Below are 57,671 nucleotides of genomic sequence, written 5' to 3'. Positions count from 1 at the left end.
ACAAAGATAAAGGCAGGGTATGACAACAGGTTGTCAGTAGATTTTTTTGGGTACAAAAAATATTTTATTTCTTTATCAAATATCCTGACCTAGTTTTCCGTTAGAGAAAAAGTATATTAATAAAAAAGACTATTATTTAGAATTATGAAGAAGCATATTTTGCCAGTTATTACTGCTCTTTTATTAGTATCATGTAATAAAATTGAAGAAAAGATTGATCAGACTGTTCAGAAAACGACAGAAACAGTACAGCAAAAAGCGCAGGAAGCTGTTGAAGAAACAGTCAGAAAAACAGTCAGTGAATCTATAAGTTCCCTGACAAATTCTGAGGATGTTAAATTCAGTGAGGTTTTTCCTTCTGCAGGTGCAACCATAGTTTCAGAAGAAAAAGGAAAGAAATTTAAATTTCCTAATGGTTCTGAGGGCTACCTGTTTAAGTATAAAGCCGATATTACACCATTGTTGGTTTTTTTGGAGAAACAGCCTTCTACCGATGAGAATAAGTCAGATAAAACAGCCCGTAAAATTGATGGGCAGAGTATTATTGATAAAATAAGTTTTATTTCAAAATTTCTTCCCGAAAACACTTTTGATACCGGTTTCCTGGAGGATATTAAAAATGATAAAAGTATTGAATACTATAAACTTAAAAGATTTCCAAACAGTAGTACAATTATCTACAACCCAAAAAATCAGACCGTAATACAATATGTAGAGGTAAATAAATAATTTGGATATGGCCGGGTTTCCGGCCATTTTATTTGGTATCAGTGATACTTTTACTTTTCACATTGTACAAAAAAAAGTATTTTAGTAGTATGAAAATTTATACCAAAACAGGAGATAAAGGTCAAACGGCACTTTATGGCGGAACAAGAGTTTCCAAAGCCAGCGCCAGGGTTGACAGCTATGGAAATATCGATGAGCTTAATTCTTTTATCGGAATAGCAAAAAGCCATATTGACGACAGCGAGGTTTTGAAACAATTGAAAAAAATTCAGTTTGATTTATTCACCGTAGGTTCCGAAGCTGCAACACCGGTGGATAAACTAATGCTGGCAAATGGAAAATCGCGTCTTCCATTAGTTATTTCAGAAGCTGAGATTGAAGAATTGGAAAAATGGATGGATGCTTTTGATGAAAAACTGGAGCCTCTTCAATACTTTATCCTTCCGGGAGGTGGAAAACCTGCTACTTTTTTACATGCTGCCAGAACGATCTGCAGAAGAGCCGAACGTTCACTGGTGTTTTTAAATGAATCTGAAGAAGTACGACCTGAACTCATTAAATATTTAAACAGACTTTCAGACTATCTTTTTGTCTTAGCAAGGTATACCTCAAAACTAAACAACGAACCGGAAGAGTACTGGAATCCGAATGAAAGATAAAGTATTGCTTTTCATCAATGGGGAAGCACCGAAATCTTTCCCGAAGCTTGAAAATTATGGTTTGATAGCCTGTACTGACGGCGCTTTTCATTATTTAAAAAGGATGGATTTTCCTTTGGATAAACTCGATTTTATTTCCGGCGATTTTGATTCGCATTCCGGTTCAGATGAGAGTATTTACCAGAAAAAATTTATTCATACACCAGACCAGAACCAAACAGATTTTTATAAAGCTTTGGATATAATTATTGAAAAGGGAGGAAGGAGTGTTGATGTTTTTGGAGGAAGCGGAGGTGAACAGGACCATTTTCTGGGGAACCTGACTGTTGCTTATGCCTTTAAACATAAAATGGACCTGAAATTTTATGATGAGTTTTCAGAATATTATTTTATACCCAAAAAAATTATAGTAAAGGGAATAAAAGACAAAATGGTTTCTTTATATCCTTTTCCCATAGCTGAAAATATTACAACAAAAGGATTGAACTGGCCATTGCAAAATGGAAACTTAAACATTACATCCAGAATCGGAACCCGTAATTTTGCGGTGGAAGATGAGGTATCCATTGAATATGAAAAAGGGGATCTGTTGATTTTTATCGGGAAGAATTATTTATAAATTGTATTTTCAGATACAAAAAGTACATCTCAACAGTGAGAAAGACTTCTTTTAGATGAATCTATCATGGTTAAATTAAAAATTATTGAATAAATTAATCAAAATATCAGTTATTACGGTTTTATTGTTCTGTATTTTCTCATGTAAGACCCAGCATTTTGAAACCCCAGAATATGGAAAAAATGAAACTGAGAAAGTGATCAGAATCAAGAAAGTAACCAATTTCCGTACTATAGGAAATATAGAAAATACAGAAGGAAGAGTTTTAAAAGCAGGGATTTTTTACAGAAGTGCCCATCTTCATAAATTGAAAAAAAAATCTTTTGACGAGATTGAAAAATTGGGAATACGGGAAATCATTGACCTTAGAAATCCGAAGGAAATAGTTCAAAAGCCGGATCAGATTCCTCACCATATAATATATAAGAAATATTCTGCTTTTGAGGATGAAGGAGATCAGCTGTCGCAAGCCAGGAAACTGGTACTCAAAGGTAAAGTGGATGCCTCTGATGCAGATAAAAGGATGACAGAATTCTACCGTGAATATGTAACAGAGGACCCGGAAACCCTAAAGACTATCATTACAGCGGTTTTGGAATCAAAAGATCCGGTTCTTTATCATTGTACTGCAGGTAAAGACAGAACCGGAATTATTACGGCATTGATTCTGACTATCCTGAAGTTTGACAGGGAAACAATTTATAATGAATATCTTCTATCCAATAATTACCGTGAAGAGCTGGTTCAGAAACGGCTCAGACTTGCAAATACTTTGCATTTTCTGTATCCGAAAATGGATTTGCAGGTATTGGAAAAGTTGAGCTGGGTAGAAAAAAAATACCTTGACGCAGCTTTTGAGGAGATTAATAAGAAATATGGTTCTGCGGATGTCTATATTGAAAGGGTTTTGGGAATTTCTGAACATAAAAGAAAAGAGTACATTCAAAAGTTTACCTACTGATTATCAGTTGGAAATTTTTACAGAATATAATATCCGGTCATTAATTAAAATTATAATAATTTTAACACCTAAAAATCAAACTTTTTTAGCAATTTTGCATTTCTTAATTCACTTGTTTAGAAATGAAAATAAAGTACTCGGAACTTATTGATCAGACATTATATTTTCCTACAGAGGAATTTAATGTTTCTGAGAACAATTTGTTGTTCCACGATATTCCATTGATGGATGTTGTAGAACAATTTGGCACTCCGCTAAAGATTAGCTATCTGCCGAGAATTTCTCAAAATATTCAGAAAGCCAAAAGCTGGTTTAAGGAAGCTTTTGAGAAAACCGAATATAAAAAGAATTATACCTACTGCTACTGTACAAAATCCAGCCATTTTAACTTCGTATTGGAAGAGGCCCTGAAGAATGATATTTCTATTGAAACATCTTCTGCATATGATATGGATATTGTGAAATCCCTTTATGAGAACGGTAAAGTAGATAAAAATATTGAAGTGATCTGTAATGGATTCAAAACGGATGATTATCTGACAAAAATTTCAGATATGATCAATAACGGTTTTGAGAATATTACTCCCATCCTTGATAATTACCGTGAGCTTGATAAGCTGACAGAAAGTATAGATTCCACATTTAATATAGGGATCAGAATTGCTTCAGAAGAAGAACCGAAGTTTGAATTTTATACCTCAAGACTGGGAATCGGGTATAAAGATATTATCCCATACTACAGTCAGAAAATTGCAGAGCATCCCAACGCAAGATTAAAGATGCTTCACTTTTTCATTAATACCGGGATCAAGGATACGGCCTACTACTGGAACGAATTATATAAATGTCTTCGTGTTTATGCTCGTTTGAAAAAAATTGCTCCTGAAGTGGATTCTCTTAATATCGGTGGTGGTTTCCCGATCAAAACTTCTTTAAACTTTGATTATGACTACCAGTATATGGTGGAGGAAATCGTTTCCCAGATCAAAAAATTCTGTGAAGAGGAAGGGGTGGAAGAACCCAATATCTATACTGAATTTGGTAGTTTCACCGTAGGAGAAAGTGGTGCTAATCTTTACAAGATTATTTCTCAGAAACGTCAGAATGACAGAGAAAAATGGAATATGATTGACTCTTCATTCATGACTACGCTTCCTGATACGTGGGCAATTTCAAGACACTTTATCATGCTTCCGCTTAACCGTTGGGAAGATACCTATGAGAGGGTTTTCCTGGGAGGGCTAACATGCGATTCAGATGATTATTATAACTCTGAGCAACATACCAATGCGATTTATCTGCCGGTATTCAGTGATACAAAACCTTTATATATCGGATTTTTCCATACCGGAGCTTATCAGGAAACCATTGGAGGATACGGAGGAGTACATCACTGTCTGATGCCTCAGCCAAGACATATCCTGATCCAGAAAGATGAAAACGGAGAATTCCAATATGAAATTTTCCGTGAAAAGCAAGAACCCGAAGATGTTCTGAAACTTCTTGGATATAAATAAATCTTAAAATAAAGCTCTCAAAATCTGAGAGCTTTGTTATTTAAAAATATTTTGAAATTTTATCCAGTTCAAGTTCTTCATAATCTGAAATTACAACATCTGCTAAGGTGTAATCCTGGCTTTTTGAATGAGGGCTTCTGTAGGCAGCACAGAAAATTTCAGCTCGGTGCGCAGCAAGAATTCCATTTGTAGAATCTTCAATCACCATACAGTTTTCTTTAGTTTCATCTGCCATTTCAGCAGCAAGCAGAAAGACCTCCGGATGTGGTTTTGATTCCTTTAAGTCTGCACCACTTATTTTTCCGCTGAAATATTTTTCCAACCCGAATTTTTCAAAGACCATATTGATGGTAGTCATTGTTGCTGAAGAGGCCAGAATAAGTTTTATTCCATTTTCATGATAATGCTCAATCAACTGTCTTACTCCCGGAATCAGGTCAAATTCCTCATCATTATAGAAATAATCCTTGAAATGAGATCTTTTAATACCGGCAATGGCTTCATGGGTATGGCTTAAATTGTACTTTTGGATCAGTGTTTCGCAAACCCGCTTGGTAGAGGCACCTGTAAAAGAAGTATACAGATCTTCGGAAACGGTAATTTCCAACTCGTCAAACGTTTTGAAATAAGCTTTTCTATGTAATGGCTCTGTATCTACAATCACTCCATCCATATCAAAAAGAACAGCTTTTAAAGACATATTGAAAGTTTTATACAAAAATAGGGATTTGAGGTGAAAGTTAAAAACCCATATCGAATACAGATATTGTAGTTTTAAGTGTGACTTTTCAGGGTTCAGTATCATCTTAGCTTAATCTCCAACGGCTGATGTGAACTTTAAAACTCTTACCGCAAACTCACAAAGTCTTCGTATCTTTGCTTTTGATATTTCAATCTTTAAACATTAAATTTTTAAATAAAGCATGAGAACATACGCAGGAATTCCCGAGGAAAACGCAACGCTAGAGAATTCGAAAGTAATGTTGGTAACTGTTCCTTATGATGGAACTTCAACATGGGGTAAGGGAGCTGATAAAGGTCCCGAACTATTCTTAGACGCTTCTGAAAATATGGAGCTTTACGATATTGAAACACAAACTGAACCTTACTTGCAGGGAGTATATCTTGCCGGGGAAGTTTCTGAAAATTCAACTCCGGAAGCGATGACAGAAGCAGTTTACCAGAAAACAAAAGAGCTTTTGGGCCATGAAGGGAAGTTATTTACTCTTTTTGGAGGGGAACATTCTGTATCAATAGGTTCTATCCGTGCTGTAGGTGAAAAATACGAAAACTTAACAGTTCTTCAGTTGGATGCTCATACAGATTTGCGTCCTGAGTTTCATGGATCCACTTCAAATCATGCCTGTGCTGTTTTTGAAGCGAACCAGAAACATAATCTTGTACAGGTGGGAATCCGTTCTATGGACGTGGAAGAAGCTCAGTATTTACCGGAAGGAAGGGTTTTCTTTGCTCATGAAATTGCAAATAATGAGAACTGGATTAATGATGTATTGGAAAAAGTTTCCGGAAATGTTTATATCACTATTGACTTAGATGCTTTTGATCCTGCTATTGCTCCATCTACAGGAACTCCTGAGCCAGGAGGATTACAGTGGTATCCGACATTGGAATTGTTAAGAAAAGTATTTGAAAAATGTAATGTAGTGGCATTTGATATTGTAGAATTAATGGATTCTCCAATGGCTAAGCCAACAGCTTTCCTGTCTGCTAAGCTATACTACAAAATGCTTGCTTACTACGATATTTATAATAACAACTAAATTTCGCAAGAATCGGATTTTTTCTGCCGTATATTCTTTGGAAATTTGTGAGGTAAAAAAGAATAAAATGTCCACACAAAATCAAATTGATTATAACAGAATTGCCAAAGCGATAGAATATATACAGAGCAATTTCAGGCTTCAGCCAAGTTTGGAGGAAGTGGCAGAAAATATTCACCTGAGTCCGGCTCATTTTCAAAAAATATTTACGGACTGGGCAGGAACAAGCCCGAAGAAATTTTTACAGTTCATTAGCCTTGAACATGCTAAAAATTTATTAAAAGAAGAAAAGGCAAGTTTATTTGATACCGCTTATGAAACGGGACTTTCCAGCACGAGCAGACTTCATGATCTGTTTGTGAAAATAGAGGGAATGACTCCTGCAGAATATAAAAACGGCGGAAAAAACCTTGTGATCAATTATAGCTTTTCAGAAAGTCCGTTTGGAAATATAGCAGTTGCTTCCACAGAAAAAGGGATCTGTTATATGGCTTTTGAAAGTAATAAAGAAACAGCATTGGGGGATCTGAAACATAAATTCCCCAATGCCTCTTTTTTTGAAAAACAGGACGCTCTTCAAAAGAATGCTTTGTCCATATTCGAAAAAGACTGGACCAGGTTAAATACAATCAAACTTCATCTGAAAGGAACTGATTTTCAGCTTAAAGTCTGGGAAAGCCTGCTGACAATTCCAATGGGAAAGCTGTCTACTTATGGCAGCCTTGCAGAAAAGATCGGAAGCCCGAAAGCGTCCAGAGCTGTAGGAACAGCTGTCGGAAGTAATCCTGTCGCTTTTCTTATCCCTTGCCACCGGGTTATTCAATCTACCGGCCATCTGGGAGGATACCGCTGGGGCAGTGAAAGGAAACAGCTGATAATGGGCTGGGAAAGTTCACAGATTTACTCCTGAAACAAATTTATTTACAGTCACACAGAGCCTAAGTCCGGAGAAGACTGGCTAAGGTTTGTATACAGGTTATGTTCCTTACCGTTTCATTTAGGACCCTGATCATATTTGTGTAATTTGCATTTGATGTTAAAATTATACACTTTTCATTGTACTTTTACAAAACAAAACATTATTAAACTATGATGAGTCTTTTCGAGGAAATATCAGAAAATCCATTGAACATACTTCCGCATGACGGGACTGTTCATTATTATGGAAAAGTTTTTTCTAAAGAAAAGTCCGAACAGTATTACCACTATCTTTTTAATCAGATTCCGTGGGAAAATGATGAAGCGGTGATCTTTGGAAAATTAATCCTAACCAAAAGAAAAGTAGCGTGGTTTGGTGAAAAAGCTTTTGAATATACTTATTCCAAACGAACAAAATATGCAAAGTTCTGGACACCGGAATTGTTGGAATTAAAGCAGAAATGTGAAGAGGTTACAGGCGAAACGTATAATTCATGCCTGCTTAATTTATACCATGACGGAAGTGAAGGAATGGCTTATCACAGTGATGGCGAAACCGATCTGAAAAAGCATGGAGCTATTGCTTCACTGACCTTCGGTGCAGAAAGGAAATTTTTATTTAAGCATAAAACAACAAAAGAAAAAATAGAAATATTATTGGAGAACGGAAGTTTACTGGTAATGAAGGGGACCACTCAGGATCACTGGCTCCACAGGCTGCCGCCAACTACAAAAATAAAAACTCCGAGAGTAAACCTGACATTCAGGACCATTGAGGAATAAAGAAAAAGGTGACTGAGTTCTCTCAGCCACCTTTTGTTGTTATTTTAAAACTTCAGCTTCAATAGAACTGTCATTGTATACTTTAATAAATGCTTTTGTATAATCTTCTTTGGCCGCAAAGTTAGGATTATCTAAAAACTTCTGAGGATTGATTGCAAAAAGCGGGAACCATGTACTGCTGATCTGAATCTGGATTTTATGTCCTTTTCTGAAAGTATGAACTACATCCTGAAGCCTGAAATTTACAGCGGTTTTCTGGTTGGGAACCAATGCTTCTCCTTTTTCTCTTGTATTTCTGAACCGGGCAGGCATTATTTCACTTCTCACCATTTGATGATAGTTTCCATAGATTACCCCCTCTTTCTTTTCAGCAGGTTTGAAATCTTCAGGATACACATCAATCAGCTTTACAGCAAAATCTGCATCAGTAGATGTAGAAGCAATATTAAGCTTAGCCATAATTTCTCCGGCAAAAGTAATATCTTCTGTCAGTACATCTGTGGTGAAAGTCAGCACATCCGGCCTTCCGACTGCAAATCTCTGGTCTTCGGACATATAATTTTTAGGAGTGAAACCATTGAAATCCTTCAGGTGATCAGAACTTAAAACGGGATTATCAGGGTCACTGTAATATTCTGAATAACCTTGCCCGGATATCTTTTTTAATGTTTTGTCTGCTAAGTAGAAATTAACTTTCTGCACATTTTCAGGAGGATAAGTAGCAAATTCTTTCCATTCTTTAGCCCCGGTATCATACATAAGTGCTTCAGGGAGCCCCGCATCCTCTTTTGCATTCCCTTTCAGATAATGATTAAAGAACTTTGTTTCAATGTTTTTCTGGTAATAGGTCGCAATACTATCTCCGAAATACGTTTCACTGTGGAAATGCTTACCTTGTTCCTGGGACCATCCTCCATGTGAAAAAGGTCCCATAACAATTGTATTTTTAGCTTTTGGGCTTGTTTTTTCAATTGTTTTATAAATATTCAAAGGCCCTGAAAGATCTTCCGCATCAAACCATCCTCCTACGGTCATTACCGCATGATTAATATTCTTCAGGTGAGGCAGAAGGTTTCTTTTTTGCCAGAACTCATCATAATTGGTATGATTCATAATTTCTGTCATGAAGAAATTATTTTTGTAATATTTTTCGTATGCATCTTTCAGGGTACCCAGTTCTCTGTAGAATTTCAGGCCATCCTCAGAGGTTTGTTTAATGAAAGAATCCATATACCAGGCTTGTTTTTCAGGTTTTGATTTCTGAACTCCAAAAACGGGAAATGTTCTGAAATAACCTAGCATAAATCTTCCGTTATGAAGAAAGTCATCATTCCAGAAATCAGAAATCGGAGCCTGGGGAGATGAGGCGATCAGTGCCGGATGTTGTGCCAATGTTCCGACAGCAGTGTAAAATCCTGGATATGAAGTTCCAAACTGACCCACTTTACCGTTATTATCTTTAATATTTTTTAAAAGCCATTCGATGGTGTCATAAGTATCTGTACTCTCATCAACATCTTTTTTTGTTTTACGTTCTACCTGAGGAGTCATATTGGTAAAATTACCTTCACTCATATATCTTCCGCGTACATCCTGATACACAAAAATATATTTGTCTTTCATCAGATAAGTGTTCGGTCCCAACTTGGTTTTATATTCATTTTCACCATAGGGAGCAATGCTATAGCAGGTTCTCTGCATCAGGAAGGGATATTTGTTTTTGCCGGAAATATCTTTCGGAATGTATACCGCAGTAAAAAGTTTTACCCCGTCACGCATTGGGATATAAAACTCTTTTTTAGTGAAGTTATCTTTGACAAAGTGGTCTTTTTGTTCCGTTTGTGCTTTGCTAAGAATGAAAAAAAGAATAAATAAAACTGAAATATGGACTTTCATAGAAAAAAATTTACAGCTAATTTAGAAATAAAAACGCAAATTATACCGTCAAACCTTTTGGTTATGGCATCATTTGATGATTTTTCAATTTTTTATTAGCCTGGAATTTCTAAATCATCAAGATTTTTAAAACTTCATGTCCTGTTTTTGCTTTTTCTTAGGTTTTTTACCGGAAAATTTATTTAGCTTCATACTTAATGAAAACATAATATACCGTTTCAAGATCAGATCTTCACGATCTTCAAAATAAGAATCTGCAATTGTTCTTCGTACACTCTGATTTTGGTTCAGTACATCATACACTTTGATCTTTGCCGTAAGCTGCTTTTTGAAGAATGAATATCCCAAACTGGTATTCCAGAAATAGAAATCCCTCTTAAATCCGGGAGCAATATTCGAATTGGTATTGTATTCAAAGTCATTTCCGAAGACTAATCTGCTTTGGAACAGATAATTGGTCAGCTCAAGTTTCAGGGACTGGTTGGTAGTATTGACCTGATCAACCGTATAGTTGGAATATTTAGAAAAATTATATCCTATTTTATAAGATGGTTTTATGGTAAGTTTATCTTTAATTTCAAAGCCAAAATTCAATGCGGGGCTGATATTGTATGAATTGCTCCTGAACAGCTGTCCATTGATAAAACCATTATTGTAAACATAATTCAGACTAAATCTCGGGCTGATGGTCATTTTTTTATCTCCCCATTTAAAGGATTTATTGAAATTAGTGCTGATGTTAAATGTTTTATTTCCACTTATATTACCATACGTAATAATCTGTCTTCCACTATTATCATATTTACTGTAATTAACCACATCATTGTTCCTGTAGGTGAACCCAAGGGTGATATAATAATGAAAATTTTTAACAAGATTATAGCTGTTAAATGAAAGGCTGCTGCTGTTCATCCATGAATTTTTCAGGTTGGGATTTCCAGTGTAGGAGATCAGGGGATTAGACTCATCATGATAAGGAATCAGCTGCTCTGCAGCCGGAATACTGAAGCTGGCAGAATTGGAGAATGTTATTCTTTTACGATCTGAAAACGCATACTGAAAATTCATCATGTATCTTGGGAGAATAAAGTTTTTCTGAAGATCATATTGTTGTCCTTTAAATACGGAAAGTACTTTCATATCTGAAATATCAAGATTGGCAATAGTCCAGATGTTGAACTTTTTTTTAAAGACGGAAAAAGAAAGCTCCGGCGAAAACTGGTTGATTCTCTGCTGCATACTGTTTGATAATTCTGTATTGTATTTAGAGTATTGTCCGGTAGCAGGATCAAAATCATTTACAGCTCTGGAATCTCTGGACAGTTTGGAACTGTATTTTATTTCCATACCTACTGTAGCCGAGTCTGAGAGAGGTTCAGTATAGCCTGCACTGAAATTGTATTGATCATTCTGATTTTGATTTTTTTGTATCTGATTCCGGTTATCTGTAGTAACAGCTCCGGTTTCCTGATAAAATGTATTCTGTGATTGGTTAAGCTGATCGCTTTTGGCTTCAGAAATTGTACTGTTGACTGTAGCAGATATTACACGCCCTTTTTTCTTTAAGTTTTTTGAAAAATAAATATTGGGACTGAAGGTATTGTTTGTACTATTGGTAGTACCTGAAGAACTGCTTTCATTAAGAAGTTTGTCATCTCTTAAAGTGGAAGACCGTGTCTGGCTGTAATTAAAGCTTTCTGATCCGGAAAATGATGGAGAAATATAAATATTCGTTAACGAATCAAGTTTAATTCTGACCGAGCTGTCAAAATTGTACTGCTTTGATTCATTGCTGCTGCTGTTTTCGGAAGTGGTTTTAAGGGTATAGTCAGGAAGAAGTGTGGTTTTGGAAATCTTGGAATGCGTTTCTCTATCAGAATCTGAATATTTTATACTAAGGTTATCAAGATCTGCATCTTTTGAAAGCTTGTCGTTGAAATTTACACCAATAGTGGTGGATTTTTGAATTCCGCCTCCCTGAGTGCCGGAGCCTTTACTGCTGCGCCCCATATTATCAAAAACCTCATCAGCAGAAATACTTTTTGAATTAATATTATTGGATGAAGCTAAAATACTGATTTTGGTATCTCCTTTAAAATAGCTTACAAGCCCGCTGCCTTCATACCGCTTATCAGAACCATACCCAACAGTAATTCTTGAAAGGAGTCCTTTGTTTTTCTTTTCATCAATATTAAAATTGATGGTTGTATTTTGAGATTTAGGAGGTTTTCCGCTAAGTTCCTCGTCCTTTGTTTTGGTAGTGGTAAACTGAATATTTTTAATAATATCTGCCGGAAGGTTCTGTAAAGCCATTTTCCCGTCTTTATCAAAAAAAGGCTTTCCATTTACCATGATTTGATCTACTTCTTTTCCGTTCACGGTAATTTTATCATCATTACTGATCTCTACACCGGGAATCTGTTTCAGAAGTTCTTCAATTTTACTGTCAGGACGTACCTTGATTGCTGAAGCATTGAATTCTACAGTATCTTTTTTTATTTTAACAGGAGATACTGTAATCTTCACTTCGTCAATATTAATTATTGCTTTTTTTTCAAGCACTATATCTCCTAAAGAAATTGATTGATCTATTTTTTCAAATCTTTTTGAGTAAAACAAATTTTCAGCATCAATTCTGAGAACAGAAGGTTCTTCCAGCGCATCAATCTTCAGGGAGAAATTACCTTCTTTATTGCTGGCAGTGTAGTTGACAATAGATGAATCTTTTGCCTTCAGCAGGTAAACGGTTACATTTTCAATTGGTTTTTTGCCTGAATCAGATACCTTTCCGTCAATATGCAGCTTTTGGGCATGTAAAATCAGGATATTGCATATGAAAACCAATAATAACAGCAGGGTCTTCTTCATTTAGTTTTAAAGTCGTAAAAATAAAAAAACATCCCAATATAGGGATGTTCCTCAATATATTTCTGAAATTAATTTTCTGTGAAATTATGCTCTCAGATATCTTGAATAAGCATATCCTTCCTGTCCGTCAGCAGTTTTTACTTTCCACCAGTCGTCAGAAGTCTGCTCTATCAATGTTACAGAAGATCCTTTGGCTGCCTTTCCTACTACAGCAGCTTCAGTTGAAGGCTCCTGTCTGATATTAAGGTTAGATTCTTCTGTAGCTACAGTTAAAGAAGCGCCTGAAGCAAGTCCGGCTACCTGTACATCAATATTGATATCTGAAGCAGAATAAGTAGAGTCAATAGCACCTAAAGCATTCCATACCGCATCTTTTGCAGCAGTGTTGGAAGCATTTCCGGAAACATATAAAATTCCATCCTGTTCCTGAACCTGAAGATTTGAAATTCCTGCAGACTGGGCTGCTGAAACAACACTTGAATATTTATCTTGTAATGTACTCATCTTAAATTATTTTACAATTAAGTTATTGTTATACTTTCCGATCTTCAAAGCATCTACAGATTCTTTGATCTTTCTTGCCTGTAGGCTTGAAACATTTCCTGTAAGTGTAAGTTCTCCGTTTACTACTTCTACTTTTACAGAAGGGAAATCTTTTACAGCATCCTGAACTTTTTTCTGAACTGCAGGATCCACAGCAGATGCTGTTTCAACCGGGGCAGGAGCAGGTGCTGCTATAGTTGACATATCCATTACATCTTTTACTCCGCTGATTGCTTTTAGTTTTGCAATCATGGCGTCCTTAGACTGCTGATCTGCAAAAGTTCCGCTTAAGTGTGCCACGCCTTCTTTTACTTCAACAGAAGCATTGGGATTAGAAGTTACTACAGTTGTAGCCTGAGTCTGAAGATCGGCATCAGAAACTTTCTTTTTACAAGAAACCGCTCCGAAAGATACAGCTACAGCTAATGCAGCCATTGCGATAGTTTTTTTCATATTGTATATTTATTAATGTTGTTACACAATCAAATGTAATAATAAAATTTGTACCAAAAGAATAAAAATTCAATAAATGTTTCTTAAATTTTTTGCAATATTTTCTTAGTCAGGAATTTAATTTTTTTGTTTCAGAAACGTAAAGTAATGTTAAACATGATTTGAAGAAAATCTTCTGCCAATTGAAAAACCATTATATTTGCGCAAATTGAACTATATATATGAAAGGACAAAATAAACTTTTTATAGCAATTATTATTGCACTTATTCTGGGAGTAGGTATTGGAGGTATAGTACACGTGAAGTATCCGGAAAGTGCGGAACCTTTTTCCAAAAATATAAAATTGCTGGGAACTGTTTTCATCAGGTTGGTACAGATGATCATCGCCCCGTTGGTATTTACTACCCTGGTAGTGGGAATTGCCAAAATGAGTGATATTAAAATGATCGGAAGAGTAGGAACAAAAGCCATGCTGTGGTTTATTTCCGCTTCTCTGATTTCCCTTTTTATCGGGTTAATCCTGGTTAACTGGCTGGAGCCCGGTCATGTAACAAAATTACCAATCCAGGATGCTGCTTCTGCTGATGAGCTTCTTAAAAGCAGTAAGAGTTTTTCTATGGAAGACTTTGTAAAACATATGATTCCTAAAAGTTTGTTTGAAGCCTTTGCAACCAATGAAGTCCTTCAGATAGTAGTGTTTGCCATTATGTTCGGAGTTGCTCTTGCAAATTTAGGAGAAGAATATTCCCAGCCCGTTGTTAAGCTTTTTGATATTATTGCTCATGCCATTCTGAAAATGGTGGGATATATCATGTGGTTTGCCCCACTTGGAGTATTAGGAGCTATTGCAGCGGTAGTGGCAACAAATGGTTTTGAAATATTTAAAGTGTATGCTATTTATCTTAGAGATTTTTTCTTTGCAATAGGGGTTCTCTGGCTGGTACTTTTATTGGTAGGGTATCTTATTCTTGGGAACCGTCTTTTTGACTTGTTGAAGAGAATTAAAGAACCGCTACTGATTGCTTTTTCCACAACAAGTTCGGAAGCTGTATTTCCGAAGCTGGTGGAAGAACTTGAAAAATTTGGTTGTAACAGCAGGGTAGTATCATTTATTCTGCCGCTGGGTTACTCTTTTAATCTGGATGGAAGTATGATGTATATGACCTTTGCTTCTATTTTTATTGCACAGATTTATGGGATTGAAATGACTCTTGGACAGCAAATTACCATGCTTTTGGTATTAATGCTTACCTCCAAAGGTATTGCAGGTGTACCGAGAGCTTCATTGGTAATTATTGTGGCAACCTGCTCAATGTTTGGAATCCCGCCGGAGGGTATTGCGCTGATCTTACCAATTGACCACTTCTGTGATATGGGAAGAAGCATGACAAATGTACTGGGAAATACATTGGCTACTTCTGCTGTTTCAAAGTGGGAAGGTCAGTTAACCGAACCTATAGATAAAATTTAAAATGAATTTAAGCAACTTAGAAAACTATAAAAGCCATATTCTTGAATATGGCTTTACTGTTATTAACGGGATTTTTTCAAAGGAAGAAATTGAACAGATAACCAGTATTCTTTTGCATACAGATACTTCAAAAGAAAACTTCAGAAAGTCTGAAGACCTCTTCGCGGTGAGGCAGTTTTTAAAAGAAGTTCCCGAAATCAAAAGTGTGGTTTTTAACGAAAACATTAAAAGAATAATCAAAGACATCTTTGGAGGGAAATATTTTGTTGTAAAAAGTATTTACTTTGATAAACCTGAAACTTCAAACTGGTATGTGGCTTATCATCAGGATCTGACCATTTCTGTTGATAACAAGACGGATTTACCAGGCTTCGGGCCGTGGACAACGAAACAGAATCAGTTTGCTGTGCAGCCTCCATTGAATATTCTGGAGAATATCTATACTATCAGAATTCATCTGGATGATACGGATGAAAATAACGGAGCATTGAAAGTCATACCCAAATCCCACAGAAAGGGTATTTACAGGCCGGAAACTATTGACTGGACGGTAGAAGCAGAGGAAATCTGTAACGTAGAGAAAGGAGGAATTATGATTATGAAACCGCTCACCCTTCATGGTTCAAACAGAACAACAAATGGGAAAAGAAGAAGGGTTATCCATATTGAATTTTCAGATATTGAGCTTCCCGAAACCTTACAATGGTCGGAAAAAATGAACCGGTAAAAAATAAAAAGCCCTGCAAATTTTCCGCAGGGTTTTTACTTATTATGTTTGTTTATTTGCTTGTTTGAACTATTTTACAGAGATTTCATCAATAAAAATATATGCATCACCACCGGCTCCCTGATGCCATTCAGGAAGTTTACCAAAGTAATATGCTTTTACTTTAAGATACCTTGCTTCGGTAGGCAGAATTTCAGTCGTAAAATCTTTAATCTGAACTTTTTCATCTTTAGGATCAATGCTATTGTCAATTGTTTTAAGGTGAATGTAGTCTTTGCCATTCATTGATGCATAATATTCTACCTTTTTCGGCATCAGGATCCATGCTTTACTGTCCTGGAGGTAAGTAGATGACAATTCTTTAATCTGCCGAGGAGACTGAAAGTCAATAACCGCCTCAAAATTCTGTCCCTGATATCCTTGCCATTCACCTTTTCTCCAGTTGATGTCTCCTCTGATTCCGTCAATAAGAGCAAGACTTCCGGTGGCACTGTACTGCGGAGTAACCTTTGACAGAATATTAATATCCCAATAATTAGGCCTTCTGTTAAAACTGGCTGTTGTCACAGAACTTTTTTCTCCGCTTCTCTCGGTATATGCCATAACCTGTGTGGTTTTAGTAATGGTAAAAGGGCCCTTATAAGGGATAAATGTCTTTCTCTTATTGGCGTCATTTTCATCCATTGTCATATAATAGATCTTATCATCCTGATGTAAGGGAATAATTTCAACTTTAGTGGAAAAATCGAAGATCCGGTCTGCTGCAATGACGGGAGAAGCTGTAAGCCGGGCATATTTAAAATCCTTAACGGGTTTTACATTTTCAAACCCCAGTTTTTTCAGTTCTGCCCTTTCTGTATTTTTAGTAATAGTCCTTGTGGTACCATCTTCAAGGTGAATTTTGATTTCATCAAAATATGGAGTTGTAGTTTCCCATTCCGGCAATCCCGGGGTTATAGAATAAATTCCCATTGAACTTAAAATATACCATGCACTCATCTGGCCGCAGTCTTCATTCCCAATGAGACCATCCGGAGTATTTTTATAAAAATTATCAAGGATATATTTGATTTTGGTATCTGTTTTTTCAGGTTTATCTACAAAATTGTACAGATAAGCAATATGGTGGCTTGGCTCATTTCCCTGGGCATATTGTCCCATTAATCCTGTAATGTCTGCCTGCTCCCTACCTGTTGTCTTATCCGGTGCAGCAAAGATGGCATCAATGAACTGCTCAAATTTTTCCTTTCCGCCATGAGCTGAAATCAGCCCCGGAATATCCTGTTGTACAGAATAAGAATAATGCCACGAATTCCCTTCAGTGTAATTGTTGTTCACTTCCCTCGGATCAAACGGCCCATACCAGTTGCCATTCTTTCTTGCCTGTATAAAGCCGTTTTGGGGATTATAAAGATTTTTCCAGCTTTGGGAACGTTTCATGAAATACTGATAATCTTCTTTCTTGCCTAAAATTTTAGCCATCTGAGCAATACACCAGTCATCATAAGCATATTCCACTGTTTTTGAAGCGCTTTCCGGTTCATCATCTACACTGATAAAATAATTTTGCTTATAAGCATTTAAACCAAAAATATCCAGCATTGCAGAATTTTTAGAGGCTTCAAAAGCTTTTTCATAATCAAACCCCTGAATTCCTTTGGCCATTGCATCAGCAATTACAGAAACGGCGTGATAGCCGATCATACATTCTGTCTCATGGGAAGCGAGTTCCCATACCGGAAGTTTTCCCCCCTGTTCATATTGCCTGATAAATGTATTGATAAAATCTGCAGTTCTCTTTCTGTCAATTAAGGTCATCAAAGGGTGTGCTCCTCTGAAAGTATCCCAAAGTGAAAATACAGTATAATAATCAAAGCCATTGGCTGTATGGAGTTTATTGTCCCGTCCCCTGTATCTTCCATCGACATCCATATTGATATTAGGTTGTGTAAAAACATGATACAAAGCGGTGTAAAAAACAGACAGCTTGTCTTTATCATCAGATCTGACTTCTATTTTTGCCAGTTCTTTATCCCACTCAGCCTGCGCCTGTTTTCTTATAGCTTCAAAATCCGAAGATCTTCCTTCTGCCAGCATGTTCTTTCCGGCTCCTTCGTATCCTGTAGGGGATAGGGATACTTTTATATTAATTTTTTCTCCTTTATTAACATGAGATGAAAAGGCCAGGGCAAGTTTTGTTCCGGTGTAAAGTCCGGCTTCCTGTTTTCCATTAACCTCTTTTTTAGATACTTTCATTGGTTTTGAAAACTCTATTCTGGCATAAACATACTGATTGGTTGCCCAGGCTTCGCTTCTTCGGAAAACTTCAATGGTTTTATCATCAATAATCTTTACCTCACCTTCCAGCAGTTTATCTCTGTGATTAAGATCCAGAATAATATTGGCATTACCTGTATTATTGAAGGTATATTCATGATAGCCGACCCTTTTCGTGGCAGTCAGGCGTACATGGATATTACTTTTATCCAGCTTAACCGAGTAAAATCCTGCAGCTGCTTTTTCATTTTTATGTGAAAATTTTGAAGAATACTCTTTACTGTCCAGGCTTGGATTTCCCATCGTGGGCATCAGCATAATATCCCCATAATCCGAAACTCCGGTTCCGTTCAGATGGGTATGGGAAAACCCGTAGATGACAGAATCCGAATAATGGTAACCACTGCAACCATCCCAGCTTCCGTCGATCCTGGTGTCAGGAGACAGCTGTACCATTCCGAAAGGGACTATAGCACCCGGAAAGGTGTGTCCGTGACCTCCTGTACCAATAAAAGGGTTAACATATTGAGAGTAGTTTTGGGCATATAGTATCTGAACAATACATAAAGACAATCCTATCAGACTTTTTTTCATATCATTATTTTATAACAGCGAATATATCGAAAAACCGTAAAACAGGATATAACAAAAGCATATCAGGGCTTGGCTTATCTGAAAATAATATTTATTCATGAAGAAGGCATTACTTTCAGTAATCTTGCTGTCTCCGGGCATTGTATTTTCTCAAGTATAACTAGGAAAATTAAAAATACAAGGTAAACGGGTTTGTTCTTGAAAATTTCTTTAAAACAAACAGAAGTCAGGAATTGCAGGAATGAGCCTTTATATCCGAAGCTTGTTGAGATTATTTAAAATGAATGGAAAAAACTTTTAATGATCTGATTTATCACCTGATGTTATAGATTTTATTGATTCTAAATTATGAAAAAAATGCGTAAATTTGTGAACAATTTATATTTAGTATGTTGACGAAAGAAAAGGTTCAGAATTTCCTTAAAGAAATAGAAGTAGACGATTTGGTGAATAATCTTCAGATTATGGGTGATGATGTTTATATTGACATGACTGCTCATTCGCCTGCAATGCATGAAAAGAAAAAGCTGGAAGCTGCCATGAAACAGGCTTTTGCCAGTGAGTTTGGAGAAAATGTTCACTTAAAACTTAAAATCGTTTCTCCGGAACCTAGTGAAATTCAGCAGAGTCAGATTAAAGGGAAACAAATTCCCGGAATTCAAAATATTATCGCTATTGCTTCCGGAAAAGGAGGGGTAGGAAAGTCTACAGTTTCTGCAAATATGGCAGTAACGTTAGCAAAAATGGGCTTTAAAGTAGGATTATTGGATGCGGATATTTATGGACCATCTGTTCCGACCATGTTTGATACAGAAGGTGAAAAGCCGATTTCTGTAGAAGTTAATGGTAAAAATATGATGAAGCCTATTGAAAATTACGGAGTAAAAATGCTTTCGATCGGTTATTTTTCAGGAGCAAACCAGGCTGTAGTCTGGAGAGGTCCAATGGCTTCAAAAGCTTTAAACCAGATGATCAGAGATGCAGCATGGGGAGAACTGGATTTTCTGTTAATTGATCTTCCTCCGGGAACCGGAGATATCCATCTTTCAATCATCCAGGAGGTTCCTGTGACCGGTGCTGTGATTGTAAGTACTCCTCAGCATGTAGCTTTGGCAGATGTAAGAAAGGGTATTGCAATGTTCCAGATGGAAAGTATTAACATTCCTGTTCTTGGATTAATCGAAAATATGGCGTATTTTACACCGGAAGAACTTCCTGAGAATAAATATTATATCTTTGGAAACCAGGGAGCACAATATCTGGCTGAAGATCTCGGAATTCCGGTACTGGGAGAGATTCCTTTAATTCAGAGTATAAGAGAAGCCGGAGATGTAGGAAGACCGGCGGCGCTTCAGGAGGGATCTAAAATTGCAGAAATCTATACTGAAACCGCCAGAAAAATGGTTGAAAGCTTAGTGGAAAGAAATAAAAACCTTCCTCCTACTGAAGCCGTAAAGATTTCAACAATGGCAGGATGCTCACCAAAAGCAAAATAATAATGACTTTCAGGCAGAATTGAAAGAACCGAATTGAACTGAAAAATATGGAAACAAATATAACGCACGAAGATACAGTAACAAGAGTAATGGAAGCTCTGGAAAGCATCAGACCGTTTTTAAATAAAGACGGAGGTGATATTGAGCTTATTGACGTGAAAGATAATCAGGTGTTTGTGAAACTTTTGGGTAACTGCTCCGGATGTTCGCTGAACTTTTCCACTCTTAAATTAGGGGTTGAAAATACAATCAAGCAACATGCTCCGGAAATCGAAAAAGTAGTAAACGTAGAGTAAGAATCTATCTGAGATATTTTAAAGACAGGCTTAATAACAGGCCTGTCTTTTTATTGGGCTACTTCAATGACACTTTGGTATCAAAATGGTCAAAAATTTTAATGATATCTGTAAATTTTTTCTTCAATATTTTTTTACTCCTTTTATGATTAGTCCAAATGAGTTCTGAAATTGATTTGACTCCAAAATCTCCGCCTAAACAATCATACAAAGCAGGTAAATTACGTCCGAAATATCCTGCAATACCATTGATGTCTTCTCCTAATGTACAAAAAAAGCCATCTAGATTGTGAAAATTATTTCCATCGATCTCAACTTTGATATTTTTTCTTTCTGAGCCAGGCTTACAAGTATGCAAGGCATATACAAGCCATCCCTGAAGTTCATCTTTCCCGAAAGTTTTCCAGATATTCTTTTCTGTAATTTTATTATTTAATTTCATGTCCCAGGCTTTTTGATAGCCTCGAGGCTGATTCCATACATTACCGCTTACAGTAACATTATTATTTTTGGATTTAACTACTTTTAAATTGCTGATAAAAGTTCCTGATACGATTGTTCTTTGCTGATCAAGGATATGAATGTATCCATTATTTTCATATTTGCGTGATGAATTTTCTATTGCAGATATAAAGCCGGGGATATTTTCAACGTTGATTAATCTGACTTTTTTATAGGTAATAGGGTGGGGTCCTTCTATATTTTTTACCTCATCTATCAAAGTAATAATTTCAGGGTATTTACCAGTATCCAGTGAAAATCCAAACATATATTATTGTTTACTCACTTTATTTCCCACACCTGTAAGTGAGGCATCTGGTTTTCCTGTTTTTGTACCCGAAGTTTTGTAATATATGGTATTGTTTCCGCCTTCTATGATTACTTTATCCACTTTATCTATATAAACCTTGTTCCCTGTTCCTGATACAGAAATTTTTTTGGCACTTCCTTTAATGGTCACGGTATTATCAGCTCCTTCAATTTCAGCGATTCCTCCGTTGAGTGTATAGTTGAGTTTATGGCCTACACCATCTACTTCTATTTTTTTATCATTGTCGGTTTTTTCTACCCCTTTTGTAGATTCTGTTTTTCTGGATTGGGAAAAAGCTTTTCCTGTTCCAAGTAAGAAGATTGTCAGGACAGCTGCTGTTCGAATACTTTTCATTATGATTTGGTTTTTTGTTGAAGGTAAATATAGGGATAAAAATAATGTTTCTTTTTAATTTAAAAGTTAAATGATCTTAAATATCGGATTGATGAAAGAATATTAACCAACAAAAAAGCTCCGGTTTTCCGAAGCTTTAATATAATTTATAAAAGATATAATCTTACTTTACAATAACCCTCTTAAAGTGTCCTTCTGAGGTTTTGACAAGGTAAATCCCTGTTGAAAGATTTGCCGTATTGATTGTTAAAGCATTTTTCTCTTTTCCAATCAGTTTTCCGGACATATCATACAGTTCATAATCCTGTTTTCTGTTGAAGTAAAGAATATTCCCTTTATGTACAGGATTAGGAAACACATTAAAGGTTGAGGTTGTAGTTTTTGTTTCACCGGTTCCTAAAGTAGGGGATATTGCTACTTCATACATAGACAAGGTTCCGCTTATTTCATTGGCAATGATGACATATCCTTTTCCTGTTGTTGTATTTTCAGGTGCAATATAAATGATTCCTTCCGGACCATTATCGCCACCATATGCAGAAGTTGTACGTGAGTGTTTATAATCAGTGAAAACAGGGTTTGCAGGATCAGTAATATTATACACCATAACCCCTCCTGTTCTTTCCAGTGTAATGAAAGCAAAAGTCTGTCCGTTAATTGTGCCCAAAGCAACTCCTTCAGGCTCGGGACCTTTTGCGCGGCTTCTGTTTTTAATACCGTTGGATTCATTATCAGTATTGAAGATCAATGGATGATTTGCAGCAATATATCTTTCAAACTGATCTCCGCTATCATATACTCTTTGCTTTGTTTCTGTATTGAAAATGGAGAAAGAACGTGCCCCCAAAGCTGCAATTTCTTCAAATTCCGTGTCTCCGTCTGTATTTCCGGTAGCGGATGACACCCGGAATCTCCCCAGGTTATGAGAGGCCTTCAATATGGTGGAGTTAGGAAAAACAGAAGTATCCAGGGAATATCCATTAGCCCCTACTGTTGTTCTTTCACTATATCCTGAAAGATCTTTTTCATCCCCTTCGTTAGCTGTTACAATATAATGAGTATTTCCTACCTTATAATTCTGGACTGCATCCGGAATATAATAAGCTTTCACGGGCCAGTTGGCAATTAAGATTTCCCCATTATTATCTGATGCGTCAAATCCGTTACCTGGAAGACTCATGTCTTTTTTACCCACCCCCCCTATATTTGTAATGGTTTTGGTAATAAGATCCACTTCTGCAATAGCGTTGTTTTCCTGCAATGTTACCCAGGCCTTCTGACTGTCTGTACTGATGGTAATATATTCAGGTTCTAGATCCTGTGACAATGTATTGTTTGTCCTGATTTTTCTTAACCCTGTAGCGGTAAGAGCAGTCAGCTGATTATCAAAACTATTGAAATTAAGAGTAGTAACATTTGCTTGTGTAAGATTGCTTATTCCTCCTGAGATGTCAATAACGCTGATTGTGCCTTCAGGATCTACAGTATAGGCATCATTGGGCTCACCTTCATTGGCTGTAATTACTTTTGTCCCGTCCGGAGTAAAGGTTACCATATCCGGTAAAGCTCCTACAGTTACCTGTTTCAGAAAATTTCCGTTAATATCAAAAAAGACTACGGAGCCATTTTGTTGCGGATTGGTATTGGGGGATGCCGCTGCAATAATTCCGTTTTTAACAGCAATACTTGTAATTCCCCCGTAAGGAGCCATATTCACTGTACTGATCACTGACGGAGTTATCGGATTACTGAAATCAATGATATCAAAAACATCGGTAATAGAACTTATCGTAAACAATCTTTGTGTGGAAGCATCATGTACAACAATTTCTGTAGAGCTGTTATTGTTTCCTGAAGGATCAAAACTGCCGATATAGTTGAGTTGGATCTGGTTGGAAGGAACCGGGGCAGCCTTATCATTGTCTACAATATAAATCGTTGCCGAATTGTCTGCTGAAATGGTAGCTCCGGTTGGATTTTCAAGGCTCACAACAAAATACTCTGCCTGCTGCTCTTCCTGTGTATCGTCTATAATGGGAATATTAACCGTATAGCTTGCTGTGGATGGAGTAATATTGATTGTCTGATTGGCTAAAGTAAAGTCATTATTGTCTGCCGTGCTGAACGGAGCTGGTTTAACTACAAGGTTAACTGTTGCTGCTGAAGGGTTGCTGACATTGATTTTGAATGCCAGATTTCCCGCATTTTCATTAACTTTAATAAAGTTCTTTTCCAAGGAAACTGTAGTTCCGGCTGTAGTAAATGTACTGGAAGTTACTGTTGTTATTCCATTGTCGCTTAAATCTTCGACTGTATTGGGTTTCAGGGCCAAATAGTAAGTCTGCCCAGGCATCATGCCGGAAGCCGGTATGATGGTAATCGTATTTCCGCTGAAAGCAGTAGTGAAGGGAACTTGTGTGCCTGCAGCATTTCCGAGACGGAAATCTACAAGATTTTGTGCATTAGAATCGTTAATAGCCGTATTGTTTGTCAGCCTTACATTTTCATTAAAAGAAATAGTAGGGTTAACAGTGGTTGAAGCATTATTTGTGTTGTTTGTGGGAAGATAGGTTACTGAAGGTGGGGTAGTGTCAGGTCCTCCGGATGCCATACCGTCTACAGTGAAATTATCAAAACGGTTGTTTCCTCCGGTTCCACCTCCTGTTTCAGAAAATTCTACCTTTATTTTAAAATCCGGATTATCGGATGCTCCGGGTACAGTAGAAAAATCAAAAGTGATCAGCTGTGGATTGCTGTCCTGCGGATGTATTGTCTGGTAAGTAATAAAGTTTACCCCGTCTGTTGAATAAGACCAGGTTTGTGTTCCTGCTCCCTGTCCGGATCTTCTGGTTGTGAATTTGACAATTATATTGTTGTAACCTGTTGTAGGGAGATTAAACTGCAGTCCTCCACCAATTGGATTGTTAAACCTTAAGTGCGTTCCCGATACATCTCCGTTTCGGGCATTCAGGTTTTCAACATTAAAGTTTTGTCCGGTACCCCCTGCGAAGTCTATCACACTGGTGCCTCCTGCAAGGACGGTGAGGGAACCGTTGTTCAGAGTAGCAGAAGGGGAAGTAATAGAAGAAACAGAAGCATTATCATTAAAGTTCCAGTAATGGACAAGTGTCTGGCTGAAAAGATCGCTCTGAAAAAAGAATGCGGCAATCACAGACCCTTTTAATAGGTAATTATTGATCATTTTTATACTCTTAGATAAATACAAAAATGAACTTTCTCTTTCGTAATTGTTTTAATGGAACTTTAAGAAATGTTTAAAAAACAGGTCCGCAGGGCTTAGTAAAATTAAAAGATATCAATGACTGTTATCAGATGTTTTATTTTGCAGACTTTCCGGAAAAATTTAAAATATTTCCGGCCTTATTTCCTTCCAGCGGATGTTTCTGCATGTAGAAAAATCCTGAAATTGCGGTCAGAAGCAAGAGTACAAAAATAACCAGAACAATTCTTTTTAACATGTCTCTCATATCGCTAAATTTTTAATATCTCTAATCTCTAAAGTTGATGTAGGGTATCCTTTTTGTACAGCATTGATCATGGCTCTTCCTACTTCGTGTAAAGTTAATGATTTTGACGGTAAAAAAACAGGGAAAAACCAAATAAAAGGTTTGAAAAACCATTTTACATTCAATTGGCCTTCAACTGGTTTCATAAATCCCGGCCGAAAATTATAGACAGCTTTAAAGTTCATTCTTTTTAAAGCGTTTTCTGTTCTTCCTTTTACCCTTGCCCACATGGTTTTTCCACTTTCCGAACTATCGGTTTGAGCTCCTGAAACATAATTGAAAACCATTTCAGGGTTCTGGTGCATTACTGCTTTGGCAAAATGAATGGTCGTTTCATAGGTAATTCTGGTATAGTCTTCTTCATTCATACCAATACTGCTGATTCCTGCACAAAAAAAGCAGGCATCATACCCTTTGAGGTTTTCATCATCAATATTGATTTTCAAAAAATCAGGAACAAAATATTCTTTTAACTTTGGATGCTTTTTTCCGGATGATTTTCTGCTTATGCTTAAGATTTCAGAGACATTGGGATTTCCAAGACATTCCATTAAAACTCCTTCACCTACCATTCCTGTAGCTCCTGTAATGATTATTTTGAGTGGGGCCATTGCTTTGTTATTAATATTTGTATGACGGGCAAAGAGGATATTTTACTTTAAAATATTATCAGATTAATTTTTTTTTAACGAAATGAAGACAACCTATTTATTAATTTATGAACAGTCTGGTTTAAGAATTGTTTTCTGTTTTGCCGGATTTAAACTCCGGTTACAGTAACATCCTTTTTTCCGGAATGGATTTGAAAGATTCATGAAAAAAGAAAGCCGGACAAAAATGACTGGCTTTATGAAGTGTAGTTTAAATTATTTTTTATGTTGCAGCTGGCTGTATATATTCTGTATCAGGCCGTCAGCTACAGAAATTTTTGGAACAAAAATGCGGTTGATATCAGCCCAGGTCATTACATTATTGAAAATATTGAGGGCATGAACCAAAACATCCGCCCGGTCTTCCCTAAGGCTGTATCTTGTCATTCTTTCGCTTACAGAAAGCTCATTGAATTCCTTGTATACTTTCTTAAGATGTGAGAGAGACATTGGTTTTCCGTCTTTGGTCTTACTCATAGAGAATACCTTGTTAATGTTTCCTCCTGAACCAATGGCTACAATAGGTTTTTTACTTACTATATTTTTTTTGATCTCATCTTTCATTTCCTTCCAGTTATCCATCGTTACCAGGTTGTTAAGCAAGCGGATGGTTCCGATATTGAAGGACCTTTCATACACCATTTTACCATTTTCGTAAAAGGTAAGCTCGGTAGAGCCGCCGCCTACATCAATATATAAATAGGCAAACTCTTTATCGAGTCCTTCTGCCACGTGGTTTTCATAAATTAAAGTAGCTTCTTCATCTCCGGAGATGATCTCTATATTGATTCCTGAAGTTTCCTTTACCTGCCTTATGATTTCATTACCATTGGCTGCATCACGCATGGCACTGGTTGCACAGGCCCTGTAATGGTCAACTTTATAGATTCTCATCAGGTCACTGAATATTTTCATTGAATCAATGACCATTTTTTCTCTTTCGGTGCCTATTTTACCAATAGTAAATACATCCATACCGAGTCTCAGGGGGATCCGTAAGAGATTAAGTTTAATGAATTCCGGCTTTCTGTTATTTATTTTTACTTCATTAATAAGAAGGCGTGCTGCATTACTTCCTATGTCTATCGCTGCTATCTTCATTTTTTGTTGGTTTTAGCTTTTAAATATATATAGGTTTCGATTTGTGAACGACATTCCTTTTTGTCATTCCTTACATATTCATTCCTCAGTTTTTTATCCAGGATCCTTGCTTTCACATTATCCCTGAGCTGGATATCCAGAATATCTTTCAATTCTTTTTTAAGGTTTTTATCTGTAATTTTTGCTGCAGCCTCAATTCTGTAATCAAGGTTTCTGGTCATCCAGTCTGCAGAAGAAATATACATGTCTTCAGCACCTTTGTTATAAAAATACATTACTCTGGCATGTTCCAGGTATTCATCAACAATGCTGATTGCTTTTATCTTTTCTTTGAATTCTTTTTGATTGACTGCACAGTAAATACCTCTTACAATAAGTTTTATGACAACTCCTGCCTTTGCAGCATCATATAATTTTTCAATCAGGGATCTGTCACTCAATGAATTAACTTTAACAATGATTTCTGCTTTTTTCCCTGATCTGGCCTCTTCTATCTCCTTGTCAATATGATGAACGATTTTTTCACGCATAAACTGAGGACAGACCAATAAGTTTTTACAGGTTTTTAAAACCGGAAGATAGTCTTCTTTCGGCTTTTTAAGAACATTGAAAACTTTGTTGATATCTGCCATAATCCCACGATCTGCAGTCATTAACAGATGGTCTCCGTAGATCCTTGCTGTCTTTTCGTTGAAATTTCCGGTGCTCACAAATCCATATTGAATGGTTTTGTTATGAGATCTTTTTTTGATGATACAAAGCTTTGCATGCACTTTTTTATTAGGAAGACCTACTAAAACAGTAATGCCTTCCGGTTCCAGCATATCTTTCCACTCCAGGTTGGATTCTTCATCAAATCTTGCCTGAAGTTCCAGCATAACGGTCACTTCTTTACCATTTCTGGCTGCGTAGATCAGTGCATTAATGATCTTTGAATTGCTGGCCAGACGATAGGCTGTGATCTGTATAGATTTTACATCAGGATCCATTGCAGCTTCACGCAGGAGATCAATTACCGGATTATATTTATGATAGGGGAAGGTGAGCAGTACATCTTCTTTCAGAATAACATCAGTAACCCTTTCTCCATGTTCAAAAGCCTGATGGGTAAAGGAGGTTCTTTCCACAGGTTTTTCGTAGGTCTCAAAGACATCCGGAAAATCCATAAAGTGTTTAAAATTATGAATTTTCCCACCGGGAATAATACTGTCTTTTTTGGTCAGATTCAGCTTTCTGATCAGAAGTTCCAGCAGGGCCTTATCCATATCTTTATCAAAGACAAAACGGGTAGGTTTTCCTTTTCTTCTGTTTTTAAGTCCTTTTTCTATTTTCTCTGCAAAATTGGTACGGATATCATTATCCAGATCCAGTTCAGCATCTTTTGTTACTTTAAAAGCATTTGCAGCAAATTCATCATAACCGAAATAAGAGAAAATATGAGGAAGGTTAAAAGTAATGACATCTTCAAGAAGCATGACATTTTTTTCTTCAGGGTCTTCAGTAGGCAGTAATACGAACCTTCCTACAAAACGGGAAGGAATCTCAATAATAGCATAGTTGCTGGAATACTGCCAGTCTTTTTTTCTCATTGCTACTCCCAGATAAAGACTTTTATCCCTCAGATAGGGCATCGGGGTGTTTTCATGAAGAAGTATAGGAATGACATTGGATTCTACAACTTCATCAAAATAAGTTCTGATAAATTCTTTTTGTCTGGTCGTCAGATTTTTAGAATTTTTAATAAAAACTTTATGATCAGCCATTTCAGTCTGGATTTTTTTCCAGGTTTTATCGAAATTCAACTGTTGTTTCATAACAACATCATTGATGCGCTGAAGAATTTTGGAGGGTGGCTGATAAAAGGATTCTGCAATTACTTTTTCCTTAAAATCCATGGCACGTTTTAATCCGGCTACACGTACTCTGAAAAATTCATCCAGATTGTTGGAGAAAATTCCCAGGAAACGTATTCTTAAATGCAGAGGAACGTTTTCGTCCATAGCTTCCTGTAATACTCTTTCATTGAAGGCCAGCCATGTAATATCTCGTGGATTAAAGTGTAATGACATTATAAATGGATATATTTTATCAAAAATAATAATTCGTACAGTTTCTGCCTCTATTTCTTAGGTTAAACTTTGATTAATTTTGAAAGAATCGTGAATTATTTTTAGTGCCGGGTCAATAAAGGACTTAATTTGATCATATCCGTCAGTTTAACGCAGGATTAAAATGTAAGAACACAATATATTTCAAATGACTTCTTGATTCAGTGGTTATTTTTTGGAGCAACAAAAATTTATAGGATACAGAACTGTATGTTTCCACTCATTAAGTATATGGAATGTCCTTAAATTATATCATTAAAATTATAGAATATTGATAGAATGTGTTTGGTAAAATACTGGTTTATTTTATTTTATTCTATGTTTTTGTGTTTTTAGAGGAAATTTCAATAGTGTTTATTGTGAATTAAATTTTTTATAATTCTTATTGTAGTTAATAAAATACTTTATAATTCAATTGTTGTAGTATTGTTTACTGGATTAGGGATGTTGGTATTGTCCTGTATATCTCCTGCTTCTATATTTGCTTACCAAAACAAAAACAAGATGATAAAATATTTATTTTGCTTCGCCGCTGCTTCATTTTCTCTGTCTTTATACGGACAGGAAAGAGGTTGCGCTACTTATGAGAAGCTCGAGCAGTTTTACAGGAAAAATCCTGAAGCTAAATTAATTGAAAAAGATCTTGATAATTTCTTAACAAGAAAACAGAAGGGTTCATTTGCAAAAGAAAACGTTGTTACCATTCCTGTAGTAGTACATGTTTTGTATAAAAATTCTGAACAAAATATTTCTGATGCTCAGATTCAGTCTCAGCTATCCGTATTGAACGCAGATTTCAGAAAGCTGAATGCGGACTTCAGTACAGTTGTTCCTGCTGCATTTCAGGGCGCTGCTTCTGATATGCAAATTGCCTTTTGTCTTGCAACAAAAGATCCTTCCGGAAATCCAACGAACGGAATAATCAGGAAATCCGTAGCTTCTTCTTTTGTTTTTGATGACAATTATTATGTTGGAAGTAACGGAGGTGATAATGCCTGGGATCCATCAAAATATCTGAATATCTGGGTGGGGGCATTTACGAATAATAATTTACTGGGATGGGCTTATCCTCCGGTTGCAGCCGGATATCCTGATGACGGTCTTTGTATTACGTATACCGCTTTCGGTACTATGGGAACAGCACAGGCTCCTTATAATAAAGGAAGAACCGCAACACATGAAATCGGACATTATTTCGGGCTCAATCATATCTGGGGAGCCAGTAATAACCCTACTGTATGTGGTACAGCCTTAAATGATGATGGGTGTGCAGATACTCCGGCCACAAACCAGCCATATTTTGGATCACCTGTATTTCCCGACAACAGCTTTATGTGTAATCCAACAGCAACTGGAGCCATGTTTATGAATTACATGGATTATGTGAGGGACGGTTCGATGGCTATGTTTACCAATGATCAAAAGACAATTGCTCAAAATACACTGTCCGGGCCAAGGGCCAGTTTATTAAATTCAAATGCCTGTACTTTCCTGGCTGTTAATGAAGTTGAAAAATCAAATTCCATTAATCTTTTTCCCAATCCTACAACCCAGTATATTTCTATTGCGTCACCATTAACAAAGATTGATGAGGTAGAAATTTTTAATTCTGAAGGCAGACTGGTGAAAAAAGCTGTTATCCGGAATGAAACCGATAAAATAGATGTGAAGGACTTTGCGAGTGGGGTTTATTATGTCAGAACTTATAATGGCAGGAACTTCATTAAATCGATGAAGTTTATCAAAAAATAATGAAAATATTTCCATATTAAAGGATAGAAAGCCCCGTGTTATCGGGGTTTTTATTTTAAATGTGTCATTTTGTCATAAATCTTTGAATGGTACAGATATTGAGAAATTGAGAGTGTAAATTAAACTTAAATTAGAAAAAAATATAAAATATTATGAGTAAAATAATTGGAATTGACTTAGGAACAACCAACTCTTGTGTTGCTGTAATGGAGGGAAAAGACCCTGTTGTTATCCCGAATGCAGAAGGTAAAAGAACAACACCTTCTATTGTAGCCTTTACAGAAGATGGAGAGAGAAAAGTGGGTGATCCTGCAAAAAGACAGGCTGTAACGAATCCAAAGAAAACTGTATACTCTATCAAAAGATTTATCGGAACTCATTTTAAAGAAGACGCTAAAGAAATCTCAAGGGTACCTTATGAGGTGGTAAGTGGTCCAAACGATACTGTAAAAGTAAAAATTGACGATAGAGAATATACTCCACAGGAAATCTCCGCAATGACCCTTCAGAAGATGAAGAAGACTGCTGAAGATTATCTTGGACAGGAAGTAACAAGAGCTGTAATTACAGTTCCTGCATACTTCAATGATGCACAGAGACAAGCTACTAAAGAAGCTGGTGAAATTGCCGGACTTAAAGTAGAAAGAATTATCAACGAACCTACAGCTGCAGCTTTAGCGTATGGTCTTGATAAAAACCATAAAGATCAGAAAATTGCAGTATATGACCTTGGAGGTGGTACTTTCGATATCTCTATCCTTGATTTGGGAGATGGTGTATTCGAAGTATTATCTACTAACGGTGATACCCACCTGGGAGGTGATGACTTTGATGATGTGATCATCAACTGGATGGCTGATGAGTTCAAAGCTGAGGAAGGTGTAGATTTAAAAGCGGATGCTATTGCCCTTCAAAGATTGAAGGAAGCTGCTGAAAAGGCAAAAATCGAGTTATCTTCTTCTCCTCAGACTGAAATTAACTTGCCTTACATCACTGCTACAGCTACAGGTCCTAAACACTTGGTAAAAACTCTTACTAAAGCTAAATTTGAACAATTATCTGCTGATCTTGTAAGAAGATCTATGGAGCCTTGTAAAAAAGCACTACAGGATGCAGGATTATCCACTTCAGATATTGATGAAGTAATCCTTGTAGGAGGTTCTACAAGAATCCCGATCATCCAGGAAGAAGTAGAAAAATTCTTTGGTAAGAAGCCTTCTAAAGGAGTTAACCCGGATGAGGTTGTAGCTATTGGTGCAGCTATTCAGGGTGGAGTATTAACAGGAGATGTGAAGGATGTATTACTTCTTGACGTTACACCACTTTCTTTAGGTATTGAAACAATGGGATCTGTATTCACTAAGCTTATCGAAGCGAATACAACCATTCCAACTAAAAAATCTGAGGTATTCTCTACGGCTTCTGATAACCAGCCGGCGGTAAGCATCAGAGTAGGACAGGGGGAAAGACCAATGTTCAACGATAATAAGGAAATCGGTAGATTTGATCTTACAGATATTCCACCTGCACCAAGAGGAGTTCCTCAAATTGAAGTAACTTTCGATATTGATGCGAATGGTATCCTGAGTGTATCTGCTAAAGATAAAGGAACAGGTAAAGAGCAGTCTATTAAAATCCAGGCTTCTTCAGGACTTTCTGATGAAGAAATCGAGAGAATGAAAAAAGAAGCTCAGGAAAACTCTGCAGCAGATGCGAAGAGAAAAGAAGAAGTTGAGATCTTCAATAAAGCTGACGGATTGATTTTCCAGACTGAAAAACAATTGAAAGAATTCGGTGAAAAACTTTCTGCTGATAAAAAAGCAGCAATTGAAAGTGCAGCAGCTGAACTGAAAACAGCTTTCGAAGCTAAAAATGCTGATGATGTAAAAGCTAAGACTGAAGCTTTGGATGCAGCTTGGATGGCAGCTTCTGAGGAATTATATGCAGCTGGTCAACAGCCGGGTGCTGATGCAGGAACTCAAAATCCTGGAGGTAATAATGCAGGAGGTGAAGATGTACAGGATGCAGACTTCGAAGAAGTAAAATAATTATTGATTAATATTAATTAATAAAATATAGAACAACCCCATAAACATTTGTTTATGGGGTTGTTTTTGTTATTTATACCGAAGTATTTAAGTGATATTTTTGTAAAATTGTAATCTAATTGTAAATAGTAAATGAATTTGAAATTATCCTTTATTTTGGTTTTGTTTTTTATAACCAACAATGCACAATCAAAAAATGATTTAAATTCTGAAGAGAAAAAATATATTTCAAGGTTTATATATCCCATAAAAACTTTTAACCCGGACGAAAAAGACAATAGTGATTTGCTAATCTTAAACCAACTCATTGGAAAGTCTAAAATAGTTGGATTAGGAGAGTCTACTCACGGCTCGAGTGAAATATATCAAATGAAATATAGAATAAGTGAATATTTGATAGCTAATAAAAATTTCAATGTCTTTTCGCTGGAGGCCAATATGCCTGAAAGCTTTTTAATGAATCAATATATTCAGAAAGAAAAAGGGAACCCCAAAGATATTCTAAAGGGAATGTATTTTTGGCTTTGGCAAACCGAAGAAACTTTAAATTTTGTTGAATGGTTAAAAAAATACAATGAAAATCATGATTCAAAAGTTTTTTTTGACGGTTTTGATATGCAATATGCTACAGGAGCGATAGATCAAATAAGAAAAGCATACCAGGAAAATCACCTGTCCGAACAAGAGATTGACAATATAGAAACAGCTTTAAAAGAAAATAACAGAGGTTTCAGAACATACTCTAAAAAAAGTCAAAAAACTATATCTGAGTATCTGGCTTTGATAAAACAAAGACATATTTCAATAAAAAATCCGGAAGAAAAATCGCGCTTTCTGCAAAATGTAGATATTATTAACCAATATGTCCAACTGAATTTTATTAGGAGAGATAAATTCATGGCAGAGAATATTAAATGGTTAAAAGAAAACTATTTGAATTCTAAAGTAATTGTCTCTGCTCATAATTATCATACTGCAAAATTAAATTCAGATAGAATGGGATATTGGATCAATGAAACTTATGCTGACGATTTTGTAAACTTCGGATTTGCTTTTTATGAAGGTACTTATTCTGCAAGTATTGATGGGAAGCTAGGCGCCTATAATTCAGAACAGGCAGGTCCCGGAACATTAGAATATAAGCTCAACTCACTCAATATTCCAATTTTTATTTTGGATCTAAAAGCAATCAGAAAGGATAATAACAAACTTGGCAATTGGATATTGGATATTGGAAGATATTCTATTTCGCAAAACAGGGTCAGGTACGGATAAAAATGAATTTTTAAAAACCAACGTTGCTAAATCTTTTGATTATTTGATATTTATAAATAAGTCAACAAACTCAAAGCTTTTAAATGGTAAATCAAAATAAAAGTATTACAGCCAACGTAAAATTTTCTGAAAACTTGGGATTCACAGCTTACTTATTTAGACACTATCCCATGCCTTGTGTCAAATTTATAATCTTTTTTATTTTCTAAAGTAATTTTACCCCAGTCATTGATATGATCCAGTAAAGGAATAAATGAAAGACCAAGCTCCGACAAGCTATATACAACTTTTACGGGAGGTTTCGTACCAAAAACTGTTCGTGTTATTAACTGATCTTTTTCCAGTTGTCTCAACTGAATACTTAAAGTTGTCTCTGTAATAAAAGAAAGCTCTTTCTTGAGCTCGCCAAACCTTTTATCTCCGTTTTTTAAATGGCAGAGAATAACTCCTTTCCATCTTCCTCCAATGAGATCCATGACGAAACTTACAGCACAGGGGTAAGATTTTTGATCAACATTGATATAGGAAAGCTCACATTCTTTTTTCATTTTTTTTAATAGTATCTATATGGATAGTTATTTCATGCTAATAGTGCAAAATCTATTTTTACACAATATTAATCAGAATAATAAAAATAGAAAAATGTACCAATTAGCACAAATTAATGTTGCCAGAATGATCGGAGCCAACATTGAAGACCCTGTAATGAAAGAGTTTGTAAACCATCTTGATTCGGTAAACCAACTGGCAGAGGAAAGTGATGGGTTTATCTGGAGGCTGAAAGACGATGAGAACAATGCCACAAGCTTTAATCCATTAAATGATGAGCAGGTTATCATCAATTTATCCGTATGGAGAAATATAGAATCACTGGAATATTTTACTTATAAGACATTTCACGTTGATTTTCTGAGAAGAAGAAAAGAATGGTTTCAAAAATATGGAAAAGCTTACTATGCACTGTGGTGGATTAAAAATGATGAATATCCAGATATAGATGAAGCATTGAAGCGCTTAGAATATTTACAAGAATATGGTCCCTCTTCCTACGCATTTACTTTTCAGAATGTTTTTCAGGCACTATAGCTATAATGTAAAACCTTTATATCTGATACTTTTAACAGGGCAGTGCTGAAAATTTTTGCAATGCGTGTGTTAATAAAAATCTTTGTATAAGTTACCCAATAGAAATGAATCTTCATATGTCGATGGCTGCAAAGAACATTAGTAAGATTGAAGAATATAAACCTTATTTTGTGAAAGCGTTCGGAAATGGCATAAGACACCTTACTTCTCTGATCAGAAATTTCACAATCTGTGGTTAACTTATTACGGAACGCAATATGAAGATCTGGGAAGATATCTGGTTACTGAAAAAATGAAGATATAGGAAAATTTAAAGCACCTGCATTGAGAGAAGTTGCTGATAACAAACCTTATATGCATAACGGACTTTTCCCTGAGCTGGCGAACGTTGTCATGACGTACAATACAGGAATGGTAAAAGAAATTTCGAAAGGAAACCAGATCACTGATTCTAAATTTCCCCACAAATCAGGAATGATACAAAAGATGAATCTGACAGATGATGAAGTTTTTGATATCGTAGCATTTTTGAAAACCCTGAATAGTTACAAATACAGAATGCATCCTCCGGTGCTGTCTAAGTTATAAAAACTCTTCCAGTCGGAAGAGTTTTTTATTGAATGATATAATCTGTTCTTCTTATGAATTTTCGGACAGCTATTCGTACAGGTATTTTTATCCTAATTGTTATTTGAAACTGAAATAAATATTTAATTATTAATATCTTATGAAAATTGATTAATGATTATAAGGAGTGGTTTTAATTTGTATATTTGATTTTTATTTAGAATAAATAAATATATTATTTAAAAAATAATAATGAAAACAATTTTATCCATTTAATCCAAATTTCCACTAAAAACTATGGAACAACAAAACAAAAGAATCCTCACTCTGGATGTAATAAAAGGTATAAGCGTCATTGGAATGATCATTATTCATACATTATTGGTGTATGCGAATGTAAAATCACAATATGAAACGGCAATTGGCAGTTTTATTGTTTTTCTGGGAAGGGGAACCTCCATTTTCCTGATCTGTATGGGAATCACCTTCATGACTTCCAGCCAGCAGAGTCTTAAAAGTGCATTGAAACGAGGTATTTTACTTGTATTGGCAGGCCTGTTTATGAATTTTATGAAATTTATGATCCCTGTATTTTTTGGTTTTGCTCCCGATAATTTTATCCAGAAATACGGGTGGAATGCACCTATTGAGCAGCAATATGTTTATCTGGTATTGCTGGGTGATATTTTACAGCTTGCCGGGATGTCATTGCTGTTTGTTGGTTTTATCAGGGAATATGTGAAAAATAAATATATTATTCTTGCTATAGGATTATTCGCTGCACTGGTATCTAGGGAAGTAAGCGGAATTAATATAGATTACCCTGTCATTAATTATATTTTAGATCTTCTCTTTAATAATGACTATCCGGCTTATGTCTATTTTCCTGTATTTCCATGGATATCTTTTATCATCATCGGGATGTTTTTCGGTAAATGGTTTCAGGAACTGAACTATGACAGCAAAAAACTGTTCAGAAATATGCTTTATGTAGGATTGGTATTTGCTGCCATTGGAGCTCCTTTGGTTTTTTTCTACAGTGAATACAACTACAACGGCTTTTACCATATGGGACCTGGAGGCGTAGTTTATTTTGCAGGCTGGACATTAATTTTTCTGTGGATCATCTATAATATTACCGCAAAAAGCAAGGAAAATAAGGTCATTAAAGTACTAAAATACTGCAGCAAAAATTTAACATCAATGTACATGGTTCAGTGGATATTAATCTCATGGGGAAAAGGAATTTTCGGATACAGACAACATGAAATAGGTTATGTATCTGTGCTTATTGTATTATATATTATTCTCACTTTTTCAGTACAGACTTTGGTAGATATCATAAGAAAGAAAAAAACATTAATTGATTTCAGACCAATATCACCCGATAAATCAGTTTTGAAACAGTAATCCTAACTTTATTTTTCGGATAATAAAAAACCACAGTAAAAGTAAAAGTTACTGTGGTTTTGTTTTGTAATAGATTTAAAGAATTTCCACTTCTTCCGGTACCACAAAAAGAATGGTACAGCCGTGTTCTGATTTCACAGAATGTTTAAAATTGGGCGGAGTATACAGGTAATCTCCTTTTTCAAGTCGGGCTCCTGCAATATCGGCATCACCTTCCATGATAAAAAGTTCCTCTCCTGCAGGATGATTGTGATAAGGATAGCTGGCTCCCGGTTCAAATTTTAAAAGAATACTGGTAGAACGGTTTTTTTCAGGATCAAATTTTAAAGATTTTACAAAAATGCCTTCATAATGAATTCCTTTTTCAATTAAAGGCTGCCATTCTTTCTGCTCTGTTTTTACAATGTAATCGTGGATGTTGGTGTTCATAATATATAAATTTTAATTGTTATTGATATAAAACCGGTCTAAGCTCCATACGTAGCGGGAAAAGGTACTCAACAGAAATGCTCCGGCACTGAATGCAAAAACCGAATAATCCAAAGGTTCTTTAATACCATAAGAAATACTCATAGCAACAGCAAATAATAAAGTAAGAATAGAGGCGCACAAAGCTGTTTTTTTTATCTGGTATCCCAGAAGCAGAAGAATTCCTATTGAAAGTTCAGCAGCAGTCGAAAGTACAGCAATAGGAAATGCCCATGACGACGGCAAAAAAGAATTCGTTTCAGCAGTATAGTCTATAAATTTTTTCCAGCCGGAAGACCGTGGCCCCCAAAGACTCAGTCTGCTTGCCACTGCAGATAAAAATCCGAAAGCGAGAGCTATTCTTAATAGAAAAACGGCGATATCCTGATGCGTTTTCATACGTATAATTTTTGGTTTTAATTACACCACAAAGTTCAGCAAAAGCCGTTGCCTAAAGAATAGACAATTCCGGGAAAAACATGTAATATTTGAGAAGAAAGCCAGATGCCGGAAGCTATTGTAAAGACTGTTAATTTTTTATCGGGGCAAAAAACTTCTTAGAAGCGTTAAATTTCCTTTATTGTTTTCTGATACTCTTTGGGAGAGCGTGAAGTATGTTTTTTAAAGAAATTCGAAAAGTAAAAAGGATCATTGAAGCCAAGTTTGTAGGCAATTTCTTTTACAGTCAGTTTTTCATACATCAAAAGTCTTTTGGCTTCAGAAATGGTAAGGCTGTAGATCACATTCTGCGCGGTTTTGTTGGTATGAAGCTTTGAGACCTCATTCAGCTTGGCTTCGGTAGTTCCGAGAAGATCAGCAAAATCAGAGACCTGATAATTGCTTTTAAAACGATCTCTTACACTTTCAAGGAATTTTAAGAATAAAGCATCCGGTTTCCAGATTTCATCACCATTGGCAATTTTACTGCGGTTAATTTCTACCAGCAGCAATTCAACCAGAGAATGTGTGGAGATCAGATACTGATAAGGCTGCTCATGAATTTCTTTTTCAATGGTATCCAGGATTTCAGTGAAAAATGCGGGATGCCGGACGGTGATCATTTCATTCATTCCGAAATGGCAAAAGAGTCCGTTGTGAAAGATAAGCTCAATATCACTGTCGCTTTTACAGAAAAAATCCAGGGTGAAATCCAAAGCTGTAAGTTGTCCTTCAACTGATTTTAACTGATGAAACTGTCCGGAGGTAATGGTTACGGCCTGGCCCGTTTTTAAGGTAAAAATATTTTCATCAATCAGGATTTCAGCACTTCCCCGACTGCACCAGAATAAAGTGTATCTGATAACCCGTCGTGGTTCAGGATCCCCTGTCTGATCAGAATATTTTCTTATTTCAATCATTTTTGATCTGTTAAAAGTTGGATATTAAATTGAAAGGAAAATATCAGTTTGATTTTTTGTTATCAATTTTTTCTAACTGCTTTTTAACTGACTTTACATTTTCTTCCGTAAGTTTGCCATAACCCTGGTCCGTGATTTGGCTTAATTGTATTTTTGATATTTCATCATGTTTATCTTTACTTTTTAATAACTGATCCCTTAATGAAATATAATCCTGGGCCGAATATACTTCATCTTTCAAAAACTCTGAAATATTTTTATTTTGTGTAACGCATCCTAGAGTGTATTGCATGATTGAAGGATTGCTGGAATAGAATGTATAGACACCTAAAAACCTTTTATCATTTCTTTTAAACAATTCCTGACCAGAATAAACTCTTAACGCATTGCTGCCATTCATCGCATAAAAATAGAGTTCATCATTACTTGCTATTTTGGCAATTTTTTTAAATTGATTATAAATCTTGCTCTCTTCGCCTCCATAGCCAATATGAGAGGATTCAGCATAAGAAAGAGTATTTAAAGGCTGGGCCATTTTTTTTACTGCATCAGAAACCTGAGCGTGGTAAAATACAATATTAACGACAAGCAGAAGACTGTAAAAATATTTATACTTCATTTTTTATAAAATATTTAAAGTTAAATAAAATAATTGAACAATTAAATACTTAAATTCGTGTAGATTTAAACAAAATTCAGAATGAAGTATTCAAAAATTATTATCGTTGTAACCCTGTTATTATTTCAGCTGGGAGCAGCGCAGGAAAAGGCGGATGTTATAATAAATAAGGCTTTTACAGAAGCTAAGGCAGGTAAGAAAAATGTTTTACTGATATTCCATGCCTCGTGGTGTAAATGGTGCAAGATGATGGAGAAAAACATGGACCTTCCCGAAACCAAACCTATTTTTGACAAAAGATTTGTCACAGCGTATATAGATGTTCAGGAAAGAGGAGATAAAAAAAGTCTTGAAAATCCAGGCGGACAGGAACTGATGAATAAATATAATGGAGAAAATGCAGGACTTCCTTTCTGGCTGATTCTGACCCCGAAGGGAGAGGTTCTGGCTGATTCTTTTGATGCCAAAGGAGAGAATCTTGGCTCACCGGCAACACCGGAAGAAGTAACTGCTTTCATTGCCAAGATCGAAAAGTCTTCAAAACTGAATAAAGAAGAAGCACAGACAATAGGGAAAGTGTTTGTGAAGAAATAAAAATACAGGACAAAGAAAAGTAATCCCCCAGAATAGATTCACTTTGGGGGATGTTTTATATAGTAACCTGTAGAATTACAGTTGTTTATAATAATACTCAATATTACTCCATAAAACCTGATCTTCTGCTTTTATCATATCAGCAGGAGTGGTAAAAAGGATTCCGAACATATCGTCATATCGGGTTGTACCGAAAGATACGTTCTGAACAATTGTCAGAACATTACCATTATCTCTCCGCTCACGTTTCATGTACTGTAATGTTCTCTTTAAAGTAAAAGTGGAGTTCTTTTTATTAAAATCACCTATATACCTTGGCTTCGAAACTTTATCATTAATCAATACCGAATCGTTGCTGATGTTGATGTTATAGATAGCATCAGCAGAATTTCCGGCAATCAGTTGTATAGAATTGTTTTTAAGATCAAGAACAATTTTCTTCCATGCCGGTTGCTGATATGTACTCCAGTAGCTGCTTAAAAAGGATTCCTGTGGAAAAGTCTTACTTCCGGATGTCCCCCCTGTATAAAGAATCGTTTCCTTTACCGCATAGCTTTTGAAATCAAATTGATACACCTCCTTTTCAATCGGTCCCGCATCTTCAGTCACATTGTCATTATTTCCACATGAGATCAGGGATAACGAAATCAACGCAGGATAAAAAAGATATTTCATGGTTATTTTTTTTACAAAAATAGTATTTTTACACACGATGGTGAAATATTTTAAGTGAAAATTACCTTTAACAGAGTGGAAAAAGTAAAAAAGCGAAAAGGTAAATTGAGTAGTTCACCTTTTCGCTTTGTTTAAGTTTATTTCCCAAAATACATCTGATCCTGCTTCTGCTGTTCATTATAAATAATCTGGAAGCTTACCGGCATATATTGATAAAGTAGCTTCCAATGCTGGATCTTTGCATGTTTTTTAAAGCTCTCAAAGGATCTTACGAAAAGATTTTCGATCATGGTTCTTACATAGGAATTTCCATTTCTGTAGAGCCAGTCCATCAATTTAATATGATGGGCTATAATATTGATCTTCGATTCCTGCAGCAGGTTCTTCAGATAATTGACTGTAGCCTGCATGATCCCTGCAAAATTATCCTGAACGGATAGCTGGGTGATTTCATTGCGAAGTGGCGGATAGAAAAATTTTAAGTATTCAACAGCTATTTTTTGATTAATAGTTTGCATTTGTACTTTCATCATAATTAAGATTTTTCAAACACTTTGTATTGCAGCGAAATGTATACCAAAATTTACAGACAGGCTGCAAAAATAAAAGCACCGGCAATTACTGCAATGTGAGTAAGGAGGATCTCGGTATTATGCCTGCTGGTCGTGGTTTTCCAGGTTTTCCAGTCTGAATATCTTCTGATTTTTGTTTTCATAATCTATTGATTGTGAGTTATTTTTATTTTTGTTTAATTTAAACACTTTGTAATGAAACGGATAAAAAATGTAACAAAACGTTTATATGCCGTGAGTGTAAATTTGTCTTGAATATACTTTCTGAAGGTTGGCAGAAATATGACTGAAAATCACTTTCCTGTATTCTTCACTGCAGAAAGCGGTACAATTGTCCAGAGAATAGATAAAAGTAGTCTCAATAGCGTTCTTCAATACCGTATCTCCGTCAGTGTAAATTTTGTCCATTTTCTGTAAGCTTCTGAGCAGAAGATTTCTGTCATTCTGGCGGATCATATTTTTAATACGCTCTGTGAAGGTCCGGATAATGCTGTACGAGTTTTGAATTTTGATTTCCTTTACTTCTTTTTCAAAATCGGGAACCACGTCGGTGATTTCCTTTACGGCCTGTAAATAATTCATTGTATTATATTTTTATTGGTAATTGTGTTCAAGCATTTTGATGATGGCACCAAAGATGAAAATGGTTAAAAAAGCAAAAAAAAGCAGATGATAAGGTTTCAGCCATTTAGGTGTTTTCGGACCTCTGCTTTTTAATCTTCTGAGTTTGTCTATTCTGTTTAATGTTTTTAAGTCCATTTTTTTCTATGTTTTGAAAATCATGATGCCAATGGTATTCCGTTGAAAATGAATTTTATTTAAGATGTTGGTAATTAATGTGTTGCGGTTTTTAGGTGTAAGTTTTAAAACAAGAAAGCATGTCAAAATGATAAGGTTTTTATCAAATTGGAAAATAAAAAACAAAAATTCTGCTATCAGACCTCTTTACTAATCAGCGGACTTACAATCTCATTTTGAAGAGGAGTGGAGAAAATTCAAAGAATTTTTGGCGGGGTGGTTTCAATATTCTTTAATAAAGTCTATCCTGGCTCATGACAATTTTTTAAGTTTCGCAGAAAGGATAGAATGAATATCTTTGCAGTCCAAATATTCAGAAAAAATGTTTTCAAAAATAATAGTACACAGAGTCGGTAATAAGATTAACGGAGAGTCTTTATCGCTTTCCCAGGAGGAATTAAAGCTGGAAGAAGGAATGGCAGAGCTGCTGGAAGATTACTTTTTAGGGTCATTCAAATCAGAAGAAACCTTTCATTTTTACAGTGATTCCTATCTGGTCAATAATCCGGTTTATAGTGCCGTATCAGAAATTTTTGATGATAAGTCCAAATTTCTGTGGGAATCTGAAAACATTGCAAAACACCTTTTTGAGGCTGCTGAAAATCCAAGGGTTCAGGGAGGGGAGTTATTCATCGTACTTTTTGAAGAAGAAAGTGACCGTCCTGACAAAGTAGATAAAATAGGGATCTTTAAAACTGAGAAAAGAGAATCTTTCCTCAAAATTAATCCCACAGAGGAATCATTTGATATCGAGAAAGATCAGGGAATCGGATTATCTAAAATAGATAAAGCTGCCCTGATCTATAATAATAACAAAGAAACCGGTTATGTACTTTCCGTAGTTGACAACAACAAAAACGGGGATATGTACTACTGGTTTGAAGATTTTCTGAAGGTGAAACAGCGTGATGATGAATATTTCCACACTCAGGAAGCGCTGATGGTGTATAAAGATTATATCACGAAGCAACTTCCCCAGGAATTTGAAGTTTCAAAAGCTGACCAGGCGGATTTCCTTAATAAGTCCATCAATTTCTTTAAGGAAAAGGAAGAATTCAAGCTGGATGAATTTGCGAATGAAGTCTTAGGAGATGAACACGTAATTGAAAGCTTCGTAAACTTTAAAACAGATTACGAACAGGATATGCAGGTGAATATTGCTGAAGAATTCCCGATTAGTGAAGCCGCAGTAAAAAAGACCCAGAGGCATTTTAAGAGTATCATTAAACTGGATAAAAACTTCCATATTTACATTCATGGAGACAGACAGAAAATTGAAATGGGTGAAGATGATAAAGGAAAATACTACAGGCTTTATTTCGAAAAAGAGGTATAAAAAGGAGTCTCCGGTTCCATAATAATATCATAACTTTATTGCTGATTACAAAATAGCAGTTATGAAATTTATGATCATTTTCTGGGGAGCTTTCCTGTTCTTTTTCTGTGTTCCCTTCCCGATTTTTATTTATATGATGAGTGAGGAACTCGCAACAGAACCGAGAAATTCGTTAGCGGTAAGCTATGGATATCTCGGTTTTTCTTTGCTGTTATGGGGATACATCATTGCTTTCTTTATCAATACCCTTTTCATTAAAACTTTTAAAGAGAAAAATACAATTCATTCTATTCTGCAGAACGGAATCCCAAGAGAAGCTAAAATTATTGATTATAAACTCCTCAAATACATTCCTAAGACCAATATGAACCTCATCCGGATTGTTCTATCATTTCCTAACCTTAGAAATACCCTGATTGAACATGAAATGATGTTTCATGACTCCAAACCCCAGGAGAAAAGATTTGATGCCGGAAACAAGATAAAGGTATTGCTGAATCCTCAGGTGTCAAAGGAACCCTATTTTATTTTAAGTGACCAGAAAGTAGGGTTTAATACTTCGGGGATGGTGCTAAGGATTATTTTTACCGGATTACTGATTGGTTATGTCATCGGTTTATATTATTATTTTTATAAGCGGGAATCTTTTGATTTTGGCTGGAGATTTCTGACATTTATGCATCCGATTATTTTCAGTGGTGTTATGACTATTCTTTATGTATTGATTTTTCAGTTCATTTTCGGAAAGTTTTTAAAAAATACAAAAGAAGAGCGGATCCTTTTTTCAGGAAGAAATGCTGAAGCTGATATCATCAGTGTAAGTCAGACAGGTCTTCTTGTAAATGATCAGCCTCAAATCATGTTCCAGGTAAGTTTTAAAGATTTCAGAGGAGCGGAACATATTGCGGTATACAAGAAAGTGGTCAGTCTTCTGAATCTTTCTTCTGTCCCCAAAAAAGGAACCATTGAAATTATGTATGATGAGAATGATCCGAAGAAGATTATGATTCCCAGAGGGTTTTAGGGATAGATGTGAAAGATCATTATTTTGGATTAAAGAATTTTAAGAAAATCAAATCTGCCTTTTTACTAATTCATTTTTTGCCTTATTCGCTATCTTTGTTTCTTTAGCTAAATCATATGAAAACAACAATTGTCGATCTGACAAAACCTATTCAATACAATGCAGGAGATCCATGGTTCATGAGAGTGAAGATCAAACATAAGCCACACCGTAAATCCCATTGGCTGATACGTCTGGCATTGAGACTTCCGTCGAAACTTTTTCCTGAAAACTGGACAGGATGGGCAGATGACACTATCAAAAATATGGGGCTTCATGCCACCACTCACATTGATGCTCCATGGCATTACGGTCCGGTAGTAGAAGGTAAACCCGCCAAAACCATAGACCAGATTCCATTGGAGTGGTGCTACGGAGACGGTATTGTGATCGACTGTACCCATAAAGAAGATTTTGTTGCCATTACTGTAGAGGATCTGAAAAAAGACCTTGATAAAAACGGAATTACCATACAGGAAGGAAATATTGTACTCATCAGAACCGACCGTGACCGAATGATGGGAACTCCGGATTTTGTGGAAAAAGGAACAGGAATGAGCAAGGAAGCTACAGAATGGCTGATTGATCAAGGGGTAAAAGTAATGGGAATTGACCAGTGGGGCTGGGATCTTCCTTTAAAATATATGGCTCAGAAAGCCAAAGAACTCAATGATCCTGAATTTTTCTGGGAAGGGCACCGTGTAGGAATTAAAAAAGAATATTTGCACATCGAACAACTAACGAATTTGGGTGCATTACCTCCGTCCGGATTTAAAATTTGTGTATTTCCGCTTAAAATTGTCGGGGGGTCTGCTGCTCCGGCAAGAGTAGTAGCCATGATAGATGCATAGAAAGATCTTTAAGGAATAGTAAAGGGAGAATTTGTTTGTTTACAAGTTCTCCCTTTTATGGTTTTGTCTTTTCGCTATTAATTTTTCTTTCTGAAAAACAAAGCCCTGTTATATTCAAAATTCATTCTGGCAATATTCAGTACGGAAATCGCCTGAGGACATTCTACTTCACAGGCTTCTGTATTGGAGCAGTGCCCGAATAATTCACTGTCCATCCTGGCAACCATATCCAATACACGTTTGCTTCTCTCTTCTTTACCTTGGGGGAGTAGCGCCATATGGCTGATCTTTGCTGAGGTAAATAATGCAGCACTTCCGTTTTTACAGGTGGCTACACATGCTCCGCATCCGATACATGCTGCTGAATCAAACGCTTCTTCAGCCGTTTGATGGGTAACAGAAATCGCTGTAGCATCCGGAGCCTGACCTGTGTTTACCGATACGAATCCGCCGAAAGAAATGATCCTGTCAAAAGCGGAACGGTCTACTTTCAGGTCCTTTTTCACGGGAAATGCTTCTGCCCGGAACGGTTCGATAAGAATTGTTTCCCCGTCTTTAAATGATCTCAGATGAAGCTGGCAGGTTGTCGTATGTTTCAGCGGGCCATGTGCAATACCGTTGATCATCATACCACATTGCCCGCAGATTCCTTCGCGGCAGTCATGATCAAATTCCACGGGATCGCCTCCTTCAATGATCAGTTTTTCATTTAACGTATCCAGCATTTCCAGGAAAGACATGTGAGGATTCAATCCTTTAAGGTCATAATCGACCAGTTTTCCTTCACTTTTTTTGTCTTTCTGTCTCCATATCTTAAGGTGTAAATCCATAATTTCTGTTTTTTATTTGTAGCTTCTTACCGTCGGTTGTATTTCTTCAAAGATCAGTGGTTCCCTGATCAGCTCAGGCTCGTTGTTTTCACCCGTCCAGCCCCATGCAGAGATAAATTGGTATTCTGCATCATTTCTCATGGCCTCTCCGTCGGGAGTCTGGTATTCTTCCCGGAAATGGGCTCCACAGGATTCATTACGGGTTAAAGCATCATAGCACATCAGTTCTCCGATCTCAAAATAATCTGCAACACGGCCCGCTTTTTCCAGTTCACTGTTCATTTTATCTCCCTCTCCTGAAACTCTGACATCCCGGTAAAATTCCTGCTTCAGTTTTCTGATCTCCTGTATGGCATATTTCAGTCCTTCTTCATTCCTGGCAAGTCCGCAATAATCATACAGTAGTTTCCCCAATGTTTTATGAAAATGATCCACAGTTTTAGTTCCCCTGATACTGATTAAATTTTGGATCTGTTTTTTAACGGCATTTTCTGCCTGTTCAAATTCAGGAGAATCCGGCGAAATTTTTCCGGTATGGATCTCATCGGCAAGATAATTGGCAATGGTGTAAGGCGCAATGAAGTAGCCATCTACAGAAGCCTGAAGAAGAGAGTTTGCTCCTAATCTGTTCGCTCCGTGATCTGCAAAATTGGCTTCCCCCAAAGCAAAAAGCCCCGGAATGGTGGTCATCAGTTCGTAATCCACCCAAAGACCACCCATGGAGAAGTGTGCAGAGGGAGAGATCATCATAGGTTCTTTGTAGGCATCATACCCCGTGATCTTAAGATACATATCGAATAAGTTTCCGTACTTTTCTCTGATCTTATCTTTTCCCTGTTCTTTGATAGCTTTGGAAAAATCAAGGTATACGGCATTTTTCAAAGGTCCGATACCATAGCCGGCATCAATTCTTTCTTTGGCAGCACGGGATGAAATGTCCCTTGGGGCAAGATTTCCAAATGCCGGATATCTTCTTTCCAGATAATAGTCTCTTTCATTCTCAGGGATATCATTCGGTTTTCGGTTTTCGTCCTGCTTTAAAGGGACCCAGATCCTTCCGTCATTCCGTAACGATTCAGACATCAGGGTCAGCTTCGACTGATAATCTCCGGACTGCGGCAGGGAAGTAGGATGCACCTGGATCCAGCTTGGCGAAGCCATTAAGGCCCCTTTTTTATGAGCTCTCCAGATTGCAGAACCATTGCATCCCATGGCGAGGGTGGACAGGTAATAGATTTTCCCATAACCTCCGGTCGCCAATACTACAGCATGAGCTGCATGTCTTTCAATTTCTCCTGTGTCTAAATTCCTTACGATAATGCCTCTGGCTTTCCCGCCAACAGTGACCAGATCAAGCATTTCATGTCTTGAAAACAATTGTACAGAGCCTTTTCCGACCTGTCGCATTAGAGCCTGATAGGAACCCAGGAGAAGCTGTTGTCCTGTTTGTCCTCTCGCATAGAAAGTACGGCTTACCTGTACCCCTCCGAAAGAACGGTTGTTAAGATAGCCTCCATATTCACGGCCAAAGGGTACACCTTGTGCAACAGCCTGGTCAATGAGGTTTAAAGAACATTCAGCCATTCGGTAAACATTGGCTTCTCTTGCTCTGAAGTCTCCTCCTTTCAAGGTATCAACAAACATTCTGTACACACTGTCACCATCATTTTTATAGTTTTTTGCAGCGTTCACACCTCCCTGAGCTGCTACGGAATGGGCTCTTCTCGGGCTGTCCTGGAAACAGAAAGACTTAACATTATATCCCATTTCGCCTAAAGAAGCAGCTATTGAACTTCCAGCCAGTCCGGTTCCTACAACAATGACCTCCAGTTTTTTCCGGTTGGCGGGGTTAACAAGTTTTGCTTTCTTTTTATAATTATCCCATTTTTGTTCCAGTGGACCCTGGGGTATTTTTGAATCTAATATCATGATCATTCTGTTTATTGATAAGTAAAGAATACATAGACGGGCATCAATGCAAAACCTGCACAGATAATGATTGAATAGGCAATCCCAACCGTCTTAAACCATTTTACAAATTTAGGATGGTAAAGTCCCAACGTTCTTACAGCACTGTGTATCCCATGAACCAGATGGTAACACAAAGCGATCATTGATAAAACATATATGATCACGTACCACCATTCTTTAAAGACATTCACTACCAGAATGTAGAGGTCTTTATTTCCATTTTCATCCAGAGGCGGATTTCCGAATTTATAGATGTACCAGAAATTCTGGAAATGAATTACAAGGAAAATCAGAATGAATGTTCCCAGAATTCCCATATTGCGGGATGCCCAGCTGCTTGCCCTGCCTCGTCTGTCTGTCTGATATCTGGCTCCCGACTTTTTATTCCTCAGGGTAATCACAAGTCCATCCACAGCATGCAGGAGAATACTGGCATACAGAATATAAGAAACGGTTTTAATAATGATATTCCCGGATAAAAAATGGGAATAGGCATTGAACTGCAAATGCGCCTGTTCCTGTGGAAGAAAAAGCTGAAGATTTCCAAGGAAGTGAATCAACAGGAAGAATCCCAGAAAGAGTCCTGTAAGGCACATCAGCATTTTTCTTGACAATGTAGATAACATATTTCTGATTTAATAATTAATAATATCCTAAAACTTTCATCCACAATCCTCCGACAGCCATGTAGATAATTAACAATACAATTCCTATTTCAAGTCCTCTGAGCCACCAGACTTTCAGATCAACGTATCCGCTTCCGAAGAATACAGGAGCCGGGCCGTGACCGTAATGGGTAAGTACCCCATAGATGGAACCCATGAAACCGAGCATCATAGCCAACAGCATAGGAGGAATTCCTAAAGAAACACCCACCCCCAGCAATGCAGCATACATCGCCGCTACGTGGGCAGTGGCACTTGCAAAAATATAGTGACTGAAGAAATAGACAACAATAATAACCGGGAAGGCCACCTGCCAGCTCAGACCTCCGATCTGAACTTTGATAAGATTGCTGAACCAGCCAATGAAGCCCAGTTCATTCAATGAGCTTGCCATCATTACCAAAACAGCGAACCAAACGATAGTATCCCAGGCTCCTTTCTCGCCTTTTACATCCTCCCATGTTAAGACTGAAGTTAGCAGCAGCAGTGTTAATCCAATGAATGCCGTAGTTGTGGCGTCAATAGAAAGTGCTCCACCAAATATCCAAAGTGCTAACAGAATAAAAAATGCCAGCAGCATCAGCCATTCATTTCTGGAAACAGGTCCCATTTCTTTTAATTTCTGGGCCGCCATTTTCGGGGCATCACCTGTTTTTTTCAACTCAGGCGGATATAATTTGTACAATACCAAAGGAACCACAAAGAATGCTACTGCACCCGGAATGAATCCTGCCGCAGCCCATGACATCCAGGTGATATCAATGCCAAGGTTGGCGGCAAACTTCTGACACATCGGGTTACTTGCCGTCCCGGTGAGGAACATGGAAGAAGCGATGAGGTTCATATAGTAACTGTTCAGCGTCAGGAATGATCCCAGTTTTCTATGGGTTTCCGGTTTTTCCGGAACGGAATCAAAGCTTATGGCCATAGATTTCATAATTGGGTAAATAATCCCACCACCTCTTGCGGTGTTACTTGGAATAGCAGGTGCCAGACAAACGTCGGCAAGTCCTAATCCGTAAGCCAATCCCAGTGAGCTTTTACCAAAAACCCTGATAAATAAAAAGGCAATCCGGTTTCCAAGTCCCGTTTTGATAAATCCTCTGGCAATAAAGAATGAAATCCCGATCAGCCAGATCACCTTATCTCCAAAACCGGAAAGCGCTTTTGTAATTGATTTTCCTGCATCTCCGGGAGCTACTACCTGGGTAAGGGCCGTAAATCCGATGGCCATCATACACATGGTACCCATTGGAGCGGCTTTAAGAATGATTCCTAAAATGGTAGCTGCAAAAATGGCAAACAAATGCCAGGCATTCACAGTAACACCTTCCGGAGCAGGAATGAACCATATGATTAATGCAACGGCAAATGTGATTGCCACGTTTTTGATATTAATTTCTTTCATGATACTACTATTTAATCATTAAAATCTACTCTGTACTTGTACTATAAATAGATTATTGTTGTATTGTGATGTGTTTTCTATCTGATGTTTATAGCGGTCAAACTGCACTCCCAGCTGAATTCTGGCGCCATAATTTTTCAGGAATTCCAATCCGAACATTGGGGTAATGGTCTGTCTTGGGTTAGAGGCCATTCTGAAATTGGTGTCAAGATATTCGTAACGGCAGGATAATTCGAAGGCACTTAGATTTTTGTGGTTGATCTCATACCTCAGATTAGGAAGAAAATAGATTCCGCGCACCAGATACTGATCCGGATTCTCAGGGCGCATCTCAGGTGCAACAGAATTGTACAGAACGTGGTTAGTGGCCTGTTTGGCTTCCAGCTGCATATCAAGGCTCCATTTCGGATCAAACTGAATCAGTGAGCTCATATCAACTCCCAGGGCATATACTTTTTTACTGAATACTTCCCCGATACCTCCATTCAGCCCTACATTGAAATTGTATTTTTCAGATAATCCGAAAACAAGACGGGTAGAATACTGCTTTCCGTTATCATTATCATTGATCTGGTTTTTTCCATTCCCGTTAACTACTGAAACAGCATATTGGAAAGGTATTTTTCCTAACTGAAGCTGTCCTGTCGCAGACATTCCGATCTGGAAACTTGTCCAGCCCAGCTTCCCGAATTCCGTATACTGATTGGACCAGTCTAAAGATTTGATAATATCAATAGGATAAGTTTCTTCAATACCAAACCAGGGCCTGAATTGTCCTACCGTAATGGCCAACTTCGGATTGAAAGTGTACTTCAGGTAAGCATTTTCAAGGACTCTGCTTTTGGGGTCATTTTTAAAATCAGCAAGGTTGGCCAGTACGACAACTTCCGTACGTTTACTGATCTGTGCCCGTACCTGAACCCGCATGTATTTGAGCATGAAATTATTATCCGTTCCGGAACCGTCGGTATGATGAAGTCCGTTGACATCTACATCTTTGGCCATTCCTACAAGATAACGTGCCTGGAAGAGGCCTTTGATCTGCAGCTGTGGATATTTTACATTGTCTTCTTGCTTTGGAGAAGGAGTGGTCTTCAGAGAATCCTGATTCTGTGCATATGCGGATAACCCGAAGGCCAGCATGCACAGGATGAGGCTTTTCTTTTTAATCGAAAAAAAGGCCATATCTATTTTTGTTTTTTTATTGAGAACTTTATTTTACCAGAATTCCTCACTGCCCTTGAGCATGGTTACAAATGGAACTTGCTTTAACCTGCTTTGTCAGTGCTTATCGGTGAGCAGGTTATTTTAAGTAAAAGAATTCTTGTGGTAAAATATCTATTTTAATCCTAAGAATGTAAATGGTGCGGACTCTTTAAATTCCGTATTGGACTTACCATTATAAGTGCGGTTATTACTGAGATCCAGTTTCATCACTTTTCCTTTAGGACTCAGGTCGAAATCTTTAAGATCTACCCAGAACGTATTGGGTGTGAAAACCGTTTCAAAATAGTAGACCAGGTTTTTCTGATCGGAGACAGAACGCCATCTTGTTGACGAAATATTAGGTTCAGTTGCAGAAGTGATTCCGTATGGTACAGAGCAGTTTCTGATCACACTGAAAACACTGGCTACCGCTGTACGGGTGTCTGCAGTCTGTGGAATCGCATTGATATAGTAAGACGCTCTTACAAAACGATCTGCAGCACGGTTGGTTCCCGGAAGCATCACTGTTCCCGGAATGCCTTTCCAGTAATTGTTAAGGGCAAGCTGTTCTTCAAAAACAGGAGAATTGGTCATTACCGTATAAGAAGGGTCATGGTGGATTACCAGTTTTCCGTTAATATATTCAAATACTGCATTGTCTCCCGAAGCATCGGAAAGGGAAAGATGGACTGTGGTAAATCTTTCTGTTCCCGGAATGTAGTCGCTTACAATAACGAAAGGTTCTTTTTTTGAAAACTCTACGGCTTCTTTTACGGTGGCGAAATTATCAAGATAATATTGTGCCCATAATGAAATGGCAATTCCCTTTTTACTTCCTTTTCCATCAAATTTAGGATATTGGGATTCTCCTAGCCAAAGGAGGTTGGCTACCAATCCTTTTTCATTCATTCCATCTGCCGAAGCAATATCCCAGGAAGAACTGATGAGGCTTCCGTATCTGGCAGTCCATTTTACAGATTTTGGGCCTACCAGTCCGTTACGGTCTATTCCTTTTGGTAATACCCATAAGTTGGCCGGGATTTCATCACGCCAATCCATAGAGCGTGCTGTAATAACTGTGTTTTGGGGCCCTTTGTAAACCACCCTCGTACAGGCTTCTGATGGATTCCATAATCCTATAGAGAGGACTAAAGAAAATAAAATTAATGGGAACTTTTTCATAATAGTATTATTTGAATTTAAATTTAATGTTGAATTTATTGTGAATAATTCAATGAATTTTCCATCATATTCATTATTTGGTGATATAAATTTAGCAAATTTGTTTAAATGACACAATTATATTAGCTGATAAATACTCATTCATGTTATGAATCATAAATAAAAGACTAAAATAGGATTACTGGATTTTTTTTAGTATATTTTAGAAACTTCTTAGTAAAAGAGCAGGATAATAAAGAATATTTCAAAGTGTATCTGAGGGCTTTGATCTGAAAAATAAACGTTACGCTAAGGTGCTTTAAAATAAAATACCACAGAATACGGGCCTGTTGGAAAAAAACGCTATATTTGATTGTTAGACTGACGAGATATATGAATTTTGTAGAATGCCATGAAGAGCCTATCCATATTCCGGGCTACATACAAAGTTTTGGCTATTTGATTGGCATTGATGCGGAATCCCATTCCATTACTTTTTTCAGCAGGAATATTACGGATATATTTAAAATCGAACGGGTAGACTCACTGTTCGGGAAAGAGCTTACGGATTTTCCGGAAAGCTTTCAGCAGATCATCGATTCTGATATTTATGTTTCGCTGGACAGATTTACCAGAAGGGAAAATGAAACCTATTTTGACAAGATTTTCATAGGTGATAAGGAATATCATTTTTCTGTCTTTAAAAGCGGCGGTTTTATCTTCCTGGAATTTGAAGAAGTACTGATAAATCCTGACAAACGGATCTCCAATAAATATGATAATTTTTACGGGATTGATAATGCGCAGGAACTTTGGAATCATTTACTGGAAACGCTTGCCAAAGTGGTCAACTATGACCGGATGATGATCTATAAATTCATGATGGACGGTTCAGGAAAGGTGATTGCAGAAAAGAAAAATGATGAGATGGAAAGTTTCCTGGGGCTTCATTACCCGGAATCGGATATTCCCAAACAGGCCCGTCAGCTTTATCTCAGGAAACGGAAAAGAATTTTCAGCAATGTACATTCAGATACGGTACCGCTTTTAAGCAAATCTGAAGAACATATAGATCTTACTTTTGCGGCTTCCAGAGGAATGTCCCCTATACACGGGCAGTACCTTAAAAACTCGGGAGCATCTTCCAGTTTCAGTATTTCCATTATTATTGACGATCATCTGTGGGGACTGGTTACATGCCAGAATACTGAGCCTAAGCATATTGATCTTGAAGACCGGGTTCAGGCAGGAATCTTTACGGCACTTGCTGCCAATGCATATTCATCATTTAAATCTAAAAGTGAACTGAATTACCGGCTGGAACTGAATGAAAGGGTTTCTCAGCTTAAAATAAAGTTTTTAAAACACCATTACTTATCTGATTCGCTTATTGAAAGCAAAGCAGAAATTAAAGACCTTCCGGAAGCGGATGGAGTGGCGATAGTTTCGGATGAACATATTGTAACGGAAGGAGTGACTCCGTCTGTTGCTGTTATAAACACCATCATACAGTGGGCGTCTGAAAATACAACGGACCAGATTTATGTCAACAGAAGCTTTCTTAAAAATCATGGAGAGGAGCTGGGTTTGTCTGAAAATGCTGCCGGAATTATTATTTACTTTATTGAAAGGGATAAAAATGAGATGCTGATCTGGTTCCGTAAGGAATTTGATGAGCATATTGACTGGGCAGGAAATCCTGAAAAAAAGATTGAAGTTTTTTCTTACAACGGAGAAGAAAAACAGATCATTTCACCAAGAACGTCCTTCCGGATCTTTACTGAAAATATAAAAGGACACTCTAAAAGGTGGAATTCCAGGAATATCAGCGCTGTACATGCTATCCGTGATCTGATCCTGGAAACTTCTCATAAAAATTATAATGCGGTAAAAAGGCTTAACGATGAGCTTAAAAAGGTGAATGAAGAGCTTGACAGTTTTTCTTACACCATCTCTCATGATCTGGGAACACCTTTAACGGTCATGAAACTTAATGCGCAGATGCTTTTGGGAAATCTTACAGATAGTTCGGAAAAGAGTAAACATAAGATCAATACCATTATCGAGGAAATTGATAATATGGCAGAAATGATGCAGGATGTACTGCAGCTTAGCCGTGCAAAGCATAGTGATATCCAGCTTGAAGCCATGAAAACAGAAATGACCATCCGTAAAATTTCCGAAAATGCCAAACTGACCTACGGTAATCCCGAAAGCGAGGTGGTGATCAGGGAATGTCCGGATGTACTGGCTGATAAAACCATGCTTCATCAGGTATTCCTGAATATCATTAATAATGCGGTAAAGTATTCTTCCCACAGAGAACATCCGAAAGTGGAGATTGAAGGTACTGAAAACGGAGAAAATGTTATGTACCGGATCTCTGATAACGGGATTGGAATTCCTGAGGAAGAGAAGCATAAAATGTTTAAAATTTTCAACAGGATGGATAATGCCAAAAAGTTTAAAGGAAATGGGGTAGGGTTGTCTATTGTTCACCGGATTATGAAAAGAATCGGTGGAAATGTGGATTATGAAAGTAATAAAGAAGGGACTTCTTTTATTCTGACGTTTAAAAAACCGTAAATTTGAGAAACTTTTAAAACGTTATTATGGTATCAGAATATCTGAAACAAAATACAGCGGAATATCACGATGCAGCAGAAAAGCTTTTTAATTCTGAAAAAATTTTCAATAAAACTTTTACCCTGGAAGATTATAAAAAGATCATCCATACCAATTACCTGATGCTCCTTCACAGCGAAGACAAAATTTTCAACCGTCTTTCCGGTAAGTATTCGGAGAAACTTCAGCTTAATGAAAGGAAAAAGCTTTCCCTTATTGAAAAGGATGTGGAAAGTCTTTCCCTGGAGTATAAGGAAGTCTCTGATAAACTTGATTTTACCAATGAACATGAGGCTTTAGGAGCCATGTATGTCATTGAAGGTTCTACTTTAGGAGGAAATGTAATTGCCAGGCAGCTTTCCAAAACAGAAGGTTTTGACACAGTCAGTTTTAATTTCTTCGGATGCTATCAGGAGAATACGGGACCGATGTGGAAAAATTTTAAGGAGGTTCTGGATGCTGAGGTAGCTGAAGAAAACTATCCGGAAGTGCTGTCCGGAGCCCGGAAGCTGTATTCTTTTTTACTGAATGTCAACTAATTTCCCGGAACCCTAATAATATTTCTGAAAAATTGCCCACTTTTTCAGGAATTGTTAAATTTGGGGAGTTTCAAATTTAAATTCAACTTTAAAAATAAATAATTTAAAAAGTATACAATATGAAAGTAACTGTAGTAGGTGCAGGCGCTGTAGGAGCAAGCTGTGCAGAATACATCGCAATGAAGAACTTCTGTTCAGAAGTAGTTTTAGTAGATATTAAAGAAGGGTTTGCTGAAGGTAAGGCAATGGATTTGATGCAGACTGCATCTCTAAACGGATTCGATACAAAAATTACCGGAACAACAGGAGATTACAGCAAAACTGCAGGTTCTCATGTAGCCGTGATTACTTCAGGTATTCCAAGAAAACCGGGAATGACCAGAGAAGAGCTGATCGGTATTAATGCAGGTATTGTAAAAGAAGTTACTGAAAACCTGGTGAAACATTCTCCGGAAGTTATCATCATCGTGGTTTCCAACCCAATGGATACTATGGCTTACCTGGTACACAAAACTTCAGGCCTTCCAAAACACAAGATCATCGGAATGGGTGGGGCACTGGACTCTGCAAGATTCAAATACAGGCTGGCTGAAGCATTGGAGGCACCGATCTCTGATGTAGACGGTATGGTAATCGCTGCTCACAGTGATACAGGAATGCTGCCGTTATTAAGCAAAGCTACAAGAAACGGGGTACCTGTTACTGAGTTCTTAGACGAAGAAAAACAAAAATATGTAATTGAAGAAACGAAAGTAGGTGGAGCTACGCTTACCAAGTTATTGGGAACTTCAGCATGGTATGCACCAGGAGCTGCTGTTTCTGTAATGGTTCAGGCTATTGCATGTGACCAGAAAAAAATGATCCCTTGTTCTTTAATGCTTGAAGGGGAGTATGGTCAGAATGATATCTGCCTAGGGGTTCCTGCGATTATCGGGGCAAACGGGGTAGAGAAAATTGTAAACGTAACGCTTACTGCAGAAGAGCAATTGAAATTTGCTGAAGCAGCGAACGCTGTAAGAGAGGTGAACGGAGATTTAAAATTCTAAGCTAACTGGCTTCTGAAGCCAAAATGATAAAAAAAAGGACTGTTTCACTGAAGCAGTCCTTTTTTGTGGAGTAGGGGCGGAAAAGAATTCCTGTGGCCTTGTGCTATAGTTTTCTGTTATTATTTTTCTGCCTTTCCAGGATGAGATGGGCGGCATCCAGCATTTTGGTGAGGTGGATGTACGGGTTTATCATATTTTTCTCCGGGACATTATCATAAACACCCAGTGAGAAATACACAATCCCGGACATAAAGTAATCAAATTCCTCTATGCTGTATTCTTTGAATGCTTTTTTAAAGACCAGCAACGGGTTCCGGTATTCTTTCTCCGAAAGCAAACCGGGAAGCAGTGGAGAAGTATTTTCTGTCCGGACAGGGAATGCCTGTTTCTTTTCTTTAAGTTTTATAAGATACCCGGCACGCACAAATGACCGCATAGACTGGTGAAAACGAAAGATTACGGAAGGATCTTCTTTAATCCAGCGGTCACTCTTTACTGCGTAATTCATTATATTGTTCAGCTGTTCTTTAGCTTTTGCCAGCTCATTGAACCGGAAGAAGGTTTCCATCAGCCGTAGCCCGGAGTATTTCTTTATGCCTGACCCAAAC

General features: G+C 37.0%; 55 protein-coding genes. 25 read left to right on the top strand and 30 right to left on the bottom strand.

Annotation, left to right across the window (positions count from 1 at the left end; genetic code table 11):
- Positions 1 to 144: 144 nt before the first annotated feature.
- From DRF59_RS17910 to DRF59_RS17890, 5 genes are all read left to right on the top strand, one after another.
- Positions 145 to 729 (top strand): hypothetical protein, encoded by a 585-nt coding sequence (locus DRF59_RS17910; RefSeq protein WP_115963457.1) that lies wholly within the window; start codon positions 145 to 147, stop codon positions 727 to 729.
- Positions 730 to 818: 89 nt separating this feature from the next.
- The gene (locus DRF59_RS17905) at positions 819 to 1,388 is read left to right on the top strand and encodes a cob(I)yrinic acid a,c-diamide adenosyltransferase (RefSeq protein WP_115963454.1); all 570 of its coding nucleotides are present in this window, start codon (positions 819 to 821) and stop codon (positions 1,386 to 1,388) included.
- Entirely contained in the window at positions 1,378 to 2,007 is a 630-nt protein-coding gene (locus DRF59_RS17900) for a thiamine diphosphokinase (RefSeq protein ID WP_115963451.1), read from the top strand. The genes DRF59_RS17905 and DRF59_RS17900 overlap by 11 nt, the downstream gene beginning before the upstream one ends.
- An 85-nt stretch (positions 2,008 to 2,092) precedes the next feature.
- Positions 2,093 to 2,968: a tyrosine-protein phosphatase gene (locus DRF59_RS17895; RefSeq protein ID WP_115963448.1), complete on the top strand. Its 876-nt coding sequence runs from the start codon at positions 2,093 to 2,095 to the stop codon at positions 2,966 to 2,968.
- A gap of 122 nt (positions 2,969 to 3,090) precedes the next feature.
- Complete coding sequence (locus DRF59_RS17890) at positions 3,091 to 4,485, top strand: type III PLP-dependent enzyme domain-containing protein (protein ID WP_115963445.1); 1,395 nt, start codon at positions 3,091 to 3,093, stop codon at positions 4,483 to 4,485.
- A 40-nt stretch (positions 4,486 to 4,525) separates the two neighbouring features.
- Here the strand turns inward: DRF59_RS17890 and DRF59_RS17885 are convergent, their stop codons facing one another.
- Positions 4,526 to 5,185: an HAD family hydrolase gene (locus DRF59_RS17885; protein ID WP_115963442.1), complete on the bottom strand. Its 660-nt coding sequence runs from the start codon at positions 5,183 to 5,185 to the stop codon at positions 4,526 to 4,528.
- Positions 5,186 to 5,408: 223 nt separating this feature from the next.
- Here DRF59_RS17885 and speB point away from each other — a divergent pair, with 223 nt between their 5' ends.
- The 3 genes from speB (at position 5,409) to DRF59_RS17870 (ending at position 7,967) form a co-directional block, all read left to right on the top strand.
- Entirely contained in the window at positions 5,409 to 6,266 is an 858-nt protein-coding gene (speB, locus tag DRF59_RS17880) for an agmatinase (protein WP_115963439.1), read from the top strand.
- A 67-nt stretch (positions 6,267 to 6,333) separates the two neighbouring features.
- Entirely contained in the window at positions 6,334 to 7,176 is an 843-nt protein-coding gene (locus tag DRF59_RS17875; RefSeq protein WP_115963436.1) for a bifunctional helix-turn-helix domain-containing protein/methylated-DNA--[protein]-cysteine S-methyltransferase, read from the top strand.
- 182 nt (positions 7,177 to 7,358) lie between these two features.
- Entirely contained in the window at positions 7,359 to 7,967 is a 609-nt protein-coding gene (locus DRF59_RS17870) for an alpha-ketoglutarate-dependent dioxygenase AlkB family protein (protein ID WP_115963469.1), read from the top strand.
- 39 nt (positions 7,968 to 8,006) lie between these two features.
- Here DRF59_RS17870 and DRF59_RS17865 read toward each other — a convergent pair whose 3' ends face one another.
- The 4 genes from DRF59_RS17865 to DRF59_RS17850 form a co-directional block, all read right to left on the bottom strand.
- Entirely contained in the window at positions 8,007 to 9,863 is a 1,857-nt protein-coding gene (locus tag DRF59_RS17865) for a CocE/NonD family hydrolase (RefSeq protein ID WP_115963433.1), read from the bottom strand.
- Between the two features lie 126 nt (positions 9,864 to 9,989).
- Positions 9,990 to 12,731 (bottom strand): TonB-dependent receptor, encoded by a 2,742-nt coding sequence (locus DRF59_RS17860; RefSeq protein ID WP_115963430.1) that lies wholly within the window; start codon positions 12,729 to 12,731, stop codon positions 9,990 to 9,992.
- Positions 12,732 to 12,815: 84 nt separating this feature from the next.
- Positions 12,816 to 13,235 carry an SH3 domain-containing protein gene (locus DRF59_RS17855; RefSeq protein ID WP_115963427.1) on the bottom strand — a complete coding sequence of 140 codons (420 nt, stop codon included), beginning with the start codon at positions 13,233 to 13,235 and terminating at the stop codon, positions 12,816 to 12,818.
- A gap of 6 nt (positions 13,236 to 13,241) precedes the next feature.
- Positions 13,242 to 13,727 (bottom strand): BON domain-containing protein, encoded by a 486-nt coding sequence (locus DRF59_RS17850; protein ID WP_115963424.1) that lies wholly within the window; start codon positions 13,725 to 13,727, stop codon positions 13,242 to 13,244.
- Positions 13,728 to 13,948: 221 nt separating this feature from the next.
- Here DRF59_RS17850 and DRF59_RS17845 point away from each other — a divergent pair, with 221 nt between their 5' ends.
- Together DRF59_RS17845 and DRF59_RS17840 are read left to right on the top strand one after the other, a co-directional pair.
- Complete coding sequence (locus DRF59_RS17845; protein WP_115963421.1) at positions 13,949 to 15,199, top strand: dicarboxylate/amino acid:cation symporter; 1,251 nt, start codon at positions 13,949 to 13,951, stop codon at positions 15,197 to 15,199.
- 1 nt (position 15,200) lies between these two features.
- Positions 15,201 to 15,926 carry a phytanoyl-CoA dioxygenase family protein gene (locus DRF59_RS17840; protein WP_115963418.1) on the top strand — a complete coding sequence of 242 codons (726 nt, stop codon included), beginning with the start codon at positions 15,201 to 15,203 and terminating at the stop codon, positions 15,924 to 15,926.
- A 69-nt stretch (positions 15,927 to 15,995) separates the two neighbouring features.
- On the opposite strand, the gene DRF59_RS17835 is transcribed toward DRF59_RS17840, so the two are convergent.
- Positions 15,996 to 18,797, bottom strand: coding sequence for a GH92 family glycosyl hydrolase (locus tag DRF59_RS17835; protein ID WP_115963414.1), 2,802 nt, complete (start codon positions 18,795 to 18,797; stop codon positions 15,996 to 15,998).
- A gap of 389 nt (positions 18,798 to 19,186) precedes the next feature.
- Between DRF59_RS17835 and DRF59_RS17830 the strand changes: the two genes are divergently transcribed.
- Positions 19,187 to 20,293: an Mrp/NBP35 family ATP-binding protein gene (locus DRF59_RS17830; RefSeq protein ID WP_115963411.1), complete on the top strand. Its 1,107-nt coding sequence runs from the start codon at positions 19,187 to 19,189 to the stop codon at positions 20,291 to 20,293.
- 47 nt (positions 20,294 to 20,340) lie between these two features.
- Positions 20,341 to 20,589 (top strand): NifU family protein, encoded by a 249-nt coding sequence (locus tag DRF59_RS17825; protein WP_045500144.1) that lies wholly within the window; start codon positions 20,341 to 20,343, stop codon positions 20,587 to 20,589.
- Positions 20,590 to 20,647: 58 nt separating this feature from the next.
- Here DRF59_RS17825 and DRF59_RS17820 read toward each other — a convergent pair whose 3' ends face one another.
- The 7 genes from DRF59_RS17820 to ppk1 form a co-directional block, all read right to left on the bottom strand.
- A complete protein-coding gene (locus DRF59_RS17820) occupies positions 20,648 to 21,358 on the bottom strand; it encodes a barstar family protein (protein ID WP_115963408.1) in 711 nt (236 codons plus the stop codon).
- Positions 21,359 to 21,361: 3 nt separating this feature from the next.
- Positions 21,362 to 21,754, bottom strand: a complete 393-nt coding sequence (locus DRF59_RS17815) for a DUF3060 domain-containing protein (protein WP_115963406.1) — start codon at positions 21,752 to 21,754, stop codon at positions 21,362 to 21,364.
- A 163-nt stretch (positions 21,755 to 21,917) separates the two neighbouring features.
- A complete protein-coding gene (locus DRF59_RS17810) occupies positions 21,918 to 24,956 on the bottom strand; it encodes a choice-of-anchor I family protein (RefSeq protein WP_115963403.1) in 3,039 nt (1,012 codons plus the stop codon).
- A 136-nt stretch (positions 24,957 to 25,092) separates the two neighbouring features.
- A complete protein-coding gene (locus DRF59_RS20820) occupies positions 25,093 to 25,242 on the bottom strand; it encodes a hypothetical protein (protein ID WP_157967471.1) in 150 nt (49 codons plus the stop codon).
- Positions 25,239 to 25,892: an NAD-dependent epimerase/dehydratase family protein gene (locus DRF59_RS17805; protein WP_115963400.1), complete on the bottom strand. Its 654-nt coding sequence runs from the start codon at positions 25,890 to 25,892 to the stop codon at positions 25,239 to 25,241. The genes DRF59_RS20820 and DRF59_RS17805 overlap by 4 nt, the downstream gene beginning before the upstream one ends.
- A gap of 255 nt (positions 25,893 to 26,147) precedes the next feature.
- On the bottom strand, positions 26,148 to 27,032 hold the full coding sequence (locus DRF59_RS17800; protein ID WP_115963397.1) for a Ppx/GppA phosphatase family protein: 885 nt from the start codon (positions 27,030 to 27,032) through the stop codon (positions 26,148 to 26,150).
- Entirely contained in the window at positions 27,029 to 29,101 is a 2,073-nt protein-coding gene (gene ppk1, locus DRF59_RS17795; protein ID WP_115963394.1) for a polyphosphate kinase 1, read from the bottom strand. Before ppk1 ends, DRF59_RS17800 begins: the two co-directional genes overlap by 4 nt.
- Before the next feature lie 543 nt (positions 29,102 to 29,644).
- On the opposite strand from ppk1, the gene DRF59_RS17790 reads away from it, so the two are divergent.
- From DRF59_RS17790 to DRF59_RS17780, 3 genes are all read left to right on the top strand, one after another.
- Positions 29,645 to 30,892: a zinc-dependent metalloprotease gene (locus DRF59_RS17790; protein ID WP_167456700.1), complete on the top strand. Its 1,248-nt coding sequence runs from the start codon at positions 29,645 to 29,647 to the stop codon at positions 30,890 to 30,892.
- A gap of 152 nt (positions 30,893 to 31,044) precedes the next feature.
- Complete coding sequence (dnaK, locus tag DRF59_RS17785) at positions 31,045 to 32,940, top strand: molecular chaperone DnaK (RefSeq protein WP_115963388.1); 1,896 nt, start codon at positions 31,045 to 31,047, stop codon at positions 32,938 to 32,940.
- Positions 32,941 to 33,309: 369 nt separating this feature from the next.
- The gene (locus DRF59_RS17780) at positions 33,310 to 34,215 is read left to right on the top strand and encodes an erythromycin esterase family protein (protein WP_157967470.1); all 906 of its coding nucleotides are present in this window, start codon (positions 33,310 to 33,312) and stop codon (positions 34,213 to 34,215) included.
- Positions 34,216 to 34,367: 152 nt separating this feature from the next.
- Here DRF59_RS17780 and DRF59_RS17775 read toward each other — a convergent pair whose 3' ends face one another.
- Positions 34,368 to 34,763: a winged helix-turn-helix transcriptional regulator gene (locus DRF59_RS17775; RefSeq protein ID WP_115963383.1), complete on the bottom strand. Its 396-nt coding sequence runs from the start codon at positions 34,761 to 34,763 to the stop codon at positions 34,368 to 34,370.
- A 94-nt stretch (positions 34,764 to 34,857) separates the two neighbouring features.
- Between DRF59_RS17775 and DRF59_RS17770 the strand changes: the two genes are divergently transcribed.
- The 3 genes from DRF59_RS17770 (at position 34,858) to DRF59_RS17760 (ending at position 37,278) form a co-directional block, all read left to right on the top strand.
- Positions 34,858 to 35,301 (top strand): DUF3291 domain-containing protein, encoded by a 444-nt coding sequence (locus DRF59_RS17770; RefSeq protein WP_167456699.1) that lies wholly within the window; start codon positions 34,858 to 34,860, stop codon positions 35,299 to 35,301.
- 324 nt (positions 35,302 to 35,625) lie between these two features.
- Positions 35,626 to 35,889, top strand: coding sequence for a hypothetical protein (locus DRF59_RS21160; protein WP_241505630.1), 264 nt, complete (start codon positions 35,626 to 35,628; stop codon positions 35,887 to 35,889).
- A 276-nt stretch (positions 35,890 to 36,165) separates the two neighbouring features.
- Positions 36,166 to 37,278, top strand: a complete 1,113-nt coding sequence (locus tag DRF59_RS17760; protein ID WP_115963377.1) for a heparan-alpha-glucosaminide N-acetyltransferase domain-containing protein — start codon at positions 36,166 to 36,168, stop codon at positions 37,276 to 37,278.
- A gap of 75 nt (positions 37,279 to 37,353) precedes the next feature.
- On the opposite strand, the gene DRF59_RS17755 is transcribed toward DRF59_RS17760, so the two are convergent.
- From DRF59_RS17755 to DRF59_RS17740, 4 genes are all read right to left on the bottom strand, one after another.
- Positions 37,354 to 37,707 (bottom strand): cupin domain-containing protein, encoded by a 354-nt coding sequence (locus tag DRF59_RS17755; protein WP_115963374.1) that lies wholly within the window; start codon positions 37,705 to 37,707, stop codon positions 37,354 to 37,356.
- 12 nt (positions 37,708 to 37,719) lie between these two features.
- Complete coding sequence (locus DRF59_RS17750; protein ID WP_115963371.1) at positions 37,720 to 38,145, bottom strand: DoxX family membrane protein; 426 nt, start codon at positions 38,143 to 38,145, stop codon at positions 37,720 to 37,722.
- A gap of 167 nt (positions 38,146 to 38,312) precedes the next feature.
- Positions 38,313 to 39,104 carry a helix-turn-helix domain-containing protein gene (locus tag DRF59_RS17745; RefSeq protein ID WP_115963368.1) on the bottom strand — a complete coding sequence of 264 codons (792 nt, stop codon included), beginning with the start codon at positions 39,102 to 39,104 and terminating at the stop codon, positions 38,313 to 38,315.
- Between the two features lie 43 nt (positions 39,105 to 39,147).
- Positions 39,148 to 39,639: a hypothetical protein gene (locus DRF59_RS17740; RefSeq protein WP_123873707.1), complete on the bottom strand. Its 492-nt coding sequence runs from the start codon at positions 39,637 to 39,639 to the stop codon at positions 39,148 to 39,150.
- A 165-nt stretch (positions 39,640 to 39,804) separates the two neighbouring features.
- Between DRF59_RS17740 and DRF59_RS17735 the strand changes: the two genes are divergently transcribed.
- Positions 39,805 to 40,317, top strand: a complete 513-nt coding sequence (locus DRF59_RS17735; RefSeq protein ID WP_115963362.1) for a thioredoxin family protein — start codon at positions 39,805 to 39,807, stop codon at positions 40,315 to 40,317.
- Between the two features lie 75 nt (positions 40,318 to 40,392).
- Here DRF59_RS17735 and DRF59_RS17730 read toward each other — a convergent pair whose 3' ends face one another.
- The 5 genes from DRF59_RS17730 to DRF59_RS17715 all read right to left on the bottom strand — a co-directional run bounded on the left by DRF59_RS17730 (position 40,393) and on the right by DRF59_RS17715 (position 42,323).
- A complete protein-coding gene (locus tag DRF59_RS17730; RefSeq protein ID WP_115963359.1) occupies positions 40,393 to 40,992 on the bottom strand; it encodes a hypothetical protein in 600 nt (199 codons plus the stop codon).
- A gap of 137 nt (positions 40,993 to 41,129) precedes the next feature.
- The gene (locus DRF59_RS17725) at positions 41,130 to 41,525 is read right to left on the bottom strand and encodes a DUF7674 family protein (RefSeq protein WP_002977403.1); all 396 of its coding nucleotides are present in this window, start codon (positions 41,523 to 41,525) and stop codon (positions 41,130 to 41,132) included.
- A gap of 50 nt (positions 41,526 to 41,575) precedes the next feature.
- Positions 41,576 to 41,707, bottom strand: coding sequence for a hypothetical protein (locus DRF59_RS21205; RefSeq protein ID WP_262510642.1), 132 nt, complete (start codon positions 41,705 to 41,707; stop codon positions 41,576 to 41,578).
- Positions 41,708 to 41,789: 82 nt separating this feature from the next.
- On the bottom strand, positions 41,790 to 42,146 hold the full coding sequence (locus DRF59_RS17720; RefSeq protein WP_115963356.1) for a DUF7674 family protein: 357 nt from the start codon (positions 42,144 to 42,146) through the stop codon (positions 41,790 to 41,792).
- 12 nt (positions 42,147 to 42,158) lie between these two features.
- The gene (locus tag DRF59_RS17715; RefSeq protein WP_241505629.1) at positions 42,159 to 42,323 is read right to left on the bottom strand and encodes a hypothetical protein; all 165 of its coding nucleotides are present in this window, start codon (positions 42,321 to 42,323) and stop codon (positions 42,159 to 42,161) included.
- 361 nt (positions 42,324 to 42,684) lie between these two features.
- Here DRF59_RS17715 and DRF59_RS17710 point away from each other — a divergent pair, with 361 nt between their 5' ends.
- The 3 genes from DRF59_RS17710 (at position 42,685) to DRF59_RS17700 (ending at position 45,612) form a co-directional block, all read left to right on the top strand.
- Positions 42,685 to 43,698: a nucleoid-associated protein gene (locus DRF59_RS17710; RefSeq protein ID WP_115963352.1), complete on the top strand. Its 1,014-nt coding sequence runs from the start codon at positions 42,685 to 42,687 to the stop codon at positions 43,696 to 43,698.
- A gap of 61 nt (positions 43,699 to 43,759) precedes the next feature.
- Positions 43,760 to 44,722, top strand: a complete 963-nt coding sequence (locus DRF59_RS17705) for a hypothetical protein (protein ID WP_115963349.1) — start codon at positions 43,760 to 43,762, stop codon at positions 44,720 to 44,722.
- Positions 44,723 to 44,838: 116 nt separating this feature from the next.
- A complete protein-coding gene (locus tag DRF59_RS17700) occupies positions 44,839 to 45,612 on the top strand; it encodes a cyclase family protein (RefSeq protein WP_115963346.1) in 774 nt (257 codons plus the stop codon).
- Between the two features lie 77 nt (positions 45,613 to 45,689).
- Here the strand turns inward: DRF59_RS17700 and DRF59_RS17695 are convergent, their stop codons facing one another.
- From DRF59_RS17695 to DRF59_RS17670, 6 genes are all read right to left on the bottom strand, one after another.
- A complete protein-coding gene (locus DRF59_RS17695; protein ID WP_115963344.1) occupies positions 45,690 to 46,442 on the bottom strand; it encodes a succinate dehydrogenase/fumarate reductase iron-sulfur subunit in 753 nt (250 codons plus the stop codon).
- Positions 46,443 to 46,454: 12 nt separating this feature from the next.
- Complete coding sequence (locus DRF59_RS17690; protein WP_115963466.1) at positions 46,455 to 48,371, bottom strand: fumarate reductase/succinate dehydrogenase flavoprotein subunit; 1,917 nt, start codon at positions 48,369 to 48,371, stop codon at positions 46,455 to 46,457.
- 11 nt (positions 48,372 to 48,382) lie between these two features.
- The gene (locus DRF59_RS17685) at positions 48,383 to 49,039 is read right to left on the bottom strand and encodes a succinate dehydrogenase cytochrome b subunit (RefSeq protein WP_115963341.1); all 657 of its coding nucleotides are present in this window, start codon (positions 49,037 to 49,039) and stop codon (positions 48,383 to 48,385) included.
- A gap of 16 nt (positions 49,040 to 49,055) precedes the next feature.
- Complete coding sequence (locus tag DRF59_RS17680; protein WP_115963338.1) at positions 49,056 to 50,486, bottom strand: anion permease; 1,431 nt, start codon at positions 50,484 to 50,486, stop codon at positions 49,056 to 49,058.
- Between the two features lie 18 nt (positions 50,487 to 50,504).
- The gene (locus tag DRF59_RS17675; RefSeq protein WP_115963335.1) at positions 50,505 to 51,671 is read right to left on the bottom strand and encodes a porin; all 1,167 of its coding nucleotides are present in this window, start codon (positions 51,669 to 51,671) and stop codon (positions 50,505 to 50,507) included.
- 153 nt (positions 51,672 to 51,824) lie between these two features.
- Positions 51,825 to 52,874 carry a linear amide C-N hydrolase gene (locus DRF59_RS17670; RefSeq protein ID WP_115963463.1) on the bottom strand — a complete coding sequence of 350 codons (1,050 nt, stop codon included), beginning with the start codon at positions 52,872 to 52,874 and terminating at the stop codon, positions 51,825 to 51,827.
- Positions 52,875 to 53,222: 348 nt separating this feature from the next.
- Here DRF59_RS17670 and DRF59_RS17665 point away from each other — a divergent pair, with 348 nt between their 5' ends.
- The 3 genes from DRF59_RS17665 to DRF59_RS17655 all read left to right on the top strand — a co-directional run bounded on the left by DRF59_RS17665 (position 53,223) and on the right by DRF59_RS17655 (position 57,063).
- Positions 53,223 to 55,439 carry an ATP-binding protein gene (locus DRF59_RS17665; RefSeq protein WP_241505628.1) on the top strand — a complete coding sequence of 739 codons (2,217 nt, stop codon included), beginning with the start codon at positions 53,223 to 53,225 and terminating at the stop codon, positions 55,437 to 55,439.
- 26 nt (positions 55,440 to 55,465) lie between these two features.
- Positions 55,466 to 56,017 carry a biliverdin-producing heme oxygenase gene (locus DRF59_RS17660; protein WP_115963329.1) on the top strand — a complete coding sequence of 184 codons (552 nt, stop codon included), beginning with the start codon at positions 55,466 to 55,468 and terminating at the stop codon, positions 56,015 to 56,017.
- 119 nt (positions 56,018 to 56,136) lie between these two features.
- A complete protein-coding gene (locus DRF59_RS17655; protein WP_115963326.1) occupies positions 56,137 to 57,063 on the top strand; it encodes a malate dehydrogenase in 927 nt (308 codons plus the stop codon).
- 103 nt (positions 57,064 to 57,166) lie between these two features.
- Here DRF59_RS17655 and DRF59_RS17650 read toward each other — a convergent pair.
- Positions 57,167 to 57,671, bottom strand: a 505-nt coding sequence (locus DRF59_RS17650; protein ID WP_115963323.1) for a hypothetical protein, incomplete at its 5' end; no start/stop codon positions are given.

Source organism: Chryseobacterium flavum (assembly GCF_003385595.1).
Taxonomy (GTDB): Bacteria; Bacteroidota; Bacteroidia; order Flavobacteriales; family Weeksellaceae; genus Chryseobacterium; species Chryseobacterium flavum.
Note: the sequence above shows the minus strand (reverse complement) of the source record. Positions and strands in the feature narration are given on the sequence as shown.

Bases quoted from the DNA above. Each gene is read 5' to 3' on its own strand.
- DRF59_RS17835 (WP_115963414.1), bottom strand. From the start codon at position 18,797: ATGAAAAAAAGTCTGATAGGATTGTCTTTATGTATTGTTCAGATACTA.
- DRF59_RS17755 (WP_115963374.1), bottom strand. From the start codon at position 37,707: ATGAACACCAACATCCACGATTACATTGTAAAAACAGAGCAGAAAGAA.
- DRF59_RS17830 (WP_115963411.1), top strand. From the start codon at position 19,187: ATGTTGACGAAAGAAAAGGTTCAGAATTTCCTTAAAGAAATAGAAGTA.
- DRF59_RS17715 (WP_241505629.1), bottom strand. From the start codon at position 42,323: ATGGACTTAAAAACATTAAACAGAATAGACAAACTCAGAAGATTAAAA.
- DRF59_RS17670 (WP_115963463.1), bottom strand. From the start codon at position 52,874: ATGAAAAAGTTCCCATTAATTTTATTTTCTTTAGTCCTCTCTATAGGA.
- DRF59_RS17810 (WP_115963403.1), bottom strand. From the start codon at position 24,956: ATGATCAATAATTACCTATTAAAAGGGTCTGTGATTGCCGCATTCTTT.
- DRF59_RS17745 (WP_115963368.1), bottom strand. From the start codon at position 39,104: ATGATTGAAATAAGAAAATATTCTGATCAGACAGGGGATCCTGAACCA.
- DRF59_RS17680 (WP_115963338.1), bottom strand. From the start codon at position 50,486: ATGAAAGAAATTAATATCAAAAACGTGGCAATCACATTTGCCGTTGCA.
- DRF59_RS17885 (WP_115963442.1), bottom strand. From the start codon at position 5,185: ATGTCTTTAAAAGCTGTTCTTTTTGATATGGATGGAGTGATTGTAGAT.
- DRF59_RS17660 (WP_115963329.1), top strand. From the start codon at position 55,466: ATGGTATCAGAATATCTGAAACAAAATACAGCGGAATATCACGATGCA.
- DRF59_RS17735 (WP_115963362.1), top strand. From the start codon at position 39,805: ATGAAGTATTCAAAAATTATTATCGTTGTAACCCTGTTATTATTTCAG.
- DRF59_RS17905 (WP_115963454.1), top strand. From the start codon at position 819: ATGAAAATTTATACCAAAACAGGAGATAAAGGTCAAACGGCACTTTAT.
- DRF59_RS17900 (WP_115963451.1), top strand. From the start codon at position 1,378: ATGAAAGATAAAGTATTGCTTTTCATCAATGGGGAAGCACCGAAATCT.
- DRF59_RS17875 (WP_115963436.1), top strand. From the start codon at position 6,334: ATGTCCACACAAAATCAAATTGATTATAACAGAATTGCCAAAGCGATA.
- DRF59_RS17700 (WP_115963346.1), top strand. From the start codon at position 44,839: ATGAAAACAACAATTGTCGATCTGACAAAACCTATTCAATACAATGCA.
- DRF59_RS17740 (WP_123873707.1), bottom strand. From the start codon at position 39,639: ATGGCCCAGCCTTTAAATACTCTTTCTTATGCTGAATCCTCTCATATT.
- DRF59_RS17750 (WP_115963371.1), bottom strand. From the start codon at position 38,145: ATGAAAACGCATCAGGATATCGCCGTTTTTCTATTAAGAATAGCTCTC.
- DRF59_RS17770 (WP_167456699.1), top strand. From the start codon at position 34,858: ATGTACCAATTAGCACAAATTAATGTTGCCAGAATGATCGGAGCCAAC.
- DRF59_RS17655 (WP_115963326.1), top strand. From the start codon at position 56,137: ATGAAAGTAACTGTAGTAGGTGCAGGCGCTGTAGGAGCAAGCTGTGCA.
- DRF59_RS17710 (WP_115963352.1), top strand. From the start codon at position 42,685: ATGTTTTCAAAAATAATAGTACACAGAGTCGGTAATAAGATTAACGGA.
- DRF59_RS17815 (WP_115963406.1), bottom strand. From the start codon at position 21,754: ATGAAAAGTATTCGAACAGCAGCTGTCCTGACAATCTTCTTACTTGGA.
- dnaK (WP_115963388.1), top strand. From the start codon at position 31,045: ATGAGTAAAATAATTGGAATTGACTTAGGAACAACCAACTCTTGTGTT.
- DRF59_RS17865 (WP_115963433.1), bottom strand. From the start codon at position 9,863: ATGAAAGTCCATATTTCAGTTTTATTTATTCTTTTTTTCATTCTTAGC.
- DRF59_RS17760 (WP_115963377.1), top strand. From the start codon at position 36,166: ATGGAACAACAAAACAAAAGAATCCTCACTCTGGATGTAATAAAAGGT.
- speB (WP_115963439.1), top strand. From the start codon at position 5,409: ATGAGAACATACGCAGGAATTCCCGAGGAAAACGCAACGCTAGAGAAT.
- DRF59_RS17855 (WP_115963427.1), bottom strand. From the start codon at position 13,235: ATGAGTACATTACAAGATAAATATTCAAGTGTTGTTTCAGCAGCCCAG.
- DRF59_RS17800 (WP_115963397.1), bottom strand. From the start codon at position 27,032: ATGAAGATAGCAGCGATAGACATAGGAAGTAATGCAGCACGCCTTCTT.
- DRF59_RS17890 (WP_115963445.1), top strand. From the start codon at position 3,091: ATGAAAATAAAGTACTCGGAACTTATTGATCAGACATTATATTTTCCT.
- DRF59_RS17725 (WP_002977403.1), bottom strand. From the start codon at position 41,525: ATGATGAAAGTACAAATGCAAACTATTAATCAAAAAATAGCTGTTGAA.
- DRF59_RS17820 (WP_115963408.1), bottom strand. From the start codon at position 21,358: ATGTTTGGATTTTCACTGGATACTGGTAAATACCCTGAAATTATTACT.
- DRF59_RS17870 (WP_115963469.1), top strand. From the start codon at position 7,359: ATGAGTCTTTTCGAGGAAATATCAGAAAATCCATTGAACATACTTCCG.
- DRF59_RS17695 (WP_115963344.1), bottom strand. From the start codon at position 46,442: ATGGATTTACACCTTAAGATATGGAGACAGAAAGACAAAAAAAGTGAA.
- DRF59_RS20820 (WP_157967471.1), bottom strand. From the start codon at position 25,242: ATGAGAGACATGTTAAAAAGAATTGTTCTGGTTATTTTTGTACTCTTG.
- DRF59_RS17730 (WP_115963359.1), bottom strand. From the start codon at position 40,992: ATGAAATATCTTTTTTATCCTGCGTTGATTTCGTTATCCCTGATCTCA.
- DRF59_RS17690 (WP_115963466.1), bottom strand. From the start codon at position 48,371: ATGATATTAGATTCAAAAATACCCCAGGGTCCACTGGAACAAAAATGG.
- DRF59_RS17780 (WP_157967470.1), top strand. From the start codon at position 33,310: ATGAAATATAGAATAAGTGAATATTTGATAGCTAATAAAAATTTCAAT.
- DRF59_RS17705 (WP_115963349.1), top strand. From the start codon at position 43,760: ATGAAATTTATGATCATTTTCTGGGGAGCTTTCCTGTTCTTTTTCTGT.
- DRF59_RS17805 (WP_115963400.1), bottom strand. From the start codon at position 25,892: ATGGCCCCACTCAAAATAATCATTACAGGAGCTACAGGAATGGTAGGT.
- DRF59_RS17685 (WP_115963341.1), bottom strand. From the start codon at position 49,039: ATGTTATCTACATTGTCAAGAAAAATGCTGATGTGCCTTACAGGACTC.
- DRF59_RS17790 (WP_167456700.1), top strand. From the start codon at position 29,645: ATGATAAAATATTTATTTTGCTTCGCCGCTGCTTCATTTTCTCTGTCT.
- DRF59_RS21205 (WP_262510642.1), bottom strand. From the start codon at position 41,707: ATGAAAACAAAAATCAGAAGATATTCAGACTGGAAAACCTGGAAAACC.
- DRF59_RS17860 (WP_115963430.1), bottom strand. From the start codon at position 12,731: ATGAAGAAGACCCTGCTGTTATTATTGGTTTTCATATGCAATATCCTG.
- DRF59_RS17840 (WP_115963418.1), top strand. From the start codon at position 15,201: ATGAATTTAAGCAACTTAGAAAACTATAAAAGCCATATTCTTGAATAT.
- ppk1 (WP_115963394.1), bottom strand. From the start codon at position 29,101: ATGTCATTACACTTTAATCCACGAGATATTACATGGCTGGCCTTCAAT.
- DRF59_RS17825 (WP_045500144.1), top strand. From the start codon at position 20,341: ATGGAAACAAATATAACGCACGAAGATACAGTAACAAGAGTAATGGAA.
- DRF59_RS17845 (WP_115963421.1), top strand. From the start codon at position 13,949: ATGAAAGGACAAAATAAACTTTTTATAGCAATTATTATTGCACTTATT.
- DRF59_RS17675 (WP_115963335.1), bottom strand. From the start codon at position 51,671: ATGGCCTTTTTTTCGATTAAAAAGAAAAGCCTCATCCTGTGCATGCTG.
- DRF59_RS17910 (WP_115963457.1), top strand. From the start codon at position 145: ATGAAGAAGCATATTTTGCCAGTTATTACTGCTCTTTTATTAGTATCA.
- DRF59_RS17775 (WP_115963383.1), bottom strand. From the start codon at position 34,763: ATGAAAAAAGAATGTGAGCTTTCCTATATCAATGTTGATCAAAAATCT.
- DRF59_RS17720 (WP_115963356.1), bottom strand. From the start codon at position 42,146: ATGAATTATTTACAGGCCGTAAAGGAAATCACCGACGTGGTTCCCGAT.
- DRF59_RS17850 (WP_115963424.1), bottom strand. From the start codon at position 13,727: ATGAAAAAAACTATCGCAATGGCTGCATTAGCTGTAGCTGTATCTTTC.